Raw genomic sequence first — 56745 nt, forward strand, 5'->3', positions numbered from 1 at the left:
CCGAGCTGACCGCCGAGCGGTTGTGGACGGTGATTCAGGCGTTGACGCCCGAGGACACCGGGCGCTTTGTACACTGGGACGGTAGCGATCTGCCCTGGTAGGAGCGGGCGCTGAACGGCGGGCTCAGCCGTTCAGCGCGGCCTCGGACAGCGTGTCCCGAATTTCCTTGAACAGTTTGCGGGCGCTGCTCGGTGCCTTGTTCTGGCTGGCTTCTTTCTGCGCCTGGCGTAGCAGTTGGCGCAGGTGTTGGATATCCACGCCGGGGTGTTGATCGATGAATTCCTGCAGCGCGTCCGGCTCGGTCAGTAAGCGGTCGCGCCACTGCTCGGCCTGGTGATGAATCTGAATGCTGGCCCGGCTCTGGTGGTTGAACTGATCCAGTGCCGCCTGGATGCCGTCCTGATCCGCGTCGCGCATCAACCGGCCGATAAACTGTAGTTGCCGGCGCCGCGCCTCGCGGTGCCGGATGCGACGCATTTCGACCACCGCGGCCTCGAGCTTGGGCTCGAGGGGCATACGGGCCAGTTGCTCGTCGTTGAGCTCGACGAGTTGTTTACCCAGCTCCTGCAGCGCGTGCATTTCTCTCTTGCGCTGGGTTTTACTGACGAAGTCATCATCCTGTTCGCTGTCGTCATCGAAAAATTTTCGGTCGGTCATAACATCAAAGCCTGTACTGAGCGATGTGCTCTAGTGAAAAGAAGAATGCGGATGGCCGGGGCCATGTCGCTGGTCCTGTACCGGAAGAGGTTCGCGCCACTGGCCGTCGCGCTCGGTATGCAGGCCCATGGCACTTGGGCTCAGGTTGGCGCACCAACCCAGGTTGTTGGTCATCGGTTCGGATTCCGGCAGCGACGCCAGATAGGGCTCGGTGTCACTGTGGTCCAGCAACAGGGGCAGGATCAGCGCCAGGCGGGGCCGAATCTGTTCGTTGCCAGCCCGGCCGCGTTCGCCCCAGCGGACAATGTAATCATCGCAGAAAACCTCGTCGCCCTCGGGCCGGTCGGTAAAGGCCACCTCGCGCGTGATGCCAAAATAGTGTTGCATCATCGCCTCCTCGAACAGCATGGCGGTATCTTCAAAAAACAGTTCCCGCTCCCCACTGCTGACGTAGGCGTAAGCATCCGTGGCGATATCGCCTGCGAACTCCAGGCCGACCTCCTGGGGTGTCAGTTGTTTCTCCGCCTCGGTAGCATCCCGGCCCTGAAAGCTCACTTCGGCCAGGTCCATCATCAGTGTCGAGCTGAGTGGATAAGTGCTCGCGAGGGTGGCCGACACGCTGTCGGATTCGAGCTGAATGGCCGCCTCGGCCACGGTCCACTCACTGTTGAGATTGGCGTGCTCGGCGGGGGGAATGTAATCGTTGGCGTGTGCCAGTTCGTGAAACAGCAGTGCCGACATGGGCGCGAGAATCTGTTTAAGGGTCCGGTCGTCACCGGGGCCGCTCAGGGGGGCGCTGCTCCAGGCGTAGTCGCCGCCTTTGACAAAGCGGGCCAGGCTTTCGAAGTTCAGCTCCCGATCAAAACCGCTGCGGAAGTCCGGTTCCCGGGAGATGGTATCGCGCTCCTCAATGGTCAGCCAGAGATAGGCGGGGTCAAGGTATATGGACCCGGTGGCCAGCCAGTAATAGGAGGGGCGAATATCGGCGCCGATCACCACCGCAGTCACGCCGCTGAACAGTTGCAGCAGATCGTCCGGCAGTGCGGTCAGGGCCTGCTCAAAGCGGTTGGCCATCCAGTCGTGACTGACCAGGGTGCGGTCGAGTACATCATCGACGGTGACCTGATCGTGCTCCTGGCCCAGCAGGGGTAGCTGCCCGAGGCGGCAGGCGTCGAACTCATTGTCGCCACCGCGATTGAACGGGCGCGCGCAATCGGCCAGGACGGAGGCGTACTCGCTGCCGGCCCGCGCCGGGCTGAGGGTGAGGTCGCCTGTCGGTGTGCCATCAATGGGTGCGCGCAGGTCAAGACGGCCACCGCCGGCGCTGTCGCTGCCGCAAGCTGACAGCAGGGTGGCGGTGAGGGCCATCAGTGCGATGGTGAGGGTCTGGCTGAAATGTTTCATGGTCCTTGCTCTCCGTTTCATACGCTCAGTCATGGGGTTTCTGAGCTACTCGCCTTCGTCAAATCGGTCATTGATCAGGGCGCATAGGGCGTCCAATGCGTTATCTGCGTCGTGGCCGTCGGCCTCCAGCTCCAGGTCGGTGCCGCAGGCCGCCGCCAGAAGCATCAGGGACATGACGCTTTTGCCGTCAACCCAGGTGTCGCTGCCGTCACACCGGACACGCACGTCACAATCAAACTGTCCGGCGGTCGTGGCCAGCTTGGCGGCGGCCCGGGCATGCAGGCCTTTTTGATTGATCAGCGTGATGGTGGATGACGGCATGGGGTCAGTGTCTGTCCGCAGTGTTGAGTTCCCGGTGACGAACCAGAACGTTATCGTATTGTTGGGCAAAATGCTTCTGCAGCCGTTCGGCCAGGTAGACCGAGCGGTGCTGCCCGCCGGTGCAACCGATGGCGATGGTGATATAGCTGCGGCTGTTGGCCTGGTAGTGGGGCAGCCAGCGGGTCAGGTAGTCCTCGATATCCTGGTACATGGCCTGCACTTTTTCTTCGCCCTCCAGAAAGGCCACCACCTCGGCGTCCTGTCCGGTCAACGGACGCAGGTTGGGTTTCCAGTGGGGGTTGGGCAGGCAGCGGGCATCGAACACCAGGTCGGCATTCACCGGAACGCCGTGTTTGAAACCGAAGGACTCGAACTGGATGGCCATGGTGGTCTCCTGGGAGCCCACCACCCGGTCTTTGACCAGGTCGCGCAGTTCGTGCAGGTTGAGATGGCTGGTGTCCAGTACCTGGTCTGCGGTGTCCCGGATCGGCTCCAGCAGGTGTTGCTCCTCGCGAATCGATTCCTGCAGGTTGGTATCCCGATCACTCAATGGGTGCTTGCGGCGCGTTTCGCTGAAGCGCTGCATGAGCACGGGAACACCCGTGTCCAGAAAGAGAACGTAAATCGGGATATGGGCATCTTTCAGGGTTTTGATCATGTCCGGAAAGATGTTCAGGTCCTGCCAGGCGTTGCGTACATCGATACCGATGGCAAAGTTCTGGTCGTCGCTGTCCCGGTGAATCTGGATTTGCGCGACCAGTGCGGGCAACAGGCTCACCGGCAGGTTGTCGATGCAGTTATAGCCGACGTCTTCGAGTACGTGCAACGCCGTACTTTTTCCGGAGCCGGAGAGGCCACTGACAATGATCAAGTGCATGGGGCAGATTGTCCTGGTAATCGGTGCGGATGGCGATCGGGGTTTGGGGCTGCGGTTCAGCTCGCGGCCGGCTCGCCAATGGCCACATCGTAGAGCGACTCATTGCTGTCGGCGGCCCGCAGGCGGGCCCGGAATTCGGCGTCATTGAGCATGCTGGCCAACGAGGCCAGGGTCTGCAGGTGCTCGCTGTGCGCGTTTTCCGGTACCAGCATGGCGAACAGCACATCCACCGGCTCACCGTCGATGGCGTCGAAATCGATGGGTTCTTTGAGCGTAATGAGGGCACCGATGGTGCCCTCACAGTTGCTCACCCGGCAGTGGGGAATGGCGATGCCGTGGCCGATGCCGGTCGACCCCAGACGCTCCCGGCCGATCAGACGCCGAAACAGGTCGTCGGCGTCAATCGCCGGTACGTCCTCGGCAATGGTGTTGGCCAGAATTTCCAGCGCCCGCTTTTTGCTGACGCCCTCAATGCCGCATAGCGTGCGGCCCGGAGTGATGATGGTTTTGATATCCATAGGTTCAACGATGGCTTCGTAGCTTCTCTTTATGTTTGATGAGTTGCCGGTCCAGTTTGTCAGTCAACTGGTCAATAGCGGCGTACATATCCTGATCGACGGCGTCGGCGAACAGGTCTTTCCCGCTGACGTGAACGCGTGCCTCGGCCTTCTGTTCCAGCTTTTCCACCGACAGTATGACGTCGGTGCTGGTGATTTTGTCGTGGTGGTGGGTCAGGCGTTCTAGCTTGTTGGAGACATAGTCTTTCAACGCGTCAGTCAGATCCAGATGGTGGCCGCTGATATTGATTTGCATAGCAACATCCTCTTTGGCGTGGCGATCACGTGATGGTTACGGACCCGCAACCGACTGCTTCAACCTCCGGGTCGACAGCCGGGCCCACCCTGCAAATGCTGGCGTCTGATCTCCTGCCGCCTAGCATAGCAGTGCCAGCCACGCGGCGTCACCTTCCCCGGGGCCTCAGGCCGGACCCAGGGTTTTTCGTTCGTTCGATGGGGGAATGCCCAGCGACTCCCGGTATTTGGCAATGGTGCGCCGGGCTACCTTGATGCCCTGTTCAGCCAACAGCGCGGTAATCTTACTGTCACTCATTGGCTTTTGGGGTGACTCGGAGGCCACCAGCTTCTTAATGATAGCCCGGATTGCGGTGGAAGAGCACTCGCCGCCGGATTCTGTGCTGACATGGCTCGAGAAAAAGTATTTGAGCTCGAAGATACCCTGGGGGGTGTGCATGTATTTCTGTGTGGTCACCCGGGAAATGGTCGATTCATGCATATCCACCAGTTCGGCGATGTCGTGCAGGACCAGAGGGCGCATGGCTTCGGCACCGTGATCCAGAAAACCGCGTTGCTTCTCAACGATGCAGGTGGCCACTTTGAGCAGGGTTTCGTTGCGGCTTTGCAGGCTTTTCAGAAACCAGCGGGCCTCCTGCAGGTTGTCCTTGAGAAAGGTGTTGTCGGTGCTGGAATCCGCCCGCTTTACCATGGAGGCATAGCCAGGGTTGATCCGCAGACGCGGTGCTATGTCGGGGTTGAGCTCGACCATCCAACGGCCTTCGCGCTTCTCGACAAAGACGTCCGGTACCACATACTCCACCTCACCACTGGCGATCTGGTCACCGGGGCGCGGATTGAGGCTCTGGATCAGGACGATGGCGTCGCGTAACTCGTGCTCTTTCAGCCGGGTGCGACGCATCAACTGACGGTAGTCCCGACTGGCCAGTTGGGGCAGGTACTGGCGGACAATGGTCTTGGCAGCGTCCAACAGCGGTGTATCCGCTGGCAACTGCTGCAATTGGACGAGCAGACATTCGGACAGGTTCTGGCTGGCGACGCCGCAGGGGTCAAACTGCTGAACCCGGTGCTGGACCGCGACAATTTCGTCGTACTCGAGCTCTTCCCAGTCGTTCTGCAGACCCTCGAAAATTTCGTCCAGTGAGATGGAGAGCATGCCGCTGGGTTCGACGGCGTCGATCAGCGTCATGGCAATGATCCGGTCCCGGTCGGACATGGGGGTCAGGTTCAGTTGCCACATCAGGTGATCATAGAGCGAATCGGTGGTGCCCCGCCGGCTGTCATAGTCGCTGTTTTCATCGCCCTCGTAGGAGCCAGAGGTGGCGGGAGTGGACTGGTAGACATCGTCCCAACTGGTGTCGACGGGCAGGTCGTTGGGGATTTCATCGTTCCAGTCACTGTCGGTCTGGCCGAGATCGGCGCCATCACTGTCCGCACTGGGTTGGCTCTCGCCGTCCCGGGTGTCTTTGCCGTTGCGGGCGTCGGATTCCCGGTCGTCGTTACTTTTTTCCTCGGGGCTGTCATGAATCTCCTCCACCTCCAGCATGGGGTTGGAGTCGAGCGCTTCCTGGATTTCCTGCTGCAGGTCCAGGGTGGACAGTTGCAACAGGCGAATCGCCTGCTGCAACTGAGGTGTCATGGTCAGCTGTTGGCCGAGTTTGAGCTGTAGGGATTGTTTCATGGGTATGCTGCTGGGACCCCGGTCGAAACGAAATGTGACGAATTACCCAGAGTTTAGTCAGACGGAAGGCCACTGGCAACAAGGATAAGCAATCTTTGTGCCCAAAGCGCAAGAAACAGGGTTTGTCAAGAGCTGAGCGGGCCGGTTAAGCCCGCCGCATTAGCGGTGTCCGGCCTCGTGCGCTAGAGGTGCCCCATGGCGCTAGAGGTGAAAGTGCTCGCCCAAGTACACTTCCCGAACCCGCTCATTGGCCAGCACATCGGCGGCGGTACCCTCGGCGATAATGTGGCCTTCACTGACAATGTAGGCTTTTTCGCAGATATCCAGTGTCTCCCGCACGTTGTGATCGGTGATTAACACGCCGATGCCGCGCTCTTTCAGGTGCCGGACGATCTGTTTGATGTCTGAAACGGAGATCGGATCCACGCCGGCGAAAGGCTCATCCAGCAGAATGAACTGGGGCTCGGTGGCCAGGGCTCTGGCAATTTCCACCCGGCGGCGTTCGCCCCCGGACAGCGACATACCCAGGCTGTCCTTGATGTGGGTGATGTGGAACTCTCGCAGCAGGGCGTCGAGCTTGGCCAGGCGCTGTTTGCGGTTCAGCTCCTTGCGGGTTTCCAGGATCGCCATGATGTTGTCGGAGACCGTGAGTTTGCGGAACACCGAGGCTTCCTGGGGCAGATAGCCGATGCCGGCGCGCGCCCGCCCGTGAATGGGCAGGTGGGTGATGTCCTGCTGGTCGATCAGTACCCGGCCGTTGTCGGCGCCAACCAGGCCCGCGATCATGTAAAAGCAGGTGGTTTTGCCCGCCCCGTTGGGACCGAGCAGCCCCACGATCTGTCCGGTAGATACCGACAGGGAGACATCGAGCACCACTTTGCGGGTTTTGTAACTTTTGGCCAGGTTCAGGGCGTGCAAGCTGGGCATGAGTCAGTCCTGTTCAGCGCGGTCGCTTTGCGGTGGCAATACCATTTCGATACGCGGGCTATCGGATTCCGTATCGCCCTCGGCCTTGAGGATTTCACTGGCCATGTCGTAGTCGATCCGGTTGCCGCTCATGGTGGCGTTGCCCTGCACGATCCGGGCGTTGGTCTGCAGCTCCAGGCGCTCGCTGGCCACGTCGTAGCGGATGGTGTTGGCCTGGGCGGCAACGGGCTGGTCGTCCACATCGGGTTGCTGCTCAAAGTGGGCCGGTGTGCCTTCGGCCACCACCCGCTCCACTTGCCGGTTGGCGTCGGTGTGCACCACCAGGCTTTCGGCGCGAATGTTCAGGCTGCCCTGGCGCAGGCGCACATCGCCTTCATACCGCATGATGCCTTTCTGCCCGTCTCGCTCGGCGCGGTCGGATTCGATGTAAATCGGCTGTTGCTGGTCGTCTGGCAGGGCGGCGGCGCCGGGGGCCAGCAGGGCACCCAGTAATGTGAACAGCGCGAGGTGGCGCGCTCGCCGGACGATGTCAGTTCCCTTGGGGTGGTTCATAGGTGCCGCGCACCTCCGATAGTAATTCAATTTGATCTTCGGCCAGGTCGGCGCGCATACCAACGGCGTCGTGTCGGCCCTGAGGGGAGCGCATGGTAACAGCTTTGTCGGTCTGCGCGAATTGCCGGTTGGGCTCCACCTGGAGTTCGGGGGTGGTGATTTCCATCGCGCCATTGGCGCTCTGCTGCCAGGCCCGGACCTCGCCGGTGAACACCAGAGTCTCGCCCGTCGCGTCGCTGCGGCCGAGCCGGGCGGTCAGTTGCCAGGGCGGGGTATCCTCGCCGAACACGGTCACATCGGGTGCCTGAATCAGCGAGTAGTCCCTGGGGCTCGAGCGATTGGGCAGGTGCTGGAAGTGATCGGCCCGCTCGCTCAGCATCCGGTATTGCAGCTGGCCTTCCGGGTCATAGCGCCGGGTTTCGGAAGCCACCATGAACGCCTGGGGAAAGCGCGTTTGCGCCTCAGGGGGCGCGCGCAGCAGGTCTTCCGGTGAGTAGTCCCACACCGCCACCAGGGCGATCAGCAGAAACAGGCCAATCCAGGTCAGTGGGTGTTTCCACATATCAGCGCGCCTCCTGGTCGGGGGCGAGGTAGTCGGCCAATAGCCGCTCGTAGTCGCCCCGGGCTTTCAGCAGTGCATCGCAGGCGGCCCGGACTGCACCCTGGCCGCCCCGGAGCTCGCTCTGCCAGTGGGACCGCTCGGCGACCGCCGGGTGGGCATTGGCCACGGTCAGGGCCAGGCCGACCCGGGTCATGATGGTGAGGTCCGGCCAGTCATCGCCCATGAACGCAATCTGGCTCAGGGATACGGGGTGTTGTTCGCGCCATTCGCTCAGGGCGTCCCATTTGTCCTCGCGTCCCTGAATGACCAGGTCCAGACCCAGGCTGCGTGCGCGTCGGGCCACGAGGTCGGTTTTGCGGCCGCTGATGATGCCCACCTCTATGCCGCTGCGCCGCAGCAGTTTGATGCCGAGGCCGTCCAGGGTGCAGAACGCTTTGAGTTCGTCGCCGGTTTCGGTGAAGTAGAGGTTGCCGTCGGTGAGCACGCCGTCCACGTCCAGCAACAGCAGTGAAATGGCCTGAGCGCGTTGCGCAAAATCTTTGTGTGGGGCCTTCGGGTCGGTCATTGGAAGCGGTACGCAGGTTTTGAGGTTTGGAGTTCAGGCATCAGATGATGCCCGCGCGAAGAATATCGTGCATATGTACGACCCCCTGGGGCCGTCTTTGTTCGTCGAGAACAATCAGGGCGGTAATTTTTTTGTCTTCCATGATTTTCAGCGCCTCGGCCGCCAGCGTGTGGGCGTCGATGGTTTTGGGGTTGGCGTTCATCAGTTGGCCGATTTCGGCATCCTTGAGGTTGGCGCCCCGGTCGATGCTGCGGCGCAGGTCGCCGTCGGTGTAAATGCCCAGCAGTTGGTCATGCTCATCCACAATGGTGGTCATGCCGAAGCCCTTGCGGGTCATCTCCAGCAATGCCTGGGACAGACTGGTGTGAACGCTCACCCGTGGGATGGCCGCGCCGCGGTGCATGATGTCTTCGGCGCGCAACAGCAGCTTGCGCCCAAGCGTGCCTCCGGGGTGGGAGAAGGCGAAGTCCTCGGCGGTAAAACCGCGGGCCTCCAGCAGGGCAATGGCCAGGGCATCGCCAATGACCAGGGTCGCGGTGGTACTTGCCGTCGGTGCCAGTGCCAGCGGACAGGCCTCGGTGGTGACACTAATGTCCAGGTCGACGGCCGCTTCTTCGGCCAGCGGCGAGCGGGGGTTGCCGGTCATGCTGATGATGGGCACCCCGAGTCGCTTGAGCAGCGGAAGCAGGGTGATGATTTCATCGGAGTTGCCGGAGTAGGAAATGGCGATGACGGCGTCTTCCCGGGTGATCATGCCCAGGTCGCCGTGGCTCGCCTCACCGGGGTGGACAAAGAAGGCGGGGGTGCCGGTGCTGGCCAGCGTGGCCGCAATTTTTTTGGCAATGTGCCCGGATTTGCCCATGCCGGTAACGATCACCCGTCCGGAGACCCCAAGCATCAGCTCGCAGGCCCGGGTAAAACGGGCATCGATTCGCTCGCGCAAGGCCGCCACGGCCTGCTGTTCAATATCGATGGTGCGCTGTCCGGAGTGGATAAAGTCGAAGTCAGTCATGGACGGTGCAAATACTCGGCATGGTAAAGCGGCTCATTATACGGCCTTGGACCGGGGATGACGAATGCCGGACTACAGAGTGTTGAACAGCCAAACGTAATAACCGATATAGGCCGCCAGTAGCACCACAGCAATGAGCCGACCCAAGTGCCCGCGAGCCTCCCCCGGACCCGTATGAGCGTTGCGGCGCAGGCGGTAATCCACACCGATGGCGATCGCCAGGGCGAAGGTCATCGCGGCCATGGCCAGATAGTCCCGATAGAACACCTGCCGGTCCATGACCGGCTCCTGAATCAGGCCCGGCAAGGCCATGACCGCAAGCAGGTTGAACAGGTTGGAGCCGATGATATTGCCCAGCGCCATGTCCTGGTGGCCTTTCAGGGCGCTGCCGACCGACGCGGCCAGCTCGGGCAGGCTGGTGCCCACGGCGATGACGGTCAGCCCCACCACCAGCGGCGAGACGCCAGCAGCCAGGGCCAGGTTCTGTGCGCCCCAGACCAGAAGTTCGGCGCTGATCACCAGGGCAATCAACCCGATCAGAAACCAGAGGGTTGCCGCCATACCGGTGTAATCCGGTATCTCGTCGTCCACCTCTTCCGTGTGGGCGCGACGGGTCAAGGCCAGAGCCCCTAACGTGATGGTCAGCGCCGCCACCAACAGAACGCCCTCGGGGCGTGTCAGTTGGCCGTCATAGAGGGTATAACCGGCCAGCAGGGTGACGACCAGTAACGCGGGGAGCTCCCGGGTCAGCAGGTGATGCTGGATGGGCAGGGCGACCAATAAGGCCGTGATGGCCAGCACCAGTCCCATGTTGGCCAGGTTGGATCCGAGCGCATTGCCTACGGCCAGTTCTCCCGCCTCGCGCAGCGAGGCGCTTATCGAGACCATGATTTCGGGCGCGGAGGTGCCAAAGGCGACAATGGTCAGACCGATGACGAGTTTCGATACGCCCAGGCGGCGGGCGAGGGCGGCGCTGCCCTCGACAAAGCGATCAGCGCTCCAGACCAGACCGACGAAACCGGCCAGCAGAGCCATAATGGACCAACTCCAGGGTGTCATTGATCAATCTCGTGGTTTGTGGCGTAGAAGTGTGAGAGGGAACACTAACATTCTTTTACGGTCAGAGCGTAGGTAGCGAGGCCGAGTCAATGTTATGATATAGCCTTTATGGCGCAGCCCGGCGTAGCCCCGGGCTCCCGGGCTGGAAGGCCCATTATCCGGAAGCTGGAATCTGTAAGGAACCCCCTATGACCCAACCAAACATTGCAAGTATCACCTTCCGCTCGGTCGTCGCCCTGTTGGCCTCTTGGCTCTTGGCGGCAAACGTTTGGGCCGCAGAGACGGTAGATCCCAAGCAGGAAACGCCTCACGAGTTGATTGAGGAAGTGACCGAAGTTCTGTTCGATGTGGTGCAGAAGTACGACGGCGGCAGCGACAACGCGGAGCAGTACTACGACGAAATCCAGGGCATTCTGGAGCCCGTGGTGGATTTCGAGTTTATTGCCAAAGCGGTCATGGGATCGCACCGCTCCGATGCCAGCGATGACCAGGTGGAAACCTTTGTTCAAGTGTTCAAGCGGGGCCTGGTGACCACCTATGCCAAAGGGATTGCCAACTACGTGGATAGCGAAATCAGCATCCGTCCGCCCGCTGATGGTGTGGAAGACGAGCGTCGGGTCAGTGTCGATCAGGAAGTGACGCACGATGGTTCTACCTATCAGCTCTCTTACACCATGGCCAAAAACCGCTCCGGCGAGTGGAAGCTGATCAATCTGGTGCTGGACGGCGTGAACCTTGGCCGCTCGTTCCGCAGCCAGTTCGGTCAGGCCGCTAAAAAGTATGACGGTGACCTGGACAAGGTGATCAACAACTGGCTGGCTGAGATGTAAACGCCACCTTTGCACCTCACTATCATGCCGTCGCCTACTGGGCGGCGGCATTGTTGTTTCTGGGGGTTGGCGGAACGGTTGTTTCTGGGGGCGGCGGACGGCTTTCGGGATGCGGTGAACGACGCATTCAGGTAAGATTCCGCTTTGGCCCATAAACCTCTGGCCCGCAGACCTCTGGCCTGGGCAGTAAACGTCTGGCCCAGGTAGTCAATTACTGGGGCCCAGGTAGTCAATTACTGGATAGTCTATGCAACCCGAACAGATCAAAGCACTGGTAGAAGCCAAAGTTCCCGATAGCACCGTGCAGGTGGGAATTGATGGCAGCCATATCAATCTCGTTGTCGTCAGCCCCGCGTTCGAGGGCATGACGCCGGTCAAGAAACAGCAGCTGGTGTACTCGGCGCTGACCGACAGCATTGCCCAGGGCACCATCCACGCAGTGCACATGAAAACCTTCACGCCGGAACAGTGGCAGCAACAGCAGTAATTGCATCGCGACCGCGCGATGACCGACAAGTGATTTTCTATGGATAAATTGCAAATTCAGAGCGGGCCGCCGCTCAATGGCGAAATTCGGATTTCCGGCTCGAAGAATTCGGCCCTGCCGATTCTGGCGGCGACGCTGTTGGCCGATGGTCCGGTGCATGTGTGCAACATGCCACACCTGAACGACATCACCACCATGCTGGCGTTGCTGCGCTGCATGGGGGTGGGGGTCACCATTGACGAGAAAATGTGCGTCGAGATCGATCCCACCAGCATCAATGATCTCACCGCGCCGTACGAGCTGGTCAAGACCATGCGCGCCTCGATCCTGGTGCTGGGCCCGCTGCTGGCCCGCTTCGGAGAGGCCAACGTGTCGTTTCCCGGAGGGTGCGCCATTGGCAGCCGTCCGGTGGATATTCACCTGCGTGGCCTGGAGGCCATGGGGGCGGAAATTGATGTGGACGAAGGTTATATTCGCGCCCGCAGCAAGGGCCGCCTGAAAGGGGCGCACATCCTGATGGATACGGTGACCGTCGGCGGCACCGAAAACCTGCTGATGGCGGCGGTCTTGGCCGAAGGCACCACGGTGCTGGAAAATGCCGCCCGGGAGCCCGAAGTGGTGGATCTGGCCTATTGTCTGGAAGCCATGGGCGCCCGGATCGAAGGCATTGGCACCCAGACGCTCACGGTTCACGGCGTCGAGCGTCTGCACTCGTGCACCTACAGTGTAATGCCGGACCGGATTGAAACCGGCACTTACCTGGTGGCCGCAGCCGCGACCCGCGGTCGGGTGCGCCTGAAAGACACCCGGGCCGATATTCTCGAGGCGGTGCTGCTCAAGCTGGAAGAGGCCGGAGCGGAAATCACCATCGGGGATACCTGGATAGAGCTGGACATGAAAGGTAAGCGGCCCCGGGGCGTCAGCTTGCGCACGGCGCCCTATCCGGCCTTTCCCACGGACATGCAGGCCCAGTTTACCGCGATGAACGCGGTGGCCGAGGGCGCCAGCTCCGTGACCGAGACCATTTTTGAGAACCGCCTGATTCAGGTGCACGAGCTGAACCGGATGGGGGCGAAGATTACCCTCGAAGGCAACACCGCCCTGATCCAGGGCGTGGACCGGCTCAAGGGCGCCCCCGTGATGGCAACGGACCTGCGGGCCTCGGCCAGTCTGGTGATCGCCGGTCTGGTAGCGGATGGCACCACGTTGGTGGACCGCATTTACCATATCGATCGCGGTTACGAGTGTATTGAAGAAAAACTGCAAATGTTGGGCGCGAACATTCGTCGGGTTCCAAACTGACGGACCGAGTACTGAGGCCGGAACGCCGCGCGTGAGCGGGCGACCGGCCGCGTCCCCTGACCTCCAGATGAGACCCATGACCCAGACATTGACCATTGCCCTGACCAAGGGCCGTATTCTGAAAGAGACTCTGCCGCTGTTGGCTGCGGCCGGTATCGAGCCGGCGGAAGACATCGACAAGAGCCGCAAGCTGGTGTTTGAGACCACCCGGCCCGACGTGCGCCTGCTGGTGTTGCGCGGCGCGGATGTGCCCACCTACGTGCAGTTCGGGGCCGCCGACATGGGGATTTCCGGCAAGGATACCCTGATGGAGAATGGCGCCGAGGGCCTTTATGAGCCGCTGGATCTGGACATTGCCCGGTGTCGTCTGATGACCGCAGCCATCAAGGGTGCGCCGCCGCGCCAGGGCCGTCTGCGGGTGGCCACCAAGTATGTGAATGTGGCCAAGCAATACTATGCCAGTTGCGGTCGGCAGACCGACATCATCAAGCTGTACGGTGCGATGGAGCTGGCGCCGATCATGCACCTGGCGGACGAAATTGTGGATATTGTCGATACCGGCAATACGCTGCTTGCCAACGGGCTGGAGCCCCGGGAGCACATCGCCGATATCAGCTCGCGGCTGATCGTAAACAAGGCGTCCATGAAGATGAAGCACGTACTGATTCAATCCGTGATTGACGCCATTGGTGAGGCCGTTGACGCCAAGCGTCCGGCCTGACGTGTAGACCGGCTCTGGCCGTAATGACGAGATTTTCCCATGACTGACAAGCAACCTCTGATCGCTCGCCTGGATGCCTCCGCTGCGGATTTCAGTGCGCGTCTCGATGCCCTGCTGGCCTGGGACAGTGTGTCCGATGCCGGGGTCGCCGAGGTGGTGGACGAGATTCTTCAGGCCGTCAAAACCCGCGGTGATGCGGCGTTGGTGGAGTACACCAACCGCCTGGATCGTCGTGAGGTCAGCTCGCCGGCGGATCTGATTGTGCCGGAGAGCAAGTTGCACGAAGCGCTCGAGTCACTGCCCGCCGAGCAGCGCCAGGCGCTGGAAGTGGCGGCGGAGCGGATTCGGCGTTACCACGAGCATCAGCGGCAACCGTCCTGGGATTACACCGAGGAGGATGGCACCCGGCTGGGGCAAAAGGTGACACCCATGGCGCGGGTCGGGCTCTATGTGCCCGGTGGCAAGGCTTCTTATCCCTCATCGGTCCTGATGAATGCGATTCCGGCCAAAGTCGCCGGCGTGGCGGAGCTGGTGATGGTCGTGCCGGCACCGGGTGGCGAACTCAATGCCATGGTGCTTGCGGCAGCGGCGGTGGCCGGCGTGGACAAGGTGGTGACGGTGGGTGGTGCTCAGGCGGTGGCGGCCTTGGCATACGGCACAGAGAGCCTGCCGAAAGTGGACAAGATTGTCGGGCCGGGAAACATTTATGTGGCCACCGCCAAGCGCGCCGTGTTCGGAATGGTGGATATTGACATGATCGCCGGTCCCTCGGAGATTCTGGTGATCTGCGATGGCCAGACGGATCCGGACTGGATCGCGATGGATCTGTTCAGCCAGGCGGAGCACGATGAGCAGGCCCAGTCGATACTGGTGAGCCCGGATGCGGCGTTTCTCGATCGGGTAGAGGCGGCCATGGAGCGTCTGTTGCCGACCCTGAGTCGGGAGGCGATTGCCCGGACCTCATTGGCCAATCGCGGTGCGTTCATTCTGGTGGAGGATATGGATCAGGCGTTGGCGGTCAGCAACCGGATTGCACCGGAGCACCTGGAGTTGTCCGTGGCCGACCCGGATGCCCTGTTGCCCAAGGTGGCCCACGCTGGCGCCATTTTCATGGGCCGCTACACGCCCGAGGCGTTGGGCGATTACTGCGCTGGTCCGAACCACGTTCTGCCGACCTCAGGCACGGCGCGGTTTTCCTCACCCCTGGGGGTGTATGATTTCCAGAAGCGCAGCTCCATCATTCACTGTTCAGCTGAAGGTGCCTCGGAGCTGGCCAAAACCGCCTCGGTATTGGCGCGCGGTGAAGCGCTGGAAGCGCATGCTCGCTCGGCGGAGTACCGAATCAAGGTATAGCCGATTCAGCGTCCACAAAAAAGGCCGACACCCGGTATCGGGGTCGGCCTTTTTTTGTGGCGTGAGGGGCTGTCCCGGCCGGGGTGCTCAGGTGCTGGCCGGCAGGGGACGCTCACCGATGACCGTTTCCAGCTCAATCGGCTCGCCGTTGCGCAGAATGCGCAGGGTCACCTCACTGCCCGGGGCGGTGGCGGCGATCTGGTTCATGCCGCGCCGACCGTTGCCAACGGACTCGTCGTCAATGTGGGTCAGAATGTCGCCCGGCGTCAGGCCCGCCTGTTCGGCCGGGCTGCCGCTGTACACGGCGGTGACCACCACGCCCTGGGTCGAGTTCATGGCGAGGGCGCTGGCCTGATCTTGGCTCAGGGGGCGAACCTCCAGGCCGAGCCAGCCGCGCACCACCCGGCCATGCTCGATGATCTCGCGCAGTGCCCGCATGGCGGAGTCCGCCGGGATGGCGAAGCTGACCCCCACGGAGGTGTTGCCCTCGCCGAGAATGGCGGTGTTGATGCCCAGGAGTTGCCCATGGATGTCCACCAGGGCCCCGCCGGAGTTGCCTACGTTCACCGCGGCATCGGTCTGGAGAAAGTTCTCGTACTCGCTGAGGTTAAGGTTGTAGCGGCCGGTGGCGCTCAGAATACCCTGGGTGACGGTCTGGCCCACCCCGAAGGGGTTGCCAATAGCGAGCACAACATCCCCAACCCGTGCCTGGGTAGGCTCGGGAACGTCGATGACGGTGAGGTCCTCCAGGTCAATCTTCAGTACCGCCAGATCGCTCTCTGGGTCTGTGCCGACCAATCGCGCGCGGGTTTCGCGGCCGTCATACAGTAGAACCTGAATCTCGTCGGCGCCGTTGATCACATGCTCATTGGTCAGCAGGTAGCCGCGGGGGTCGACAATGACGCCGGAGCCCAGCGCGGATTGCGCGCGTTGCTGCTGCGGGCGCTCAGGAAAGAAGCGGCGATAAAAAGGATGGTCCGCCAAGGGGTGGCGCTGCTGTTCCTGAATTTTACGGGTGTAAATGCTGACCACCGCAGGGGCAGCCCGATCGACGGCGTCCGCGTAGGACGTGGTGGCCGGGCGCGTCGATTCTGGCGCACCGTTCGGCCCCCGAAGCTCGGGGAACGCGAGCAGCGTCAGTAGTGCAATGAGCAGTCCGGTGGCGACGGGCCAGCCGAGGGACTGAAGCAGACCTCGTGCGCTCATCTACAGTCTCCGGTGTTGGAAGATAAAGGGCCAGCGGGACATGCCCGCCGGTAGGTGTAACCACGGTGACATGAGCGGGAAATCAGATGGCTCCCCGAGGCGGCTCGGTTGGGGTGTCTGGCTTGTCATCCTGGGTTTCTTCGGTGTAGGTGTCCGACGAACCGTACTGATAGGGCGATTCGTACTCGCCCTCGTCGTGCAGACCGTACTCTTCACTGAGCTGCCCCTTGCCGTTCTTGGGAGCCCAATCCCGGGGAGCTTCGATATGCTCCTCACTCAGGTAGGTTTTTTCCGAGCCCAGCAACTGGGTATTGGCCGAGTCCAGAATCTGCCGGCTCAGGGCCGGAGTGGTCAGCTTGAGTGCGCTGTTTGCCAGGTGCTCGTAAACGTCGCGATAGCTCTGGGTCAGGTTGTTTACCAGCTCGGAGGTCTTCGCAAAATGCTCGGACACATCCTGCTGGTACCGCTTGAGCTCATCTTCAGCGCGCAGAACCCGCTCTTCGAGTTCCTTGCTGCGGGAGCCCGAATCGGTCAGTTTGTAAAGTACCGCGCCCAGGGCACCACCGCCCAACAGACAGATCAGCGCGGTAATAATGAGGGTTCCGAATGAAAACACAAATTTCTCCTCTCGGTATGAAGCCGGTTTGTGGCCTGCAAAACTGCGGTCGCTCGCGGTATTATACGGCCTTTTATTCGACCCGGGCGGAATTCCCTTGATCCGTTTCGGGTGTGAACCACCGCCGCGCCCAGAGAGCGGGGCAGGCCATTGAGGTGATCGTGACAGTATTTTCGCAAACCGAGACCGCAATTACCATCGACGGGCCCGCCGGCGGGCTGGAAGCCCGCATCCAGGCCGGCTCCGAATCCGGCTCACTGGCCGAACGGGGGCTGGCGGCGATCGTCTGCCATCCACATCCGCAGCACGGCGGCACCATGAGCAACAAGGTGGTCACCACCCTGGTGCGGGCCTATCGTGACCTCGGCGTTGCCACCGTGCGGTTCAATTTCCGGGGTGTCGGGGCCAGTGAGGGCGAGTTCGATCACGCCGTTGGGGAAGTGGATGATCTGCTGGCGGTACACGCCTGGCTCGCGGGGCAACGCCCGGACGGCGGCGTGCTTCTGGCCGGATTTTCCTTTGGCTCGGCGGTGGCCGCCGGAGCGGTTTTTCGGATGGAATCGGTCGAACATCTCACGCTGGTCGCACCGCCGGTTGAGCGCTACACCTACGATCGCGACGGACGCTTCCCGTGCCCGGTCTGTATCGCCCAGGGCGAGCGGGATGACGTGGTGGTGCCGGAGGGCGTGATCCGCTGGAGCGAAACCCGGCTGCAATCGCCCCATGCCTTGCTGCGCTACCCGGAGGCCGGGCACTTCTTTCACGGTCAGTTGACCGAGCTTAAAGCGGATCTGGCGCGCACCCTGGAGCGGCAACTGGGTGTCGACTCATGAGCCGGCCAGAGTTGAAGTACGACACGCCCTACAATCGCTATCAGCGTGATCTGGAGCAGCCCGGGTTCAGCCGGGACCCGGCCCAGGCGCAGGTGGTGGATCAGTTGCAGGCGCTGTTTGAAGCGCTGGTCGAGCAGGGCGCCCCAAAAACCGGGTTGCCGGGACTGTGGGAACGGTTGCGGCGGCGGATTTCAAAGGCACCGATCACACCGGTCAGCGGGTTGTACCTGTGGGGCGGCGTTGGGCGGGGCAAAACCTACCTGATGGACAATTTTTACGAGAGTCTGCCGTTTGAGCAGAAAATGCGCGCCCATTTCCACCGCTTTATGCGCCGGGTGCACGGGGACCTCAAGCAGCTCGATGGCCAGAAGAATCCCCTTGAGCAGGTGGCAGACCGCATCGCCCGGGAGGCCAGGGTCATCTGCTTTGACGAATTCTTCGTCTCGGACATCACCGATGCGATGATTCTGGGCACTCTGATGCAGGCCCTGTTCCGCCGCGGCGTGACGCTGGTGGCGACCTCCAATATCCCGCCGGACAACCTTTATAGGGATGGGTTGCAGCGAGCCCGGTTTCTGCCCGCCATTGAGCAGATCAAGCGTCACACCCGGGTGTTGCAGCTCGATAGCCAGAACGACTACCGATTGCGGGCACTGGAGCAGGCCGAGCTGTACCACAGCCCGCTCGATGCGCGGGCGGACGAGAGTCTGATGGCGAGCTTCCGCAGCCTGGTGCCGGCCGAGGATGAAATATGTGCCGATCAGGTGCTGGAAGTGGAAGGGCGCCCGATTCGGGCCCGCTATCTGGGGGAAGACGTGGCCTGGTTTGACTTTATGGCTCTCTGTGATGGGCCCCGCTCACAAAATGACTATATCGAGCTGGCCCGGGAGTTCCATGCGGTGGTGGTGAGCAATGTGCCGGCGCTGGGACGGAATAGTGATGATCAGGCCCGGCGCTTCATCAATCTGGTGGACGAGTTTTACGATCGGCGGGTCAAGCTGGTACTATCCGCCGCCCGGCCGTTGACGCAGATCTACGACGAGGGGCGCCTGAGCTTCGAATTCGAGCGCACCGTCAGCCGCCTGCTGGAAATGCAGAGCCGCGACTACCTGGCCCAGCCCCACAAGCCCTGACGGGGCGGCCGGGTTGGTGGAAAAATCATCAGTTTCCCCCTTGAAAACCGGCGACGATTTCTATAGTATTCGCGCTCTTTTGTGGGAAGCACCTCCTGAGGCAGGAAATAACATGAAGACTTATAGTGCTAAACCTGAAACGGTCTCTCGCGACTGGTTCGTCGTTGATGCCGAAGGCAAGACTCTGGGCCGTATGGCTACAGAGATTGCCCGTCGTCTGCGCGGCAAGCACAAGCCCGAGTACACACCTCATGTGGACACGGGTGATTACATTGTCGTGATCAACGCTGAAAAAGTTCGTGTGACCGGTAAGAAGGCCAGCGACAAGATTTACTACCATCACACCGGTTATATCGGCGGCATCAAGTCGATCAGCTTTGAAAAGCTGATCCAGAAAGCCCCCGAGCGCACCATCCAGAACGCCGTCAAGGGCATGCTGCCCCGCGGACCTCTGGGTCGCGCCATGTTCAAAAAACTCAAGGTCTACGCAGGTAACGAGCATCCGCACACTGCGCAGCAGCCTCAAGAACTGACTATCTAACCGGGAAGCTGATTATGGCAGTTACTCAATATTACGGTACGGGTCGCCGCAAGACCTCCACCGCCCGGGTGTTCATCGCCCAGGGTAGCGGCAACATCACCGTCAACGACCGTCCTCTGGACGAGTACTTTGGCCGTGAAGTGGCACGCATGATCGTGCGTCAGCCGCTGGAAAATGTGGAAATGGCCGACAAGTTCGACGTAAAAGTCACCGTGAAAGGCGGTGGTAGCTTTGGCCAGGCCGGCGCCATCCGCCACGGTCTGACCCGTGCTCTGATGGAATACGACGAAGCGCTGCGTGGCTCTCTGCGTGAAGCAGGTTACGTAACTCGCGATTCTCGCGCTGTTGAGCGTAAGAAAGTGGGTCTGCGTAAAGCCCGTAAGCGTCCGCAGTTCTCCAAGCGTTAATCTGGAGCTCGCTCCCAGCGCGGAGCGGCGGTACCTCCGAGCAAAAAACGCCCAGGCCCTTCGCTGGCCTGGGCGTTTTTTTATGCCCGCCCGTCGTATCACTTGGTGGTATGGGGCACGGGGCGCAGCTTATTCTTGTAAGCGGCGCGCAATTTCTTTAAGATTGGCCATTTTTTACGTCTCAATAACATCACTCTAAATCGTTGAAATTCAGTGATTTACTGGCCGTCGGAAGCTGTTAGGGGAGAAGATCGTCATGACCGATGACGTTGTCAACAAAACGCGCCGCCGCGTGCTGACCGCTGCCACCTCGGTAGTAGGGGCAGTGGGCGTAGTGGGTGCTGCGGTACCTTTTGTGGGTTCCTGGAACCCCAGCGCCAAGGCAAAAGCCGCCGGGGCACCGGTTCGGGCCAACATCGGCAAGATGGAGCCCGGGCAAATGATCACCGTCGAGTGGCGGGGTAAGCCGGTCTACATTGTGCGTCGTACACAAGAGTCCATCGCGGGGCTGGAAAAAGTTGAGGACGTGCTGCGCGACCCCAACTCGGAGCAACCCCAACAGCCCGAATACGCTCAAAATCAGACTCGCTCCATTCGCGAAGAGTTCCTGGTGTTGCTCGGTCTGTGCACCCATTTGGGCTGCGCACCGTTGTTTCGCCCGGAAGTGGGCGTTGCGGACCTCGGTGGCGAAAACTGGCAGGGCGGCTTCTTCTGCCCTTGTCATGGTTCCAAGTTCGATATGGCTGGCCGCGTGTATACAGGCGTACCCGCTCCGTTAAACCTGGAAGTTCCCCCACACCGTTACGAGGGCGATAACCTGCTCATCGTGGGCGAGGATCAGGAGGCATAAGAATGAATTGGTTAACTGGATTGTGGCAGTGGGTCGACCAGCGTCTCCCGGTACAGCGCGCCTGGGACACCCATATGGGCAACTACTACGCGCCCAAAAACTTTAACTTCTGGTATTTCTTCGGCGTTCTGTCCCTGCTGGTGCTGGTCAACCAGCTGGTGACCGGTATCTGGCTGACGATGAACTACACCCCGACCGCCGAGGGTGCCTTCGCCTCCGTCGAGTACATCATGCGTGATGTGGAGTACGGCTGGATTCTGCGCTATATGCACTCCACTGGTGCGTCTGCGTTTTTTGTGGTGGTGTACCTTCACATGTTCCGCGGCCTGATGTATGGCTCCTACAAGGCACCGCGAGAGCTGGTATGGATTTTCGGCATGACCATCTACCTGGTGCTCATGGCGGAAGCCTTCATGGGCTACGTGTTGCCCTGGGGGCAGATGTCCTACTGGGGCGCTCAGGTGATTGTGTCCCTGTTCGGGGCCATTCCGGTGATCGGCGAAGATCTGGTGCAGTGGATTCGCGGTGATTACCTGATTTCCGGCATTACCCTGAACCGCTTCTTCGCCCTGCACGTCGTGGCCCTGCCGATTGTCCTGCTCGGACTGGTCGTGCTGCATATTCTGGCGCTGCACGAAGTGGGTTCCAACAACCCTGACGGCGTGGATATCAAGAAGAACAAAGATGAGAACGGCATCCCCAAAGATGGCGTGCAGTTCCATCCGTACTACACAGTTCACGACCTGGTAGGTATTACCGTCTTCCTGTTCGCGTTCTGCTTCGTCCTGTTTTTCATGCCGGAGATGGGTGGTTTCTTCCTGGAATACGCCAATTTTGAAGAGGCGAATAACCTGAAAACCCCGGAGCACATTGCCCCGGTGTGGTACTTCACGCCTTTCTACGCCATCTTGCGGGCGGTGACAATTGAGATCGGCCCCCTGAGTGCCAAGTTCCTCGGCCTGATTGCCATGGGTGCGGCGATTGCCATCCTGTTTGTACTGCCCTGGCTGGATCGTGCCAAGGCCCGGTCCATGCGCTACAAGGGCCATATCCCACGGGTCATGTTGATGGTCTTCGCCGCGATGTTTGTGGTGCTGGGTTACCTGGGCGTCAAATCTCCGACCACTGGTCGCACTGTGTTGTCCCAGTTGGCGACGGTGTTCTACTTCGCCTATTTCATTACCATGCCGATCTGGACCAGCAACCGTCCGCCGGAGCAGCGCTCGCAGATCGCGCGGGTCCTGTCGTTCGCCATCTGCTGGGGTTTTGGCCTGATCTTCCTGGTAATGGCTCTGAATGGCATCACAGGAGACAGCGATGTGCCGGTCTTCCTGCGGCTGTTTGGCTTGGTTCTGACCGCCGTGTTCGTGGCGCTGCCCTGGTTGGCGGATCGCGACGGAGAGCATCCTGTGCCAGAGCGTGTGCAGATGAAAGGACTGCCACTGCGCTTGGTGCTGGGTGGTTTGGCGCTGTTCGCGGTACTGGTGGTGGTTCCGATCAAGGCTGTCGGCGCGGGTGCCGGCGGCTGCGGCTCCATTCCCTGCGACATTATGGAGCCTGATCTGGACAACAAAGAGTCCTTACAGCGTGGTGCCAAATACTTCGTAAACTACTGTATGGGCTGCCACTCCGCCAAGTTTTCCCGCTATGAGCGGGTGGCGGATGATCTCGGTATTCCCCACGATGTGGCACGCGAGAACCTCATCTTCGGCGATCAGGGGATCGGTAGCCTCATGACCACGGCCATGACCAAGGAGCAGGGTAAGCAGTGGTTTGGGGTCCAACCGCCGGATCTGACCCTGGTGGCCCGCTCCCGTAACCCGGAGTGGCTGTATACTTACCTGCGCAACTTCTATAAGGATGAGAGCCGCCCGTTTGGTGTGAACAACCGCGTGTTTGAAAACGTCGGTATGCCCCACGTCATGCTGGACCTGCAGGGCCTGCTGGAGTGCTCTGCCGGTCCCGAGCTGGACAGCCACGGCCATATTGTACGCGACAGCGCGGGCAATCCGGTCATGGATGAGGAATGTGGTAGCCTGGTAGAGGGCGACATTGAAGGCAGCCTGTCGCAGGAAGAGTTTGATCAGGTGATCTATGACCTGGTGAATTTCCTGGAGTATCTGGGTGAGCCCGCAGCCATGGACCGAGAGCGGATAGGTATCTTCGTGCTGTTGTTCCTGTCCGTTCTGTTTGTATTTGCTTATCTGCTCAACCGCGAGTACTGGAAGGGAATTCACTAAATTCGAATAACGGTGGGGCGCCTGTCGGCGTCCCGGCTTGATCACTGGGTAATTTGAGGTAATACACAATGGGTGTGGTGACCAAACGCTCATCCATGACGCTGTTTTCCGATGGTTCTGATCATTACAGCCATCGGGTTAGAATTGTGTTGTCGGAGAAAGGGGTATCGTCGGATATTATTGATGTCGATCCCAAAAACAAGCCGCAGGAACTGGCGGACCTCAACCCTTACAACAGTTTGCCAACACTGGTGGACCGGGACTTGGCCCTGTACGAGTCCAAAGTGATCATGGAGTATCTGGATGAGCGCTTCCCGCATCCTCCGCTCCTGCCGGTATACCCGGTTGCCCGGGCTCAGAGCCGGTTGTGGATGTACCGGCTGGAGCGTGACTGGGCGCCGCTGGTAGATACCATTCTCACCAGCAAGAGTAAGGATACGGTGCTCAAGGCGCGTAAGGCCCTGCGCGACAGTTTGCTGGCCATCTCGCCGATCTTTGCCGAAATGCCGTTTTTCATGAGCGACGAGTTCACCATCGTGGACTGCTGCCTGGCACCGATCCTCTGGCGCCTGCCGATGCTGGATATTGACCTTGGCAAGGGGCGCCAGGCCCAGCCCTTGCTGACGTACCAGAAGCGACTGTTCGAGCGTGAAGGATTTCGAAAGAGCCTTACCGAAGTCGAGCGCGACATGGGTGCTCACTAGCCTCCATTGCGCGTAGTCCTGCCCCCAAAAGGGGCTTTCATGCCCTTCGATACCCTATCGGGAGACTTTCTATGGCCATGACCTCAAGCCGTCCTTACATGATTCGAGCGCTCTATGAGTGGATCGTGGATAACGGCTGCACCCCCTATATCCTGGTGGATGCTCAGGGGCAGGGCGTTGAAGTACCTCAGCAGCACGTCAATAAAGACGGCCAGATTGTACTCAATATCAATCCGACGGCGGTCAAAGACCTGTTTATCGGTCTGGAACAGATCAACTTCAATGCCCGTTTTGGCGGCATACCAACGGATCTGGTGATCCCCTGTGGCTCGGTACTGGGTATTTATGCCCGGGAGAATGGTCAGGGCATGGTATTCGAGCATGAGCCCAATCCCGAGCCTCCCAAGCCGGATTCCGAACCGAAGAAAGACGCGCAAAAACGGCCCAACCTCAAGGTCGTCAAATAAGGGGCGACGGCCCCTTTTATATAACCTAAGTTGATTAACAGTATTCGTTTATCGCGAATACTTCTTTGCGGCACTCGTCCCAAAGCTGGATACTGTACGTACTCTCTAATAACAAGCAGTAGTAGGAGTACGTAAATATGGCTATGTTGCAGCACACCCTGGGTATCTTCACCAACCCCGATCGCGAGTGGCAGCGGATACGCAGCGACAACGAATCGTTCCTGCGGGTTTATCTACGTCACGTTCCGTTGATGGCACTTATACCCTGTATCGCGGGTTATTTCGGAGTGACCGAAGTGGGCTGGAGTGTGGGTAGCGGCGGTGTGGTGAAATTGACCAGCCAAAGTGCCTTGCTCATGGCCGTAGCGGCCTATTTCGCTCAGCTTATTGCCATTTATGTCCTGGGCGAATACATCAACTGGATGTCGCGCAGTTTTGGTGTGGCCGACGAAGCCAATCGTCGCCACTATGAAGGGACGGCGCTGGCGGTCTACTCGGCCATTCCCATGATGCTCGCCGGTGTTGCGCTGGTATACCCACAGTTGTGGCTGGTGGTATCGGTGTACATTCTGGCGGCGTGCTACTCCGTCTATCTGATTTATGAAGGTATTCCCATCCTGATGAATATCCCGAAAGAACGGGGCTTCATTTACGCCAGTTCGGTGATTACGGTGGGCCTGGTGCTCGCGGTCGTGGTGATGGTGAGCACTGTGATTGTCTGGAGTTCAGGAGCCGGACCGGTCTACATCAGCTGATTTAATTGGCTGATTTTCCGGCGAGACCGATTCGCTTATCCGACAGAAGGCAGCCCCAGGGCTGCCTTCTGCGTTTGTTGCAGTAATTTGACAAATTTATGGCAGCCTGTCACAGGACTGTCATATTGGGTGAGTAGAGTGCGTCTCAGGTGGAAGTGACCCAGATAAGGGCATTTCATGTCACTGAACGACAAATCACTGTTTCAGAGGAGCGCTCTATGAACGCCATCAAATTCTTTAAAGGCCTGGCTCTGGCCGGTTCAATGACCTGTGCCATGGCGCAAGCGGACGTCGATCCCAATCTGCCGGATTACGAGGCGGTGTCTGGCGTATCCGGTAATGTGAACAGCATCGGTTCCGATACCCTGAACAACCTCATGACCCTCTGGGCCGAGGAGTTCGCCAAGTTCTATCCCAACGTCAATATCCAGATCCAGGGTGCCGGTTCTTCGACCGCTCCGCCGGCGCTGACTCAGAATACCGCCAATTTTGGTCCCATGAGCCGTGAAATGAAGGCCTCCGAGATTCGCGCCTTTGAGCAGGCTCACGGTTACAAGCCGACCGCTGTTCCGGTAGCGGTGGACGTTCTGGCGGTTTATGTCAATAAAGACAACCCCATTGAAGGCCTGACGATTCCCCAAGTTGACGCCATGTTCTCGGTGACCCGTCGCTGCGGCTATTCAGAAGACATTACCCGTTGGGGTCAGGTGGGGCTCGAAGGTGAGTGGGAAAACCGCGATCTGGCGCTATACAGCCGCAATGCGGTATCCGGTACCTATGGTTACTTCAAGGACAACGCCCTGTGCGGGGGTGACTACAAGCCCGGCATCAACGAGCAGCCCGGTTCTGCTTCGGTTGTTCAGGGCGTTAGCGAGTCGCGCAACGGTATCGGCTACTCCGGTATTGGCTACATGACCTCTGGTGTGCGTGCGGTACCGCTGGCCCGTGCCGAAGGCGAAGCGTTCGCTGCTCCGAACGCCGAAAACGCCTCGAATGGCAGCTACCCGCTGTCCCGCTTCCTGTACGTTTACGTCAACAAGCATCCGAACCGCCCACTGCCTCCGATGCAGGCTGAGTTCCTGAAAATGGTGATCTCCAAGCAGGGTCAGGAAGTGGTAGTGCGCGACGGCTACATTCCGCTGCCGGCCTCAGTGGCAAAGCGGGTGACTGAAGAGCTGGGTCTGTAAACACGGCCTCCGCCGGGGTGGCACCTGTCGCCCCGATCGACCCGGAAGGGACCCCGGGCTTGTGATCCGTCAACTGGTTTAGGGACAATCAAAAGGGACACCGCCGCGGGGCGGAGGGTCCCTTTTGTCATGTGACTGTAACAAAACTGTCATCTAGCGCTGTTAGCATGCAGGCGCTTTCGTCGAAGTCCTCTGATGGGGCGTTCGACCGAGATTCTCCAGCTCAGGATTGATGCACTATGTCAGAGCGACCTTCCACCCCGGATGCCCGGGGAAGCTTGATGCCGAATGCGGAGCAACGTGCTCGTCTGCGCAAGGTACGCAAATTCAAGGACGGCCTGTCCCGCTACGGAGTCGGCACCGCCGGTATGATGGTGGTTGGCGCCCTGGCGCTGATCTTCATCTACCTGTTCTCTGAAGTGGCGCCGTTACTGCGCAGCAGCAGTATCGAGCCGACTGCGGACTACCCCTTCGCGCTGACCAGCGAAGCTGATCCGTCCGCGCACCTGGTGCTTGAGCGCTATGAGGAAATGGGGGCGTCGTTCAGCGAGGCCGGGCAGGTGCACTTCTTTAACGTCGATTCGGGGCTCGCCCTCAAAACCTTTGAGGTCCCTCGCAACGAAGGTGCTACGCCCACAGCGGTTGATACCAGTGTCCCTAACCAACAGTTGGTGGCCTATGGTTTCTCCGATGGTTCGGTATCTGTTGTGCAGGAAACCTATAGTCTCAGCTACCCCAACGATCAGCGCCTGGTGACCCCGGGGCTGGATTATCCGTTGGGTGAGGATCCCGTCATGCTGGACGAGCAGGGCCGCGCGTTACAAGAGGTCGCCGTGCAGAAAACGGATGCTGGAATCATGCTAGCCGCCGTCACCGAGGACAACCGGATTGTGGTGGGGCGCTATCGGATGAACCAGGGGCTGTTCGGCAACGGGGGTAGCGTGTCTGGCAAGAGCTATTCCGTGCCCACGTTACCCGGTGGTGCTCAGGTGGAGCAGTTGATCGTCGATGCCACCGGCCGCTTTTTGGTGGTCGCGGATGATCGGGAACAACTGCATTTTTATCATGTCGAGCGCGCTGAAGATGCCCGGCTGATAGAGACTATACCGACCGAGCGAGGCCAGGTAACGGCGTTGGAGTTTCTGGTCGGCACCATGTCGGTTATCGTTGGGACCGACAGTGGTTCGGTCAGCCAGTGGTTTATCATTCGGGATGACAACAATCAGTTTCATCTGACACCGGTACGCGATTTTGAGTCACTTTCTGGCGAGGTTACCGTTATTGCGCCAGAATACACCCGCAAAGGTTTTGCTGCTGGTGACGACCAGGGCAATGTTGGCCTGTTCTACGGGACGTCGTCCAGCACGCTGGTGATTGAGTCGGTGACGGATCAACCCATTTCGCAACTGGCATTGTCGCCGATTAACGGACGCTTGCTGGCAATGGATAATGACCAGCGGTTGCATATCGCCTCGGTCTGGAATAAACACCCGGAAATCTCGATGAGCTCGCTCTGGCAGAAGGTCTGGTATGAAGGCCGACAGCAACCCGAGTACGTCTGGCAGGCTTCCTCAGGTGCGGATGACTCCGAGGCGAAAATGAGCCTGGTGCCGTTGTCCATCGGTACGCTCAAAGCCGCTTTTTATGCGATGCTGTTTGCCATCCCCCTGGGGGTAATGGGCGCTATTTACACCGCCTATTTCATGACCCCCAAGCTGCGAGGGGTGGTCAAACCCACCATTGAGATCATGGAAGCCTTGCCCACCGTTATTCTGGGTTTTCTCGCGGGTCTGTGGCTGGCGCCATTCCTGGAAAATCACCTCCCGGCGGTTTTCAGTATTCTGCTATTGCTGCCGGTGAGCATGCTGGTCGTGGGCCTGCTCTGGAGTCGGCTGCCTTCGGCGATTCGCAGCAACGTTCCGGAAGGTTGGGAGGCCGCCATTCTGATCGTCCCCATCCTGCTGACCGGATGGGCCTGTATCGCGATCAGCCCACATGTCGAAGTGTGGTTCTTTGATGGCAGCATGCGCCAGTGGCTTACCAACAACAATATTGACTACGATCAGCGCAATGCCCTGGTGGTGGGTATTGCCATGGGCTTTGCGGTGATTCCCACCATTTTCTCGATCGCCGAAGACGCCGTGTTCAATGTGCCCCGCCATTTGACCCAGGGGTCCCTGGCCCTCGGCGCAACCCGCTGGCAAACCGTAATAGGTGTGATTCTGCCCACCGCCAGCCCGGGTATCTTCTCGGCGGTGATGATGGGCTTTGGCCGCGCGGTTGGCGAAACCATGATTGTGTTGATGGCCACCGGTAACAGCCCGGTATTGAACTTCAACATATTCGAAGGTATGCGTACCCTGTCCGCCAACGTGGCGGTGGAGCTGCCGGAAACCGCCATTGGCAGCACGCACTTCCGGGTGTTGTTCCTCGCCGCCCTGGTGCTGTTGGCCCTGACATTTGTGGTCAACACCCTGGCCGAAGTCGTTCGCCAGCGTTTGCGTAAACGCTACAGCAACCTGTAACCATTGGGAGCCTGATTGATGAAAGCCTGGTTTAAAAGTGGTGCCCCCTGGGTATGGCTGAACGGCGGTGCCGTGGCGCTGTGTATGATTATGGTTGTGGGCCTGTTGGGGCTGATTGCCGTTCGCGGTTTTGGCCATTTCTGGCCCGCTGATCTGGTGCAGATGTCGGTGCTGGATCGCGATGGCGACCGACAGGAAGTATTGGGTGAACTGGTCCGTAAGGAAGTCATTCCAGCGCGGGTGGCGCGTACCAATGGCTACGCCGTGGGCGAAGATGTCCCTCTGGTGACCCGCTACCTGATCAAGCAGGGGAATCGGGATCTCGGCAGCGATTTCCAGTGGTACCTGGACGTGGGCATGGGCGAGTGGCACTACCCGGAAAATGCCATTGTAGTTGAACGTCGCGAGTGGGGTAACTTTTATGGTTTCCCGGTGGCGCTGAAAGAACACGGCGAAGTGATCAGCCGCCTGGGCGATGAGGATTTCTGGCCAGAGGTGGAAGCCCGGGTCGAGCGCAGCGTGGATCTGCACAAAGAAATCCGTCGCAAGGAAAGGGTGGAGATTGGTAGCATCAATCACAAACTGGAACGTCTGCGCCTGGAGCGCCGTCGCCTTGAGCTGCAGGGCGTATCGCCAGAAGAAATGGCGCAAGCTGAAGAGCAGTTTGCGGTCGAGCGAGAGGCGTTGAACGAAGAGTACCGCCGGATCAAGGCGGAGCGCGACGCGATTTATGAGCAGATCGAGCGGGACAGCTTTGATGTTGAAACCGTCAACGGAATGGAAAAAACCATTCACCTGCATAACATCGTGCGGGTTACCCGCTCCAACCACCTGGGTGTGTTTGGCAAGCTGGCACACTACATGGACCGGTTCTGGGAGTTCCTGACCGAAGAGCCTCGCGAAGCCAATACCGAGGGCGGGATTTTCCCGGCCATCTTCGGCACCGTCACCATGGTGATTGTGATGTCGATCATGGTTACCCCACTGGGCGTGCTGGCAGCCATTTATCTGCGCGAGTACGCCCGTCAGGGTACGGTGCTGAAGCTGATCCGCATTTCGGTGTACAACCTGGCCGGTGTGCCCTCGATTGTCTACGGGGTGTTTGGTCTGGGCTTCTTCGTGTACTTCCTGGGGGGCAACATTGATGAGCTGTTTTTCCCCGCGTCCTTACCGGCCCCGACCTTTGGTACGCCGGGTTTGTTCTGGGCGTCTCTGACTCTGGCCCTGTTGACGCTGCCGGTGGTGATTGTCTCCACCGAAGAAGGCCTGGCGCGTATTCCCAGCACCATCCGTCAGGGTAGTCTGGCCCTGGGGGCGACCAAGTCAGAAACCCTGTGGAAGGTGGTGGTGCCTCTGGCCACGCCTGGCATGATGACCGGCCTGATTCTGGCCATCGCCCGTGCCGCCGGTGAAGTGGCACCATTGATGCTCGTCGGTGTGGTCAAGCTGGCACCGAGCCTGCCCATTGATGGCAACTACCCGTACATTCATCTGGATCAGAAGATCATGCACCTCGGGTTCCATATTTATGACGTCGGCTTCCAGAGTCCGAACGTTGAAGCCGCTCGCCCCCTGGTTTACGCGACGGCGCTGACGCTGGTGTTGTTGATCATTATTCTGAACCTTACAGCCATCAAAATTCGTAACACGCTGCGCGAGAAGTATCGCAGCGCCTCTGATTGATCGCGGGAGCCTAGCATGTTAGAAGATACTACCAAGCAAAGCGGGTCATCAACGGCACCCGACCACCAAGCACACGTGGGCGCGCCCCGCCCTCAGACACAGGGTAATGCCATGGCATTGGAAGACGAGACCATCAAGCTCGAGGTCAATAATCTGAATTTGTACTACGGGGATAATCGTGCCCTGAAAGACATCAACCTGAAGATTCCCGAAAAGAAGGTAACCGCCTTTATCGGACCTTCCGGCTGCGGTAAGTCGACGCTGCTGCGCTGTTTCAACCGGATGAATGACCTGGTGGATATCTGCCGCATCGAAGGCGAGATCCTGATGGATGGCAGCAATATGTACGACAAGAAAGTCGACGTGGCCGAGCTGCGTCGTCAGGTGGGTATGGTATTCCAGAAGCCCAACCCATTTCCGAAATCCATTTATGAAAATGTCGCCTATGGCCTGCGTCTGCAGGGCGTAAAGTCCCGCCGGGTTCTGGATGAAGTGGTGGAGAAGTCCCTGCGCGGCGCCGCCCTGTGGGAAGAAGTCAAAGACCGGCTGCACGACAACGCCTTTGGTCTGTCCGGTGGTCAGCAGCAGCGTCTGGTCATCGCCCGCGCCATTGCCATTGAGCCGGAAGTGATTTTGCTGGATGAGCCGGCGTCGGCATTGGACCCGATTTCAACACTGAAAATTGAAGAGCTGATCTACGAGCTCAAGGATCAATACACCATTGTGATTGTGACCCACAATATGCAGCAGGCGGCCCGGGTTTCGGACTATACTGCGTTCATGTACATGGGCGATCTGATCGAGTTTGGTGACACCGATTCGCTGTTTACCAACCCGACCAATAAGCAAACCGAAGATTATATTACCGGCCGGTACGGCTAAGAGGAGCACTCATCATGGTCATGGATATCAAATCCCATACGCATCATATTTCTCAGCAGTACAATCTTGAGCTGGATGAAATCAAGACCAAACTGTCCGAGATGGGTGGACTGGCTCAACGTCAGGTTAATGATGCCATACAGGCGCTGATTGATGCCGATGCCGAGACCGCCGAGCGGGTGGTTCGGGAAGATGATCACGTCAATGACATGGAGCTGGATATTGACGAAGACTGCGTTCGCATTCTGGCGCGTCGCCAGCCAGCGGCCAGTGACCTGCGTCTCGTTATCGCGGTTACCAAAGCCATCACGGACCTGGAGCGGGTGGGTGATGAGGCGAGCAAAATCGCCCGGCAAGCTATCGCCCTTAGCGGTGACGGCTCCACACCGCGCGGGTACGTTGAAGTGCGCCACATCGGTGGCCATGTCTCGCGCATGTTGAGTGACGCACTGGATGCGTTTGCTCGTCTGGATATCGACCTGGCACTACGGGTAGTGGAAACGGACAATACCGTGGATATGGAGTACAACTCCGCCATGCGGGAAATGCTGACCTTCATGATGGAGGACCCTCGCAATATTTCCCGTGCCCTGAACATCATGTGGAGTCTGCGCGCCCTGGAGCGGATTGGTGATCACGCCCGAAACCTGGCCCAGTACGTGGTGTATCTGGTGAAGGGTGAAGATGTGCGCCACGAATCCTATGACGAGATTCAGGAGCAGATCCAGGACGACAACGAGTAGTGTTTAGCTCGCCAGGGCCTGCAGTATCCACAGGCCCAGCGTGACCGTCACCAATCCGAACACCGTGGACTGGACGATCATGGTGGCGGCCAGGGAGGCATTACCGCCCATGGCCCGCACCATGACAAAACTGGCGGTAGCCGTGGGCGACGCGGCCAGCAGAAAGACCACCGCCAGCGCCTGACCCTCCAGCCCCAGCGCCAGTGCAATCAAGACACCGACCAGGGGCGAAACAATCAGTTTCCAGGTGGTGGCTGCCAGGGCGCCACCGCCCACTTGCCGCAATGACTTCAGATCCAGTGCGCCGCCCACACACAGCAGGGCCAGGGGCAGGCTCATCTCACCCAGATAATTACCCGCCCGTTGAACGGGCTCGGGCATGGGTCCTTCTATCCAACCGTAGAACAGTCCGGCGACAATGCCGATGATCAATGGGTTGCGCACCACACCCGAGAACACGCCCCGCATGCCTCGCCGGCTGTCCAGGTCCCGGTTGAGCGCAATGACCGACAGTACGTTATAGAGCACGATGGTGATGGCGATGGGTAGGGCGGCCATGGCCACGCCGCTTTCTCCGTAGGCATTGGCGCAGTAGGCCAGACCGATGATCACCAGGTTGCCCCGGAACGCCGCCTGGGCCAGGACGCCCCGGTCCCGCCGGTCGCGCACAAAACCGTCCGCCGTGAGCAGACTCAACAGAAAAATGGCGATCGCTCCGGCTACTACCGCGAACAGGATGCGGCCGTCGGCGGCGGCGCCAAAGTCGGTGGTGGCGCTGCTGAAAAACAACAATACCGGCAAGCCCACCGCAAATACCAGGCGCGATGCCGTGTTGATGAAGGTCTCATCAATCATCCCGATGCGGCGTAACACCGCACCAAGAATCACCATCAGGAAAATCGGTGTGGTGACCGAGAGTGAGAACAGGAATGTCGATAGCAAATTGGTGCTGTCCAAGAGCGCTCTCCGGGTTGAGAACGAAAAAAGCCCGACATGTCTGCCGGGCTCTATAGACTACCACGCTAGCTAATCGACCCGCTTACTTCGGGACGTCAAACGGGAAGTAGTCTTTCGCGTTGTTGAAGCTGATGTCCTGAATCATGCTACCGACCATTTTCAGGTCATTGGGCACCGTACCGGCGGCCATGTCATGGCCGAGGATGCGGCACAGCAGACGCCGGAAGTACTCGTGGCGGGAGTAGCTCAGGAAACTGCGGCTGTCGGTCAGCATCCCCACAAAGCGGCTCAACAGACCCAATTGGCTCAGGGCTTCGATCTGGCGCTTCATGCCGTCCAATTGATCCAGGAACCACCAACCGCTACCAAACTGCATCTTGCCGGCGGCCGAGCCATCCTGGAAATTGCCGATCATGGTGGCGATCATCTCATTGTCGCGCGGGTTCAGATTGTACAGAATGGTTTTGGCCAGGCGGTCGTCGTTGTCCAGGCGGCCGAGGAATTTCGACAGCGGCTTGGCATAGTTGTGGTCGCCAATGGAGTCGAAACCGGTATCCGGCCCCAGGTCGCGGAACAGCCGCGGGTTGTTGTTGCGGATGGCGCCGATGTGGTACTGCTGGACCCAGCCTTTCTCGTGGTCCTGACGGGCGAATTCCACCAGCATGGCCGAGTAGAACTTGTCCAGCTCGGTCTGGTCGAGGTCCTTGCCGCCGCGCACTTTGGCGAAAATCGCCTTGATTTCGGCATCGGTATAATCTTCGGCGTGGACGGTTTCCAGCCCGTGATCCGAGAGGCGGCAACCCTGCTCATGGAAGAAGTCGTGGCGTTTCTGCAGGGCACTCATCAGGTCGTCATAAGTGCTGATCTGTACGTCAGCCACTTCCCCGAGCCGATCCAGGTAGGTGTTGTAACCCTGGGTATCTTCGGCGGCCATGGCCTTGTCCGGGCGCCAGGTGGGCAGCACATTGGTGTTGAAATTGCTGTCCGCGGCGATGGACTGGTGATGGCGCAGGTCGTGGGTCGGGTCATCGGTGGTGCAGATGACCTTCACATTGGCCTGGGTGATCAGGCCCTTGGCGCTGAATTCCGGCGTCGCCAGCAGTTCGTTGCACTGGTCCCACACCTCGCGGGCATTTTCGCCGCTGAGCAGCTTGTTGGTGATGCCGAAAGGCTTCTTCAGTTCCAGGTGGGTCCAGTGATACAGCGGGTTGCGCAGGGTATTCGGTACGGTTTCGGCCCAGGCCTGAAATTTCTCCCAGTCGCTGGCATCGCCGGTGCAGTACTTTTCACTGACACCATTGGAGCGCATCGCTCGCCATTTGTAATGGTCACCGGCCAGCCAGACCTCGGACAGGTTCTTGAACTGTTTGTTTTCGCCGATCTGATCCGGGGGGAGGTGACAGTGGTAGTCAATGATCGGCATGTCTTTGGCGTAATCGTGGTACAACGCCTTGGCCTGCTCGGTGTCGAGCAAAAAATCGTCGTGGATAAAAGTCATTCTCACAATTCCTCTCAACACACAAAAGCCGTCACCGGAGGCCGGGCAGACCCCAATGTCGGTTGTGCAGCTGGTTTAGGCAGCGCCCACAGCGAGAACCGGAGTCCGGCCCCAAAACGCGCTGTACTGCTTGCATACTGCCAGGGTTGATTTATTGTGCGGTGGTGTCCACCGCGTTTTGTCCCGGGATCACTCAGTGGGCCCGGCGCCGCTTATGATGCGGATCAGAGTCAGTTTACCTCCTGAGTGAGCAAATATAAACAGTCATTGTTCGGGGTGGTGTATGGCTGTAAGTGCTTGCTAACATTGAAGCCCAATTATATCAATGTTGTGGTCATCATGAAATAAAGGGGCTCTATTTCACCGATAGTGAAATTCTTGTGCGGCTCTCCCGGCCTCACGGCCTCCAGGCCCCGGGTGATGGCGCCTGTTGCCGACTTTAACAGGGGGCGCCTGGGGGTATACAATTCAGGGTTAATCATCCAAGTGTCTGCGGCCCCGGGGCGGGGCTGGCGCTTAACAGGAGAGTCGATTATGGCCCGTACGCCTTCCAATATGCTTCCTCTGGGCACCGAGCTGCCCGATACCACTTTGCCTGATCCCGCCGGGGAAACCTGGAAACTGAGTCAGCGCATGGGCGATAAGGGGTTGGTGGTGATGTTCATCTGCAATCACTGCCCGTTTGTCCTGCATATTGCGCCGTTCCTGGAAACACTCAACGACCGGCTCAATGAAATGGGCATCCGCTGTATCGCCATCAGTTCCAACGATGTCAATGAGTACCCGGCGGATTCTCCGGAAAAAATGGCTCAATTTGCCAAGGAGTACAAGCTGGCGTTCCCGTACCTCTACGACGAAACCCAGCGGGTGGCCAAATCCTTTGATGCGGCCTGCACCCCGGATTTCTACCTGTTTGACCGGAACAAGCGGCTGGTTTACCGGGGCCAACTGGACGACAGCCGTCCGGGCAATGATATTCCGGTGACCGGGAAAGACCTGCTGGCGGCGGCTGAATTGGTCGCCAGAGGTGAGCAGCCCCCCGAAGATCAGCAGCGTCCCAGCCTGGGTTGCAATATCAAGTGGAAATCCTGATTTTCAAATAAGAAAATATATCCGTATGTTAAATTCCGTGTCAGGAGGGACGAATTCTTCGTCCCTCTTTCTCCGTCCCCAAGGTGCGGTCTGATTCGCCGCTTGCCCAAATCGGCTTTGTTTTACGCGCCAAGTGCGCGCCCTCTGAAACTGAAGATCGGTCCCGCCTGTTTTTACGCCATCAGTGGCAAATGTCGCCTGACTTTTCACTTCTTGCCTGAGCGTCTTTTTCTTCTTTGCAATTTGTGATCTCCCTCTCGTCCCGCAAGCCCTTCTGCATTTTTCCCTGAAGCGGTGTCGATATACTTTTTGGTGAGTGGACGCTTTGGCCTCGGCCAGAGCCGGAAACTCGAAGAAGTATAAGACTGACGCTGCATACACAGGGGTATTCGGTAAGGACTGGTGGGTATTTCAGGTCCGGTATGCGGTGCATTATTCCTTGATATTTTTCTCGCATAAAAACCCGGAAAGGAGATAATTTCCCATGACGTTTTCAAAGATAAAAACAGTCAGTGGCGCTTTTTTGTTGGCCGCCGCATTAATGGTGGCCCCGCTCACCCAGGCTCAATCCGTTCAATGCGATTACCTGGTTCAAAGTGATTGGGGCGCTGGCGCCATTGCGAGCATCCAGATTACCAATAACGACACCTCGGCGATCAATGGTTGGCAGGTGAGTTGGGAGTATGAGCACAGCACCATTACCAACCTGTGGAATGCCGAGTTGGAAGGCTCCAACCCCTATCGTGCGACCAACCTTAGCTGGAATCAGTCGATCCAACCAGGGCAGTCCATTGAATTTGGTTTTCAGGTGAGTCAGAACGGCGACGCGGAAATACCTGAGCTCTTGGGTGCTCTCTGTGGTGGGGCGAGCTCGTCCAGCAGCTCGTCGGTTTCGTCGAGTTCCAGTAGCTCGCAGTCCTCATCCAGCAGTTCGGTCAGTAGCTCGTCCAGCAGTAGTTCCTCCGTTTCGTCGAGCGCTTCCAGTTCGTCCAGCTCCTCTGTGAGCAACCCCGGGGGACTGACGGCCGTGGAGCTGACCGAGCAAATGGGCGTGGGCTGGAATGTCGGCAACTCCCTGGACGCCATTGGCGGTGAAACCGCCTGGGGGAATCCCGAAATTACCCGGGAGCTGATCGATAGGGTAAAAGCCGCAGGTTTCGACACGCTTCGGGTGCCGGTAGCCTGGAGTCAGTTTTCCGATGCCGAGAATTTCATCATCGAGGAGAGCTGGAAAAACCGGGTAGAGGAAGTGGTCAACTACGCGCTGGACGCGGACCTGTATGTGATCATGAACATCCATTGGGACGGTGGCTGGATGCAGCCCACCTACGCGGATCAAGAGTATGTCAACAATCGTCTGGCCATCATGTGGACCCAGATCGCCGAGCACTTTGAGGCCTACGACCATCGACTGCTGTTTGCCGGTACCAATGAGGTGATGGTCGAAGGCGATTACGGGACGCCAACCGAGGAGTACTACACCGTCCAGAACAGTTTCAATCAGACCTTCGTCGATACCGTGCGCGCGACCGGCGGCAACAATGCGGATCGCTATCTGGTGGTTCAGGGGTTCAATACCAACATTGATCACACCGTGAACTTCGCCGAGATTCCCGAGGATACGGTCAGTGATCGGCTGTTGATGGAGGTGCATTACTATGACCCCTACAACTTTACGTTGAACGAAAGCAGCAACATTACCCAGTGGGGGTCGATCGCAACCGATCCCAATGTCACCGAAACCTGGGCCAATGAGTCTTACGTGGATAACCAGTTCCAGCGGATGCAGACGAACTTTGTCGACCAGGGTCTCGGGGTCATTCTGGGTGAGTATGGTGTGATTTCACGGCAGAATGTTGAAGGTCACGATACCTACCGGCGCTATTGGAATGAATACATTACCCAGTCAGCGCTTGATCACGACATGGTGCCTGTCTATTGGGACAATGGCTATGCCGGCAACGGCGGTTTCGCGCTGTTTGATCGCTACAGTGGCAGCGTCATCGAGCCGGAGCTGGTGGAGGTGCTGGTAGAGGCCTCCGACTGACCGCATCGTCCGTAAACCCGCACCGAAAAACCGAGCGCAGGTAATGCGCTCGGTTTTTTTGTTGTTGAGGGGCAAATTTCACCCAAATGGGGTATGCGGTTTGAAGCTGTGACGCATAAAATTGTCTACAAAACCGACACAATGCGGAGCATCAAAAATGACGACTTGGGGATATATCAAAGCAGTAAGCCTTCTCAGCCTGCTGGCGTTGTCCGGCTGTGTGGCCGAGGATGATGAAGGAGAAGATACCCGTGAGCTGGATAGCTCCGGCGGTGGTAGCTGTTCGTTCCAGGAGTTGGTGACCGCCTCTGACCGGGATGCGGCCAACGCTTGTGGGACGCAGGTGTCGACCCAGTTTCTGGCGGCGGATGCCTACTATCAGCAGGCACTGGAGCTCTGTGCTGAGGGTTACCAAAGTGAGGCCGAGGAGGTCTATGGTAACTATGAAACTCAGGTGAGCTATGCCCGTGACGTGGCGGCTGGATTTGACTGCGGCAGTGGCTCCACCGGTGGTGGCGGTGGTGGCGTCAGCGTTGAAGACACCAGTGAGCAGATTTACTACAACCTCTGTGTCGGACAGACCACCGAGGCCATCTATGCGAGTTGTTATGGGCCTGTTCAGTACGGCGATAATGACTGCGGCCCGAACACTGACGGTGTCTCCTACAGCTACCTGACCAAGTATGATTCCCGAGCACAGTGTATTGGCGAACGGGATGACTACCTGGCAAATTACTAGTTCAGAGTCGCCTCCCATGAGACACCTGGTTACTTTGGTTACCGTCGTGTTTATTGGTGTGAGCGCTTTCAGCTTGGTGAGAGCCTTGTATCAGGGAGGTGACGAGCGCGCAGGGACGCCGCCGCTCAAGGTCCCGGTTGAATCAATATCGGAGCGACCGGTTAGCGAGGCCTCGGCGCGGAGCGCAACCGCTCCGGTCGAGGTCCCCAGGGAAGACGCGCAGGCGAGCCGCTCGCGTACGGTGCCGGAAGAGCGTCGGCGCCTCCACGACGATCTGAGTTTGGGGATCGAGCTGGGGTTCACCCGCGAAGAGGCGCTGGCGCTGATTCAACAGACCGACCTGGAACAGCTCGAGGCCTTCTTTTCACGGCGCTCTCATATAACCGCTGACTGGCTAAACCGGCAGGGACTGGGTGTTGAACATCTGCGCGAACTTTACGCCCGCTGGGCGGCGGGAACCCCTCCAGAACTCGCCCCGGATAACCCGGGGGCGCTGATATTCAGCCGCTATCGCTCGGGTCAGGACGGCAGCCCCTACCGAGCCCAGAACCGCTTCAGTGCGCAAGACCGGACGGTCTACCTGCACTACCAGGTGCCGACTGAGTACCAGCAGGCGTCGGTGATCATTCGGTGGGCGCGACAGGACCAGCCGGGCCTGTCCCACTTTGACTACCATCCGTTGACGGACGATACCGGGTTGCGTCAGGAGGCCTGGGTGCGTCCCCGGCAGGGGTGGGAACCCGGCACCTACCGGGTGGAAATCTACGGTGCCGAGCCTTCGCTGCCGCTGATCGCGCAGCGGGATTACGAGGTGTTGCCCTGACGAAAAGGTTGTGGCGAGCGCCGCAAGTATGCGGCGGGGATATCCTGCTACTCCCCGGGCTCGGTGCTCTTGTCCGCTAAGCTTGCGATCAGTTGACTCAACTCATCCGCGGGCAGTGCCGCGTTTCCGTAAAAACCCTGAAACTCATCACACGCCTGTTCCTTCAGATATTCGTACTGTTCGGACGTTTCCACGCCCTCTGCAATGACATTCAGGCTCAGGTTTCGGCCAACGGCAATGATGGCTTCCGTCAAGCCCCGATCCTCAATGCTTCGGGTCAGGTCCTGGACAAAGGAGGAGTCGATCTTGATGGAATCCACCGGGAACTGCTTCAAGGTGGATAAAGAGGAGTAGCCTGTTCCAAAGTCATCAATCGCGACTCGGACGCCCATCGATTTGAGTTCCTTCAGAATGTCCACCGTGGTTTCTACGTCGCGCATTACCATTGTTTCAGTAATCTCGACCTCCAATAGCTCGGGACTCATGCCAGTGTCCTGAAGAGCCTGCTTGATATCATCCAATAAGCTCTCATCGATAAATTGGCGGGCCGATAAGTTGATGGCCATGTTCAGTGGCGGTAGGCCGCTTTTTTGCCATTCGACGCTCTGCTGGCACGCGGTGCGCAATACCCAGCGACCGATGGGAACGATAAGACCGTTTTCCTCGGCAACCGGAATGAACTGCATGGGCAGAATCATCCCCAGTTCCGGATGCTGCCAGCGGAGTAGGGCCTCGACACCGGTAATCTGGCCACTCTTCATGCTGCGTTTGGGCTGGTAAAACAGGCGGAATTCGTTCCGTTCCAGGGCGTGGCGCAAGCTGGATTCCAGGGTCAGCCGCTCCAGAGAGTCCGTGTTAAGGGACTCGGAGAAATACTGGAAATTGTTTTTCCCCAGCTCTTTGGCATGGTACATGGCCATGTCCGCGTTCTTCATCAATGTCTGTTCGTCGTCCCCGTCCTTCGGGAAGAGAGTGATGCCGATACTGACGGTGACCCGGAACTCCTGCCCTGCCAGAGTGAATGGCTTTCCGCAGGCGGCGAGAATCTTGTCCGCGACGGGTGCCACTTGCTGCGGGTCGGGAATGTTGGGCAGCAAGACAACAAACTCATCGCCGCCGAGGCGCGCCACCACGTCGCTCTCTCGCACCGAGCGAGAGAGCCGCCGGGCAATTTCCTGCAACAGATCATCGCCCGCATCGTGACCGAGAGAATCATTGATGTGCTTGAAACGGTCGAGGTCCAGGAAGAGGAGGGCAAATTGACGTTCGTAGCGACGGGCTTCGTGCATTGACTGTGTCAGTAAACGACTGAAGTATGCCCGGTTCGGTAAGTCAGTCAGACTGTCGTGAAATGCCAGGTATTCCACTTTCTGGGCGTGTAGTACACGCTCCTGCATGGCTTGTTGCCGTGTCCGTTGCAGTCTCCAGCTCAGAAATCCGAGGATGGCAGCAACACCAACCAAGCCCGCGCTTGCCAGCGCTGCCCGCCAAAAGTATTCGCGTTTTGTGGTCAGAGCCGGCTCCAGCTGTTCCCTGTGAGACAGCCCAACGACCACCGAGAGCGGGAATTCAAACAGTTCACGTATTACTGTATAACGCTCGACGCCATCCCAGGGGTGATACATCAACGGCGCCAAAGAGGGGTCCTCAAGCTTTGGAAGCTCCTCGACAAAATTGTCCATCGGTAAGCCGGTGCTGATCGCATCCCCACTGCGGTAGACCCGGAAGTGGTTGTCGCTGGCTACCAGTCCAAGCGCGCCCATATCGCCCAGGGTGGTGTTATCGTAACCACTGACGAAGTAATCCGCGTGCACGGCCAGTGCAACAACGCCGGAGGCCTGATTCTGGTTGCTACCGACACCTCGAGCAAAATAAAGGAAGGTACCGGCGTCAGTGTCGATGGGGCGGCTGAGCGTCAATTGGTTGGCATTCAGCGCCTCCTGAAAGAAGGTGTGCTCTTCAGGGTGTTGTAGCCTGAAGTTGCCATGGGTCGCCAGAAGGTTCCCCTCAGGACTGAGAACGGCTATGGAGAAGAGTAGACTTGGAGGCAATAGGTCCCGTTCACTGAGTTCGCGCATGGCGGCTTCGGGTGTCTGACGCTGGGTGTCGTACCGAACCAATTTGAGTGTCTGGTCGATTTCGCGAAGGGCGCGAATCACCTGGGCTTCATAGGTGTCGGCCACATCGGTTGCCATGGAGGCCGTGTTCCGGGACGCGGTACTCATAACGTCGTCCGTCAGGTGGACGGTGGCGGCCCAAATGAGACTCAAACCCAGGAGCGCGAGTGAGCTGATCAGTACGGGGGCTTCCAACCATTTAGACGCTTTTTTGCTGGAGGCCAGGTCAGCTTGGGTGTCTGGATCAGTCTCATTCATAGGGTCATGACCCTATGGTGAGAATGCGCAGGCTATCGGGGACAGCCTCCGGGGCCATGTAGCCAATGGTATTGGGGTTGCGGCTCAATTCTTTGGCCACATCGGCATTGCTGCGCACCGCTTTGGGTGGCTGGCCGCGGCCGGTAAAAATCAGACGGGACCAATGTGACCGAATCTGTGCCGCCGTTCGACCGAGGTACTGCTGATAAAATTCACCATGAGCCGGGCTCTGCTCCGTCTGATCAATGGGGTTGATGGGTTCGCCACCCGGCAGCTGAGTGAGGCGCCCGAGGTAGATGTCGCTCAGTTGCAGCGACGTCAGCTCCTGTATGGGGCTTTCGTTTGGAACCACCACAACGACTTCAGCGTAGACGAAGTTTCCAAGCGTACTCAACAGCCCGGTCATTATTATCTTTTTGAGAAATAGTGGCATGGGCAAGTAACCTAGAAGACAAAGTCGACAGTGGTGCTGAATACAGAGACGGGCTCGTCTCCCTCAAAGCCAGGCTGCGTGTTCGATAGTACGCCGCGCGTTCCGCGTCTCAGGTCTATGCGATCGTACTGAACTTTCAGAGCAACGCTCGGAGCGAAATCCCAGCGTGCACCGACCGCAATGCGGCTCTGGTCGGAGGTGTTTTGGGACAGCAGCAGGTTCAGCGTTTCGTTCAGAGGCTGGGCCTGTGGGAAAGGCAGGCCCGGATGAGATAAATCACCTTTGGCTCGTTGGTCTGCGAAGGTCAGGTAGGGGGTCAATGACGCGATCCGAACCCCGCCCGTCACATACCAGCCCCGGTGCTCGCCAACGAAAGATCGGGACCTGTTGTTGGCCCACTCTCCCAGAATAAACCAGGTGCCGGGGTCGTACCGCCCGCCGACACTGACAATGCGCACGGTCGTGTCATCGAGATCAAATCGGTCCGCGATGTACTCGCCCTCGGGGCCAAACGCGCGGAATCCGTCAAAGAAGGGCGTCAGAACGTCCACGGTCAGGTCTGTCTGCGAATAACCTGCGAACAAGGTTGTGTCGCGCCACTCCAGCGTGTTCGCCAGGGTAAAAGAATCGTCCGATTCCATTTCAAATCCGTCGGGCAGGTCGGTGGTCTTCTTGCCGAAAAGCAGGTGCAACGTGTTGGTGACCTCGTTGAAACGGCTTTGGTAAGAGACGTCGATACCATCGGAGTTGGTAACGGGAACCAGGTTGTAGACCTCGGCGGGCGGCCGAACGGTAGGGTTGGCATAGCCGACTTTTCGGTACTCGGAAGTCATAAATGACGGCTGTACCGTTCGCCCGATGCGAACGGTGAGCTCGGGCGTAATGTCGTAGCTCACATTTGCCCACTCAATCAGTGGGTCAAAGGAGCCATCATGCCGCTGTTCCGAAACCACCTGAAGGACGGCTTTGAATTTCGAGGAAAAGTTGGCGGTCAGCTGAACGCCCACTTTACTGTCTACTTTCAGACTCCATTCATCACTGTACCCAGCTCCTTCATCGGCGAGTAGCCCTGTGGTGAAATCCGCCTGGTCTTCATCGGAGTGCGCGATCCCGAGCGTGCCGAAACCATTGATATTCCAGGATGGAGCGGTGACGTCGCCGCGCACAGGAAGCGCGATAAAGGACACGATGAGCAGCACGTGGCTCAAGCGTATAGCCGGGAGTTGTTTCATTGAAAGCCTTGTACTGACGGTACTGTTATTGGTTTCAGGCAACATGCGGAAATCCATGACGCCTTTTTGTATATGTTCAATAAGGATTGACGAAGGACTTGCGCTTGAAAATCCTGGCACGTCAGGGTGAGTATAGCATCCAGCCGAGCCGGTGCCAGTTGACTGGGCCCGCCACCAGGGCGGGCTTCAGCACGCGGGCGGCGTTAGCGCTGCTCCCGCTCAATTGCCCGATAGGCAATGTCCTTACGGTAGAAAACCCCATTCCACTGGATGCGATCGGCCAGGGCATAGGCGCGTTGTTGCGCTTCGCTGACGGTATTGCCCAGGGCGGTGGCACACAACACTCGGCCGCCGCTGGTGACGACTTTACCGGAGGCGGTCTTGGTGCCGGCGTGGAATACGCGCTCACCGGGGGTCTCTTCGGTAGGGAGACCGCTGATTTCGTCGCCCTTGTTATAGCTGCCCGGGTAACCACCGGCGGCGAGCACGACGCCGACCGCGGCACGCTCGTCCCATTCGGTATGGGCCTGATCGAGTTTGCCGTCCAGTGCGATCTGGCACAGCTCGGCCAGGTCGGATTTCAGGCGCAACATGATCGGCTGGGTTTCGGGGTCGCCGAACCGGCAGTTGTATTCGATCACTTTTGGCTGGCCGTCCGGGGTGATCATCAGGCCGGCGTACAGGAAGCCCGTGTAGGGGTTGCCTTCGGCGGCCATGCCCTCCACGGTCGGTACAATCACCTGCTGCATGATGCGCTCGTGCACCTCGGGGGTGACCACGGGGGCCGGGGAGTAGGCGCCCATGCCGCCGGTGTTGGGGCCGGTATCGCCTTCACCCACACGCTTGTGGTCCTGGCTGGTGGCCATGGGCAGGATATGTTTGCCGTCCACCATGACGATAAAGCTGGCTTCTTCACCGGTGAGGAACTCTTCGATCACCACACGGCAGCCGGCGTCTCCAAAGGCATTGCCTGAGAGCATGTCACGCACGGCGTCCTGGGCCTGATCCAGGGTTTCCGCCACGATCACGCCTTTACCGGCGGCCAGGCCGTCGGCCTTGACCACGATGGGTGCACCTTTCTCTTCCAGGTAGGCCAGGGCGGGCTCCACCTCGGTGAAGGTCTGGTAATCCGCGGAGGGGATCTGGTGCCGGGCCAGAAAGTCTTTGGTAAAGGCCTTGGAGCCTTCCAACTGGGCGGCGCCCTTGGTGGGGCCGAAGCAGGGCAGATCGCGCTCGGCGAAGTAGTCCACCACGCCTTCCACCAGCGGCGCTTCCGGGCCGACGATGGTCAGCGCCACGTCATTGTGCTGGGCGAACTCTGCCAGAGCCGGAAAATCCATCACGTCGATATCCACGTTGACCAGGTTTTTCTCCAGGGCCGTGCCGGCGTTGCCGGGGGCCACAAACACTTTATTGACCTTGGGGCTCTGGGCCGCCTTCCAGGCGAGGGCGTGTTCACGTCCGCCGCCGCCGATGACCAGTAGGTTCATGCTTTAGACCTTTCGTGGTTTGGATTGACTTGGGTTACGGCGGATGCGGCCTTTGGCCTTATCCGCCCTACGGCCGAGCGCAGCGGTATAAATCCGCGTAGGGCGGATAAGCCGAAGGCGCATCCGCCGTAACGGAATCCCGCCGTTGCCGATTAATGCCGGAAATGGCGCATGCCGGTGAATACCATGGCGATGTTGTGCTCGTCGGCGGCGGCGATCACTTCCTCGTCGCGCATGGAGCCGCCGGGCTGAATCACCGCGGCAATGCCGGCGGCACCGGCGTTGTCCAGGCCGTCGCGGAACGGGAAGAAGGCGTCTGAAGCCATCACCGAGCCCTTCACTTCCAGGCCGGCGTGCTCGGCCTTGATGCCGGCGATGCGCGCGGAGTTGACGCGGCTCATCTGGCCTGCACCGACACCGATGGTCTGGTTGTTTTTGGCGTAGACGATCGCGTTGGATTTCACAAACTTGGCGACCTTCCAGGCAAACAGCAGATCGCGGATTTCCTGCTCGCTGGGCGCACGTTTGGTGACCACTTTCAGGTCCGACTCGGCTACCATGCCGTTGTCGCGATCCTGCACCAGCAGGCCGCCGTTGACGCGCTTGTAATCCAGCCCGTCGATGCGCTCGGTGCCCCACTGGCCGCAGGCCAGCAGGCGGACGTTCTTCTTGGCGGCCACGACCTGCACGGCCTCATCGGACACGGTGGGGGCGATGATCACTTCCACAAACTGACGCTCGACGATCGCCTGGGCGGTGGCACCGTCCAGCTCGCGGTTGAAGGCGATGATGCCACCAAAGGCGGATTCCGGGTCGGTGGCAAAGGCCAGGTCGTAGGCGTCTTTCAGATTGGCCGCGGTCGCCACGCCACAGGGGTTGGCGTGCTTGACGATCACACAGGCGGGCTGCTCAAAACTCTTCACACACTCCAGGGCGGCGTCGGTGTCCGCCACGTTGTTGTAGGACAGCTCTTTGCCCTGCAACTGCTTGGCGGTGGCGATGCAGGCTTCAGTGGGGTTCTGCTCCACGTAGAAAGCCGCCTTCTGGTGCGGGTTTTCCCCGTAGCGCATTTCCTGGGTTTTCTGGAACTGACTGTTGAAGGTGCGCGGGAAGTGCTCGCTGCCACCCTCGACCTTGCGGCCGAAGTAGTTGGCAATGGCGCCGTCGTAGGCGGCGGTGTGCTCGTAGGCCTTGATGGCCAGGTCAAAACGCAGGTTCAGGCTGGTTTTGCCGTTGTTGGCATCCAGCTCGGCCAGAATGCGCGCATAGTCGCTGGCGTTGACCACGATGTTGACGTGGGCATGGTTCTTGGCGGCGGCTCGGACCATGGTGGGGCCACCGATGTCGATGTTCTCTACGGCATCTTCCAGGGTGCAGCCGGGCTTGGCCACGGTCTGCTCGAAGGGGTAGAGGTTGACCACCACCATGTCGATGGCATTAATGCCGTGTTCGCCCATGACCGCGTCATCCTGCCCGCGCCGGCCGAGAATGCCACCGTGCACTTTCGGGTGCAGGGTTTTGACCCGTCCGTCCATCATCTCAGGGAAGCCGGTGTAGTCAGAGACTTCCACGGCGGGAATGCCGTTTTCCTTGAGCAGGCGGAAGGTGCCGCCGGTGGACAGGATCTCCACACCGCGCTGGTGCAGTGCCTGGGCAAATTCCACAATGCCGGTTTTGTCAGAGACGCTGATCAGCGCACGATTTACGGGTGCTAGGTCGGTGGTCATGGTCGGTGAGTTTCCCCCAATGCCGGTGTCAATTCAGGTGAGTTACAAAAGCAGAGGGGGTGGTTTTATGCCACCCCCTCGGAATTCGGGTTGTCGCGCTCAGAGCAGGTCGTACTGCTTGAGCTTCTTGCGCAGCGTGCCACGGTTCAGCCCCAGCACCTGGGCGGCGCGGGTCTGGTTGTGACGGGTGTACTTGAGGACGATTTCCAGCATGGGCGCTTCCACTTCGGCCATCACCATGTTGTACACGTCGCTGACGGGCTGGCCGTCGAGGTTTTGAAAGTAGTTCTCCATGGCCTGTTCCACGCAGCCCCGCAGGGACTGTCCGTGGGTGAGCGTATGGGTATGGCCCGTATCGCCCATGGGAGCCAAAAAGTTTTCTGCTGTGTTCATGCCGCTTGATCCTCTTGTTCTATCAGCTGTTCAAAGTACTTCAGAACGCTGTCCAGTTGTTCTTGTGCGTTGTCCATACGGTTAAACGCCTGACGAAACGGGTCGCTACCGGGTACCGTCTGCAAGTACCAGCCCAGGTGCTTGCGAGCGATGCGCGGGCCCAAATAGTCGCCATAAAATCCGTAGAGGTCACGCAAATGACTGCTGAGAATGTCCCTGACTTCAGTCAGTGACGGTTCGGGAACCGTTCTACCAAAACGCAGGTAGTGATCGATTTCCCGAAAAATCCAGGGGCGCCCCTGGGCGGCTCGACCGATCATGACGGCGTGAGCGCCGGTCTGGTCGAGTACCTGTTGCGCCTTGTACGGACTGTCGATATCACCATTGGCAAATACCGGGATGGTTACCGCATCCACCACGGCGGCTATGGTGTCGTATTCCGCTTGGCCCTGATAGCGATCGGCCCGCGTCCGGCCGTGTACGGCCAAGGCCTGAATGCCGATATCCTCCGCCATCCGTGCCACGCGCACCGCATTGCGATTATCCCGGTCCCAGCCGGTGCGTATTTTCAGGGTGACCGGCAGGTTGGTCGCCGCTACCACTGCCTGCAGTATATCGGCCACCAGAGGCTCATCTCTGAGTAGAGCGGAGCCGGCGGCCTTTTTGCACACTTTCTTGGCGGGGCAGCCCATATTGATGTCGATGATCTGGGCGCCGTTGTCCGCGTTGAGTCGGGCGGCGTCGGCCATCATGGCCGGGTCGCCTCCAGCAATCTGCACTGAAATCGGTTCCGCTTCGCCGGCGTGGTCCAGGCGCAGCCGACTTTTGCGACTGTTCCACAGGCTGGCATTCGACGTCACCATTTCCGAGACCACCAGACCGGCGCCCAGTTTCCGGCACAGCTGCCGAAAAGGACGATCCGTCACACCCGCCATGGGCGCGAGAATCACCCGACTGTCTATTTGATGGGTACCGATCCGAAACACGCGACTCACCTGTTCGAGGGTCTCAATGGCCGTTACCGACAGCCCCGGAAAAGGTTGGCTATGATACCCGTTTGGCCCCGGATTGGGAACGAGCAAAACCGCCGAATTGATGTTTTTTTGATCGGTTTTGGATCGCCCCGACGGGCGGGGGCCGGTCAGTGGGGGATGTAGGCGCGGTAGTTGACGGCGCTCGGGCCGGGGTCCACCAGCTCCAGTGTCAGGTGGACGGGCTGGTTACTGGGCATGACGGTGCGGCCTGCCAGCTCGCCCGAGAGGTACTCTTCGGGGGTGAATTGACGCGCCGCCACCACCTCGCCATTGAGGTCACTGAACTCCAGCACCAGCCCGGGAAAGGGTTGGTCAAAGCGGGCGGTGTTAAGCAGTATCGCATCGACCATTAACGCGCCCTCACGCTCCGGGTGATTGCGGACCACCAGGTTGTAGGCGCGGATCTGGCGGCGATCGACCAGTTCGGGCAGTTGGCAGCCAATCAGGGGGCATACGGTTGCATAGACAGTGCGGTAGGGCTCCACCCGGCTCCAGCGGTCAAATTGCAGCCAGGCTACCTGAACGAGCAGGGCGACCGCCGCCAGCGCAACCAGCGATGGCCAGAGCCAGCGCCGGCGGCGGGTCTGTCGGTGAGTCCAGCTCATCTCGACCGGCTCGGGGTCGATATTCATCAGCAGTGCCGAGCGCTCGGGATCGTGGGCGCGCATGCGCTCACCGCCCTGGTAGTCGTCGACCTGCTCGGCATCGCTGCTGGCGAGGTGGAACTTGATGTGTTCTCCGGGGGGCGGAGGTTCCGGCTCGTCCATCAATTCAAAGTCGGACGGTACGTCCGAGGCGGGCTCAGGGGCCGGTTCGACCCGAACACTGGCGGCCTGCTCTTCCTCTTCTTCGAGCAGGCTCATGGCCCAGGACTCGTCGGTGTCGTCACCAGACTCCGAGGCCTCCTCTTCCTCGGGACGAGGGGTTCGCTCGAACAGCGAGTGCGTGCTGTGCGAGCGGGATTGTTCGCCGACACCGAACGGATCGTCTTCGCTCTCGGGGCGGGACTGATCCATATCATCACTGATCAGAAAGTCATCGTCATCCAGCGCGCTCGACTCTTGGTCGATTCGCGACTGGTCAAAGCGCAGCCCGGCCTCCTTGGGCTTCTGTTCAGCGCGCGGATGCGCCTCTTTCGGCGCAGGGGACGGCGCCTTGGGGGCGGCGGGTTTGCGCTCCGCTTTGGTGGTGGTTGGCCTGTTCTGGGAGGGTTTTTGGGGTGAGCGGCGCACCAGAGCCGGCTCGGCCGCCGGCGCCTGGGGCCCCACCAGATGGTCCCGCGCCTTGAAGATATGCAGGCAGGCTCCACAGCGCACGGCCCCGCGCGCTGACTGTAGCTGCGCCGGGGTGATCCGGAACGAGGTCCCGCATTGCGGGCAGCGGGTCACCATGTTAGTCGGGGCCATGATCGTTCAGTGTTCTCCTCACCCGAAACGGGGTCGTTACGGGCGTGTTTTGGTGCCGGTCAGTCTCACCCAGCCGTCTTGTTCGGCCACCGGGTCAAAGTCAAACCAGGGGCGATAAGCCGCCATCACGGCTTCGGCCTGATTGGCCAGAATGCCAGAAAGGCAGATCTTGCCGTCAACCCGGGTCATGCGCTGCAGTTGTGGTGCCAGCTCAACCAGGGGGCCGGCAAGAATGTTGGCCAACATGATGTCGGCGGTCACCTCGGGGCATTGCCCGGGTAGAAAAACCGGCATGGCATTTTCGGGCAGCGCATTGCGAGCCGCGTTGTCCCGAGTGGCGGTGAGTGCCTGGGGGTCAATATCCACCCCGGTGACCCGGTGGGCGCCGAGGAGCAGGGCCGCAATGCCGAGAATGCCCGAGCCACAGCCAAAATCCACCAGATCCAGCCCTTCGATGGGCTGTTGGTCCAGCCACTGCAGGCACAAAAACGTGGTGGGATGGGTGCCGGTGCCGAACGCGAGGCCCGGGTCGAGCATCAGGTTGACCTTGTCGGGCTCCGGGGGTTCCTGCCAGCTGGGGCAGATCCACAGGCGTTCGCCGCAGCGAATGGCCTGGTAGTGGCTCATCCACTCCCGCTCCCAGTCCTTGTCTTCGAGCTGTTCCCAGCGGTGCTCGGGCAGCGGCCGGTTCCAGGCGGAAGCCAGCCGCTCGCTGATTGCGCGCGTGTCGATGTTGGCATCGTACAGGCCGGTCAGGCGCACCTGGTCCCACAGCGGGGTTTCCCCCAGTGCGGGCTCCAGGATGGGCTGATCGGCGTTGTCTTCCAGCGTAACCGACACAGCGCCGCTGGCCAGAAGAAGATCTTCCAGCGCCTCGGCGCTATTCCGGTCCGTGGTCAGTTTCAGTTGCAACCAGGGCATAGGGCGTCAGCTGGACAGCTTTTTCTCCAGGTAATGAATGTTGACGCCACCTTTGCGGAACTCGTCGTCCCGGACCAGCCACTGCTGCAGCGAGATATTGGTACGGATGCCGTCGATGATGGTCTCATCCAGGGCGTGACGCATGCGGTTCAATGCCTCTTCCCGGGTCTCGCCGTAGGTGATGATCTTGGCAATCATCGAATCGTAATTCGGCGGTACCGTGTAGCCACTGTAAAGGTGCGAGTCCACCCGCACACCCAGACCGCCCGGCGGATGGAAATTCTTGACCTTGCCCGGGCAGGGCATGAAAGTTTTGGGATCTTCGGCATTGATGCGGCACTCGAAGGAGTGACCGCGAATCACCACGTCTTCCTGCTTGATGGACAGCTTCTCGCCCGCACAGACGCGAATCTGCTCTTTGATGATGTCGATACCGGTGACCATTTCCGAAACCGGGTGCTCCACCTGAATACGGGTGTTCATCTCGATGAAGTAGAAGTTGCCGTCTTCGTACAGGAACTCGAAGGTACCGGCACCTTTGTAGCCCATCTTGATGCAGGCGTTGACACAGGCCTGAGCGGTTGACTGGCGAACGTCTTCCGGGATACCGGGGGCCGGCGCCTCTTCGATCACCTTCTGGTGGCGGCGCTGCAGCGAGCAGTCGCGGTCGCCCAGGTGGATGGCATTACCCTGGCCGTCGGACAGCACCTGGATCTCCACATGACGCGGGTTCTGCAGGAACTTCTCCATATACACCGTATCGTCACCAAAGGCGGACTTGGCTTCGTTCTGGGTGATGTGGATGGAGTTCATCAGCGAGGCTTCGGTGTGCACCACGCGCATCCCGCGACCACCGCCGCCGGCGGCCGCCTTGATGATGACCGGGTAGCCAATCTGCTTGCCCATGGCCAGGCATTTCTCGCGGTCATTGGCGGGCAGCGGGCCATCGGAGCCGGGTACGGTCGGCACACCGGCCTTTTTCATGGCGGCAATGGCGGCGACCTTGTCACCCATCATGCGGATGGTGTCCGGGTCCGGACCTATGAACACGAAACCGCTTTTCTGTACCTGCTCGGCGAAATCGGCGTTTTCGGCCAGAAAGCCGTAGCCGGGGTGTACCGCTACCGAATCGGTCACTTCCATCGCACTGATGATGGCCGGGATGTTCAGGTAGCTCTGGGGCGACGGGTTGGGCCCGATGCACACCGACTCGTCCGCCAGGCGAACGTGCTTCAGGTCGCGGTCGATGACAGAGTGAACCGCGACGGTTTTAATGCCCATCTCTTTACAGGCGCGCAGAATGCGCAGGGCAATCTCGCCGCGGTTGGCGATCAAAACTTTATCAAACATAAACCAAATCCTCGGTGCTGGATTTATACAATCGTGACCAGGGGTTGGTCGAATTCAACCGGCTCGCCGTCGTCGACCAGAATGGCTTCGACCACGCCGGCTTTGTCCGCTTCGATTTGGTTCATCATCTTCATGGCCTCAACGATGCAGATCACATCGCCGACCTTAACGTGCTGGCCCACTTCCACAAACGCCGGGGAGCCGGGGCTCGGGGAGCGGTAGAAGGTGCCTACCATGGGTGACTTCACCACGTGGCCGTTGTGCTGCGCGGCGGGGGCGGCATCGCTGCTGTCAGCGGCCGGAGCCGGCGCGGCGGGCGCGGCGGCCGGTGCGGGCGCGGGTGCCTGGGCCGGTGCGGCGGTGAAATACTGAGCGTTCGGGTTATTGCGGCTGATGCGGACGGATTCCTCGCCCTCTTTGATTTCCAGCTCGCCGATGTCGGATTCTTCCAGCAGCTCAATCAGTTTTTTAATTTTGCGAATATCCATTGGGGCCTCTCTTTAAAGCAACGGATGAATGATGAATTGATCCCGGCGCACCGGGTTCGATGTCAGGGTGTAGATACTTCTATTCTATTCGGATGTCGATGCCTTGCCTGTCTGCGCGGCGCGCTCCAGGTGGTGCAGTGCCGCGGTCAGGGCCAGCTCATAGCTCTGGGCGCCGAAACCACAGATGACGCCCTGGGCGACATCGGAAAAATACGAGTGTTGGCGGAACGGCTCGCGGGCGTGCACATTGGACAGGTGCACTTCAATAAAAGGAATGGCTACGCCCAGCAGTGCATCGCGCAGGGCGACGCTGGTGTGGGTGAACGCAGCAGGATTGATGACAATAAAGTCCACTCCTTCCTGGCGCGCATCGTGAATGCGTTCAACGAGCTCGTATTCCGCATTGCTCTGCAGGGTCAACACATGATGGCCAGCGGCATGGCCCTGTTCGGTCAAGGTCCGGTTTATGGTGTCCAGGGTCTGGGCACCATAAATGCCGGGCTCGCGCTGTCCCAGCAGGTTCAGGTTGGGGCCATGTAGAACCAGAATGGTTGCCATGAAAAATCCTGTGTGACCGTGGTTTTCTTGACCGGGTGTTGTGTTAATACGCGAAAATCGGCGTTTGCACGTTATGGGGGCGAGTTTGCCGCAAAAAAGCAACAGTGTCCACGGTCTATTCGGGTTTTTGCTAAATTGTCCTCAAATGGCGACAAGATGCCAGACGTTCGGTCTGTTATGGCGCATAAAGCCGTGTTTGAGTGGGTTGGCAAAACCCGTTAACAGTCATTTTGAGCGACAAACCCGGCGCAATACAGGCAAGATAACAGAGGATGGCAAAAAGTCGGCAATATTGCTGCTAACGTCGTCAATTTTGGCTCAATTGTGTTTCCGTGCCATCCTCGAGTCGCTCAAGCAGGGCTTTTTTGCGAAGAATCTGCGGTAACACGATGCCCGGGCCCTGATGGTCGGCGGGAAACCAGAGATAGAGCGGCACCCCGCTGCGGTTGTACGCCTCCAGCAGCCGGGTGATGGCCGGGTCGCGGTGGGTCCAGTCTCCTTTGAGGGTCGCTACGCCGTGGGCGTCGAAAGCGCGTTCAACGTCTTCGGTACCCAGAGTGACGCGCTCGTTGGCCAGACAGGTCAGGCACCAGTCGGCGGTCAGATTGATAAATACCGGAGTTCCTTCGCGGCGCAGGGTGTCCAGGCGGGCGGCGGAGTAGGGCTCCCAGCGGGAGTCCTCGACCGGGGCGTTCAGCGTTTGCCAGGGCAGGGCCAGGGCGGCGGCCCAGGCGAGTAATACCAGGGCCTTCTGGCCGAATCGGGCCGGCGTCGAACGGGGCTGCCGGGTCAGTAACCATCCCGCGAAGGCAATCGCGACGGCCCCCACGCCAACCGCTGCCACGGCATTGGGCCCGGCCTGGCGCCCGAGCACCCAAATCAGCCAGATGGCGGTCAGGTATAGAGGAAAGGCCAGAAACTGCTTCAGGCTGTCCATCCATGGCCCAGGCTTTGGCAGATGGTTCACCAGTGATGGCAGGTAGCACAGCGCCAGCAGAGGCAATGCCATCCCCAGACCCAGTGCCACAAACACGCTCAGGCTCACCAATGTTGGCTGGGTCAGGGCAAAGCCAAGCGCCGCACCCATAAAGGGGGCGGTGCAGGGGCTGGCGACAATAGCGGCGAGCACGCCGGTAAAGAAGGAGCCGCTCAGGCCGCCGCTCTGGGTCAGCTTCTGTCCTACCCCCATCCAGCGTGTGCCAATGGTCAGCAGGCCGGACAGGCTCAGCCCGAGAATAAAGAACAAGTACACCAGTGCGGCAATGAGCAGGGGAGACTGTAACTGGAAGCCCCAGCCAATCGCCTCTCCACCGGCGCGTGCGGCCAACAGTACGCCGGCAAAGGCGACAAAACTGACCACTATGCCCGCGGTGTAAGCCCAGCCGTGGAGCGGCAATCGCTGGCGGTCGGCTCGAGCCAGGCTCATGACCTTGATCGACAGCACGGGGAAGACACAGGGCATCAGGTTCAGAATGATGCCACCGAGCAGTGCCAACACCAGAATATAAGGGAGCCAGGTGGTCGTGGCCTCGGAGGTGGCGCCGCCGTCGTCGGTATTTGCGGGTGTGTTTGCGGGAGGCGCCGAGGCGATGCTGGCGCTCTGGTTGGCGGGGTCCACCTTGACGTAATCAACATGGGGCGGGTAGCAGAGCCCCGCGTCCGCGCACCCCTGAGACTCTACTCGCAGGGTGAAGGGTTGGGCGTCGTCGGCCACGGCAAGGCGGACAGTGGCGCTGCCATAATACACCGCCATGTCTTTTTCAAAGTACTCGTCGTACTTGTCGACCGTGTTGTCGCTGAATCGGGGGGCAAACGGTTCCGGCTCCGGGTCGGCGCTCAGCCTGAACCGCTCCTGATACAGGTAGTAATCCGGGGCCACTTCCCAGTGAAGCACCAGCTCGCCGTCGTACAGTCGGGTTTCCAACTGAAATGCCTCAGTGACCGGCAGAAAGTCATCACCGCCCCCCAGCAGGCTGGTGTTCTGGGATTGGCCGCCCAACAAGTCCTGAGCGGCGGCACCGTGACTGAAAACGCAGAGCAGGGTGCTCCAGAGTAGCAGGCGCCAGAATGACAGAAAGTCGTGTCGGGATGCCGATAATTGCTGGGTCAACATAGGTCGCTTGGTTCCGGGTTGGGTGACGTTTTCTGCGGCGAGAGGGTATCATGGCCGCTAGATGCCAAAGCAGTCTCTTTTCTCGGACTGCGGCAAACCACAATAATTCGGATCAATCCGGGTCGCTAGTGTACCGGACTTGGACCGCAAAAACTGCCAACTGGCTCTCCTGGAGTCGCTGTGAGTAAGGTTATTGTCATGCATGAGTTGGGTCATCCCGCGACCGATCGGGCGAGATCCCGGGGGTGGATGCTGGGTGGTATGCTGGGGCTCGCCCTGTTGGTCGGGTGCAGCAGCCCCGCGCAGACACCCTCTTCGACACAGGCACCCCCGCCGGCGGTTGATACCATGCCCGAGCCCGAGCCAGCGCTGACGCGGGAGCAACGTATTGAGCGCTGGCTGGAGGAGGGCGATCGGGCCCTGTCTGCCGATCGACTGCTGTCACCGCTGGGCGACAATGCCCATGATCGCTATCGGGCGGTGCTGATTTATGACCCCGATAACACCCGCGCCATTTCCGGGCTCCAGGCCATTGCCCTGCGCTATCTCGATCTGGCCCGCTCTGCTGCCGCACGCAGTGCGCTTTCTCAGGCCCAAGGCTATCTGGACCTGGCCGAGTCCGTGGATCCGGGGAATCCGCTGGTGGCCGAGTTCAGCGAGAAGGTCAGCGACCAGCGGGCGCGTTTGCAAAATACCTCCCCCCTGACTCAGGATGGGAAAGTGGTTCAGCTCAATGGAGAGCTGCTTCGTCAGCGGGCGGACGAGCTGGTGGTTGATCTGCAACAGCTGGCCCGGCGAGTAAAAGACACCGGTGAGTTTCTGCTGATCGTGGCGCGCACGGACGCCGAGGGCCGGTGGATCTACCAACAGATGCGCGATGGTGTACCCAATTATCTGTTGCGCGGGGATATCCATCGGGGCTCTCCCCCGCGAATCGAACTACAGCCGCCGTTGTAACCGGGTTGTACGACGGCACAATCAATGTTCTGGAGAAACCTGTCATGTTGCGAGCCATACTGTTTGTGCTGGCGTTGGGTGTAGCGCCGGTCTGGGCGGAGGCGCCCACTGTTACCGTTACCGATGCAACCGTGCGCGTGCCCTTGCCGGGTAAAGACCTCACCTCGGCCTACTTTCTGTTGCATAACACGGGTGAGGAGGCGCGGTCGTTGGTGGCGGTGTCCGCCGAGTTCGCCGAGCGTGCGGAGCTGCACGAGCACCGCACGGAGGATGGCATGATGCGCATGCGTCAGGTGGATGCGGTGGAGATTCCCGCCGGCAAGAAGGTGCGCTTTGCCTCGGGGGGCTACCACGTAATGCTCTTTGGGCTTGAGCGACGCCCCCGCACCGGAGATCCGCTACAATTGATATTGACGTTTGATGATGGCAGTGAGCAGACCGTGAAGGCCTATGCGGTCAGCGTGTTTGACCGGCCTCATCACGACCATTAACGCATTTCACCGATCAGGAAGTCGCTATGCCCATGTCCAAAGCCAAGCAGTTCTGGGTTCACCTGCAGCGCAAGCTTCGGGACACCTTTGCCGATACCCGTGACGATGTCTCCCGATTGGGAGTGCGGGTGAAAATCGGTATAGCCGTATTGGGCCTCTACTTGTTGTTGGCGCTGGTAGTGGGCATTTACTGGAGCATGACCCCCGGTTTCTTCACCGTGGAAGACTATGTGACGACGCAGGTGGAGGAGCGCGGCGGGACCCGTGAGCGCGGCGCTGTGATGACCTCGGCGCTGATTGGCGTGGCGGAAACCCTGCTGGAAAAACCCGGCGGCTACCTGACCAATGACATCACCCCGCCCGGCCTCTGGTTGGATAACATGCCGAGTTGGGAGTACGGCGTGGTCATTCAGGTGCGCGACGCCAGCAAAGCCATGCGCGAAGCGTTCAGCCGCTCCCAGTCTCAATCCCGCGAGGATCAGGACCTGGCCCTGGCCGAGTCCCGCTTCAACTTCAATACTGATAGTTGGATCATGCCGGCCACCGAGGGACAGTACCGCGAAGGCATTCAGTACACCCGTCGGTACCTTGATCGATTGACCGGCATCAGTGATCAGAATGCCGAGTTCTACACCCGCGCTGATAATCTTCGCTATTGGTTGAGCACCGTGGAAACCCGCCTGGGCAGCCTGTCGCAGCGCCTCAGTGCCAGCGTTGGGCAGCGCCG

At 59.6% G+C, this 56745-nt stretch carries 57 protein-coding genes (2 of these 57 only partly in view); 27 read left to right on the plus strand and 30 right to left on the minus strand.

Features of this window, described 5'->3' with window-relative positions:
• On the plus strand, window positions 1–101 hold the end of the coding sequence (locus tag N645_RS0100555) for an SDR family NAD(P)-dependent oxidoreductase (RefSeq protein WP_024459559.1). Its footprint begins 622 nt before the window's first position; 101 of the gene's 723 nt are visible here — the last part of the coding sequence; its start codon lies beyond the left edge, outside the window; the stop codon is at window positions 99–101.
• Window positions 102–123: 22 nt separating this feature from the next.
• Here the strand turns inward: N645_RS0100555 and yjgA are convergent, their stop codons facing one another.
• The 13 genes from yjgA to N645_RS0100620 all read right to left on the minus strand — a co-directional run bounded on the left by yjgA (window position 124) and on the right by N645_RS0100620 (window position 10429).
• Window positions 124–657 carry a ribosome biogenesis factor YjgA gene (gene yjgA, locus N645_RS0100560; protein WP_024459560.1) on the minus strand — a complete coding sequence of 178 codons (534 nt, stop codon included), beginning with the start codon at window positions 655–657 and terminating at the stop codon, window positions 124–126.
• A gap of 30 nt (window positions 658–687) precedes the next feature.
• Window positions 688–2061: a hypothetical protein gene (locus tag N645_RS16410; protein WP_024459561.1), complete on the minus strand. Its 1374-nt coding sequence runs from the start codon at window positions 2059–2061 to the stop codon at window positions 688–690.
• A gap of 45 nt (window positions 2062–2106) precedes the next feature.
• Window positions 2107–2382 carry an HPr family phosphocarrier protein gene (locus tag N645_RS0100570; protein ID WP_024459562.1) on the minus strand — a complete coding sequence of 92 codons (276 nt, stop codon included), beginning with the start codon at window positions 2380–2382 and terminating at the stop codon, window positions 2107–2109.
• Between the two features lie 4 nt (window positions 2383–2386).
• Entirely contained in the window at window positions 2387–3259 is an 873-nt protein-coding gene (gene rapZ / locus N645_RS0100575) for an RNase adapter RapZ (protein ID WP_024459563.1), read from the minus strand.
• Window positions 3260–3315: 56 nt separating this feature from the next.
• The gene (gene ptsN, locus N645_RS0100580) at window positions 3316–3777 is read right to left on the minus strand and encodes a PTS IIA-like nitrogen regulatory protein PtsN (RefSeq protein WP_024459564.1); all 462 of its coding nucleotides are present in this window, start codon (window positions 3775–3777) and stop codon (window positions 3316–3318) included.
• Window positions 3778–3781: 4 nt separating this feature from the next.
• Complete coding sequence (hpf, locus tag N645_RS0100585; RefSeq protein ID WP_024459565.1) at window positions 3782–4072, minus strand: ribosome hibernation-promoting factor, HPF/YfiA family; 291 nt, start codon at window positions 4070–4072, stop codon at window positions 3782–3784.
• A gap of 165 nt (window positions 4073–4237) precedes the next feature.
• On the minus strand, window positions 4238–5752 hold the full coding sequence (locus N645_RS0100590) for an RNA polymerase factor sigma-54 (RefSeq protein ID WP_024459566.1): 1515 nt from the start codon (window positions 5750–5752) through the stop codon (window positions 4238–4240).
• Window positions 5753–5953: 201 nt separating this feature from the next.
• A complete protein-coding gene (gene lptB, locus N645_RS0100595; protein WP_024459567.1) occupies window positions 5954–6679 on the minus strand; it encodes an LPS export ABC transporter ATP-binding protein in 726 nt (241 codons plus the stop codon).
• Between the two features lie 3 nt (window positions 6680–6682).
• On the minus strand, window positions 6683–7231 hold the full coding sequence (gene lptA, locus N645_RS0100600; protein ID WP_024459568.1) for a lipopolysaccharide transport periplasmic protein LptA: 549 nt from the start codon (window positions 7229–7231) through the stop codon (window positions 6683–6685).
• On the minus strand, window positions 7209–7793 hold the full coding sequence (gene lptC, locus N645_RS0100605; RefSeq protein ID WP_024459569.1) for an LPS export ABC transporter periplasmic protein LptC: 585 nt from the start codon (window positions 7791–7793) through the stop codon (window positions 7209–7211). Before lptC ends, lptA begins: the two co-directional genes overlap by 23 nt.
• A 1-nt stretch (window position 7794) precedes the next feature.
• Complete coding sequence (locus N645_RS0100610; RefSeq protein WP_024459570.1) at window positions 7795–8358, minus strand: HAD family hydrolase; 564 nt, start codon at window positions 8356–8358, stop codon at window positions 7795–7797.
• Between the two features lie 40 nt (window positions 8359–8398).
• The gene (locus tag N645_RS0100615; RefSeq protein WP_024459571.1) at window positions 8399–9370 is read right to left on the minus strand and encodes a KpsF/GutQ family sugar-phosphate isomerase; all 972 of its coding nucleotides are present in this window, start codon (window positions 9368–9370) and stop codon (window positions 8399–8401) included.
• Window positions 9371–9442: 72 nt separating this feature from the next.
• Window positions 9443–10429 carry a calcium/sodium antiporter gene (locus tag N645_RS0100620; RefSeq protein WP_024459572.1) on the minus strand — a complete coding sequence of 329 codons (987 nt, stop codon included), beginning with the start codon at window positions 10427–10429 and terminating at the stop codon, window positions 9443–9445.
• A 188-nt stretch (window positions 10430–10617) separates the two neighbouring features.
• Between N645_RS0100620 and N645_RS0100625 the strand changes: the two genes are divergently transcribed.
• The 5 genes from N645_RS0100625 (at window position 10618) to hisD (ending at window position 15122) form a co-directional block, all read left to right on the plus strand.
• A complete protein-coding gene (locus tag N645_RS0100625; protein ID WP_024459573.1) occupies window positions 10618–11259 on the plus strand; it encodes a phospholipid-binding protein MlaC in 642 nt (213 codons plus the stop codon).
• A 247-nt stretch (window positions 11260–11506) separates the two neighbouring features.
• On the plus strand, window positions 11507–11746 hold the full coding sequence (locus N645_RS0100630) for a BolA family protein (RefSeq protein ID WP_024459574.1): 240 nt from the start codon (window positions 11507–11509) through the stop codon (window positions 11744–11746).
• Between the two features lie 39 nt (window positions 11747–11785).
• On the plus strand, window positions 11786–13048 hold the full coding sequence (murA, locus tag N645_RS0100635; protein WP_024459575.1) for a UDP-N-acetylglucosamine 1-carboxyvinyltransferase: 1263 nt from the start codon (window positions 11786–11788) through the stop codon (window positions 13046–13048).
• A 76-nt stretch (window positions 13049–13124) separates the two neighbouring features.
• Window positions 13125–13769 carry an ATP phosphoribosyltransferase gene (hisG, locus tag N645_RS0100640; protein WP_024459576.1) on the plus strand — a complete coding sequence of 215 codons (645 nt, stop codon included), beginning with the start codon at window positions 13125–13127 and terminating at the stop codon, window positions 13767–13769.
• Window positions 13770–13808: 39 nt separating this feature from the next.
• The gene (hisD, locus tag N645_RS0100645; protein ID WP_024459577.1) at window positions 13809–15122 is read left to right on the plus strand and encodes a histidinol dehydrogenase; all 1314 of its coding nucleotides are present in this window, start codon (window positions 13809–13811) and stop codon (window positions 15120–15122) included.
• A gap of 87 nt (window positions 15123–15209) precedes the next feature.
• Here hisD and N645_RS0100650 read toward each other — a convergent pair whose 3' ends face one another.
• On the minus strand, window positions 15210–16328 hold the full coding sequence (locus N645_RS0100650) for a trypsin-like peptidase domain-containing protein (RefSeq protein ID WP_036159680.1): 1119 nt from the start codon (window positions 16326–16328) through the stop codon (window positions 15210–15212).
• A gap of 82 nt (window positions 16329–16410) precedes the next feature.
• Window positions 16411–16944 carry a YhcB family protein gene (locus N645_RS0100655; RefSeq protein WP_024459579.1) on the minus strand — a complete coding sequence of 178 codons (534 nt, stop codon included), beginning with the start codon at window positions 16942–16944 and terminating at the stop codon, window positions 16411–16413.
• A gap of 113 nt (window positions 16945–17057) precedes the next feature.
• On the opposite strand from N645_RS0100655, the gene N645_RS0100660 reads away from it, so the two are divergent.
• From N645_RS0100660 to phoU, 14 genes are all read left to right on the plus strand, one after another.
• Window positions 17058–17777, plus strand: coding sequence for an alpha/beta hydrolase (locus tag N645_RS0100660; protein WP_024459580.1), 720 nt, complete (start codon window positions 17058–17060; stop codon window positions 17775–17777).
• On the plus strand, window positions 17774–18910 hold the full coding sequence (zapE, locus tag N645_RS0100665; RefSeq protein WP_024459581.1) for a cell division protein ZapE: 1137 nt from the start codon (window positions 17774–17776) through the stop codon (window positions 18908–18910). The genes N645_RS0100660 and zapE overlap by 4 nt, the downstream gene beginning before the upstream one ends.
• 112 nt (window positions 18911–19022) lie before the next feature.
• Window positions 19023–19451 carry a 50S ribosomal protein L13 gene (rplM, locus tag N645_RS0100670; protein WP_024459582.1) on the plus strand — a complete coding sequence of 143 codons (429 nt, stop codon included), beginning with the start codon at window positions 19023–19025 and terminating at the stop codon, window positions 19449–19451.
• Between the two features lie 14 nt (window positions 19452–19465).
• Window positions 19466–19858 carry a 30S ribosomal protein S9 gene (gene rpsI, locus N645_RS0100675; protein ID WP_024459583.1) on the plus strand — a complete coding sequence of 131 codons (393 nt, stop codon included), beginning with the start codon at window positions 19466–19468 and terminating at the stop codon, window positions 19856–19858.
• A gap of 256 nt (window positions 19859–20114) precedes the next feature.
• Window positions 20115–20708 (plus strand): ubiquinol-cytochrome c reductase iron-sulfur subunit, encoded by a 594-nt coding sequence (gene petA / locus N645_RS0100680; RefSeq protein ID WP_024459584.1) that lies wholly within the window; start codon window positions 20115–20117, stop codon window positions 20706–20708.
• Window positions 20709–20710: 2 nt separating this feature from the next.
• Entirely contained in the window at window positions 20711–22948 is a 2238-nt protein-coding gene (locus N645_RS0100685; RefSeq protein ID WP_024459585.1) for a ubiquinol-cytochrome c reductase, read from the plus strand.
• A gap of 68 nt (window positions 22949–23016) precedes the next feature.
• Window positions 23017–23652 (plus strand): glutathione S-transferase N-terminal domain-containing protein, encoded by a 636-nt coding sequence (locus N645_RS0100690; RefSeq protein ID WP_024459586.1) that lies wholly within the window; start codon window positions 23017–23019, stop codon window positions 23650–23652.
• Window positions 23653–23723: 71 nt separating this feature from the next.
• Window positions 23724–24119 carry a ClpXP protease specificity-enhancing factor gene (locus tag N645_RS0100695; protein WP_024459587.1) on the plus strand — a complete coding sequence of 132 codons (396 nt, stop codon included), beginning with the start codon at window positions 23724–23726 and terminating at the stop codon, window positions 24117–24119.
• Between the two features lie 137 nt (window positions 24120–24256).
• On the plus strand, window positions 24257–24874 hold the full coding sequence (locus N645_RS0100700; protein WP_024459588.1) for a Yip1 family protein: 618 nt from the start codon (window positions 24257–24259) through the stop codon (window positions 24872–24874).
• Window positions 24875–25092: 218 nt separating this feature from the next.
• Complete coding sequence (locus N645_RS0100705; protein ID WP_024459589.1) at window positions 25093–26061, plus strand: PstS family phosphate ABC transporter substrate-binding protein; 969 nt, start codon at window positions 25093–25095, stop codon at window positions 26059–26061.
• A 239-nt stretch (window positions 26062–26300) separates the two neighbouring features.
• On the plus strand, window positions 26301–28586 hold the full coding sequence (locus N645_RS0100710; protein WP_024459590.1) for an ABC transporter permease subunit: 2286 nt from the start codon (window positions 26301–26303) through the stop codon (window positions 28584–28586).
• A gap of 18 nt (window positions 28587–28604) precedes the next feature.
• Window positions 28605–30269: a phosphate ABC transporter permease PstA gene (gene pstA, locus N645_RS0100715; RefSeq protein ID WP_024459591.1), complete on the plus strand. Its 1665-nt coding sequence runs from the start codon at window positions 28605–28607 to the stop codon at window positions 30267–30269.
• Between the two features lie 111 nt (window positions 30270–30380).
• Window positions 30381–31151, plus strand: coding sequence for a phosphate ABC transporter ATP-binding protein PstB (pstB, locus tag N645_RS0100720; RefSeq protein ID WP_024459592.1), 771 nt, complete (start codon window positions 30381–30383; stop codon window positions 31149–31151).
• Between the two features lie 20 nt (window positions 31152–31171).
• Window positions 31172–31894, plus strand: coding sequence for a phosphate signaling complex protein PhoU (phoU, locus tag N645_RS0100725; RefSeq protein WP_024459593.1), 723 nt, complete (start codon window positions 31172–31174; stop codon window positions 31892–31894).
• A 3-nt stretch (window positions 31895–31897) separates the two neighbouring features.
• Here the strand turns inward: phoU and N645_RS0100730 are convergent, their stop codons facing one another.
• Both N645_RS0100730 and uxaC read right to left on the minus strand, forming a co-directional pair.
• On the minus strand, window positions 31898–32851 hold the full coding sequence (locus N645_RS0100730; RefSeq protein ID WP_024459594.1) for an AEC family transporter: 954 nt from the start codon (window positions 32849–32851) through the stop codon (window positions 31898–31900).
• A gap of 82 nt (window positions 32852–32933) precedes the next feature.
• Complete coding sequence (gene uxaC, locus N645_RS0100735) at window positions 32934–34349, minus strand: glucuronate isomerase (RefSeq protein ID WP_024459595.1); 1416 nt, start codon at window positions 34347–34349, stop codon at window positions 32934–32936.
• A gap of 534 nt (window positions 34350–34883) precedes the next feature.
• Between uxaC and N645_RS0100745 the strand changes: the two genes are divergently transcribed.
• From N645_RS0100745 to N645_RS0100760, 4 genes are all read left to right on the plus strand, one after another.
• The gene (locus tag N645_RS0100745) at window positions 34884–35441 is read left to right on the plus strand and encodes a thioredoxin family protein (protein ID WP_024459597.1); all 558 of its coding nucleotides are present in this window, start codon (window positions 34884–34886) and stop codon (window positions 35439–35441) included.
• A 484-nt stretch (window positions 35442–35925) separates the two neighbouring features.
• On the plus strand, window positions 35926–37488 hold the full coding sequence (locus N645_RS0100750) for a cellulase family glycosylhydrolase (RefSeq protein WP_024459598.1): 1563 nt from the start codon (window positions 35926–35928) through the stop codon (window positions 37486–37488).
• Between the two features lie 157 nt (window positions 37489–37645).
• Complete coding sequence (locus tag N645_RS0100755) at window positions 37646–38227, plus strand: hypothetical protein (protein ID WP_024459599.1); 582 nt, start codon at window positions 37646–37648, stop codon at window positions 38225–38227.
• Window positions 38228–38243: 16 nt separating this feature from the next.
• Window positions 38244–39050: a hypothetical protein gene (locus N645_RS0100760; RefSeq protein ID WP_152521595.1), complete on the plus strand. Its 807-nt coding sequence runs from the start codon at window positions 38244–38246 to the stop codon at window positions 39048–39050.
• 47 nt (window positions 39051–39097) lie between these two features.
• Here the strand turns inward: N645_RS0100760 and N645_RS0100765 are convergent, their stop codons facing one another.
• From N645_RS0100765 to N645_RS0100825, 13 genes are all read right to left on the minus strand, one after another.
• Complete coding sequence (locus N645_RS0100765; protein ID WP_202960756.1) at window positions 39098–41275, minus strand: EAL domain-containing protein; 2178 nt, start codon at window positions 41273–41275, stop codon at window positions 39098–39100.
• Window positions 41276–41429: 154 nt separating this feature from the next.
• Window positions 41430–41831 carry a hypothetical protein gene (locus N645_RS0100770; RefSeq protein ID WP_024459602.1) on the minus strand — a complete coding sequence of 134 codons (402 nt, stop codon included), beginning with the start codon at window positions 41829–41831 and terminating at the stop codon, window positions 41430–41432.
• 38 nt (window positions 41832–41869) lie between these two features.
• Window positions 41870–43135, minus strand: a complete 1266-nt coding sequence (locus N645_RS0100775) for a porin (RefSeq protein ID WP_193744933.1) — start codon at window positions 43133–43135, stop codon at window positions 41870–41872.
• Between the two features lie 158 nt (window positions 43136–43293).
• Entirely contained in the window at window positions 43294–44580 is a 1287-nt protein-coding gene (gene purD, locus N645_RS0100780; RefSeq protein ID WP_024459604.1) for a phosphoribosylamine--glycine ligase, read from the minus strand.
• Window positions 44581–44732: 152 nt separating this feature from the next.
• A complete protein-coding gene (gene purH, locus N645_RS0100785; RefSeq protein ID WP_024459605.1) occupies window positions 44733–46307 on the minus strand; it encodes a bifunctional phosphoribosylaminoimidazolecarboxamide formyltransferase/IMP cyclohydrolase in 1575 nt (524 codons plus the stop codon).
• A 99-nt stretch (window positions 46308–46406) separates the two neighbouring features.
• Entirely contained in the window at window positions 46407–46670 is a 264-nt protein-coding gene (gene fis / locus N645_RS0100790) for a DNA-binding transcriptional regulator Fis (RefSeq protein ID WP_036159962.1), read from the minus strand.
• A 26-nt stretch (window positions 46671–46696) separates the two neighbouring features.
• Window positions 46697–47686: a tRNA dihydrouridine synthase DusB gene (dusB, locus tag N645_RS0100795; RefSeq protein WP_036159691.1), complete on the minus strand. Its 990-nt coding sequence runs from the start codon at window positions 47684–47686 to the stop codon at window positions 46697–46699.
• Window positions 47687–47841: 155 nt separating this feature from the next.
• Window positions 47842–49140 (minus strand): DUF3426 domain-containing protein, encoded by a 1299-nt coding sequence (locus tag N645_RS0100800; RefSeq protein WP_024459608.1) that lies wholly within the window; start codon window positions 49138–49140, stop codon window positions 47842–47844.
• A gap of 36 nt (window positions 49141–49176) precedes the next feature.
• Complete coding sequence (prmA, locus tag N645_RS0100805; protein ID WP_024459609.1) at window positions 49177–50061, minus strand: 50S ribosomal protein L11 methyltransferase; 885 nt, start codon at window positions 50059–50061, stop codon at window positions 49177–49179.
• Between the two features lie 6 nt (window positions 50062–50067).
• The gene (gene accC, locus N645_RS0100810) at window positions 50068–51411 is read right to left on the minus strand and encodes an acetyl-CoA carboxylase biotin carboxylase subunit (RefSeq protein ID WP_024459610.1); all 1344 of its coding nucleotides are present in this window, start codon (window positions 51409–51411) and stop codon (window positions 50068–50070) included.
• A 23-nt stretch (window positions 51412–51434) separates the two neighbouring features.
• Window positions 51435–51899, minus strand: coding sequence for an acetyl-CoA carboxylase biotin carboxyl carrier protein (accB, locus tag N645_RS0100815; RefSeq protein WP_024459611.1), 465 nt, complete (start codon window positions 51897–51899; stop codon window positions 51435–51437).
• Window positions 51900–51983: 84 nt separating this feature from the next.
• Window positions 51984–52457, minus strand: a complete 474-nt coding sequence (gene aroQ, locus N645_RS0100820) for a type II 3-dehydroquinate dehydratase (RefSeq protein WP_024459612.1) — start codon at window positions 52455–52457, stop codon at window positions 51984–51986.
• Between the two features lie 307 nt (window positions 52458–52764).
• Window positions 52765–54570 carry a protein-disulfide reductase DsbD gene (locus N645_RS0100825; RefSeq protein WP_024459613.1) on the minus strand — a complete coding sequence of 602 codons (1806 nt, stop codon included), beginning with the start codon at window positions 54568–54570 and terminating at the stop codon, window positions 52765–52767.
• 180 nt (window positions 54571–54750) lie between these two features.
• Between N645_RS0100825 and N645_RS16415 the strand changes: the two genes are divergently transcribed.
• The 3 genes in view from N645_RS16415 to N645_RS0100840 are tightly spaced (at most 44 nt apart) and all read left to right on the plus strand, a layout consistent with a single transcriptional unit that may run on beyond the window.
• The gene (locus N645_RS16415) at window positions 54751–55527 is read left to right on the plus strand and encodes a hypothetical protein (RefSeq protein ID WP_152521598.1); all 777 of its coding nucleotides are present in this window, start codon (window positions 54751–54753) and stop codon (window positions 55525–55527) included.
• A gap of 44 nt (window positions 55528–55571) precedes the next feature.
• A complete protein-coding gene (locus N645_RS16420; RefSeq protein WP_024459615.1) occupies window positions 55572–56018 on the plus strand; it encodes a copper chaperone PCu(A)C in 447 nt (148 codons plus the stop codon).
• Between the two features lie 26 nt (window positions 56019–56044).
• A protein-coding gene (locus N645_RS0100840; RefSeq protein ID WP_024459616.1) for a DUF2333 family protein crosses the window boundary here: on the plus strand, window positions 56045–56745 show its 5' portion. 373 nt of this gene lie beyond the right edge of the window; only the first 701 of its 1074 coding nucleotides appear in the window; the start codon lies at window positions 56045–56047; the stop codon falls past the right edge of the window.

The organism is Marinimicrobium sp. LS-A18 (genome assembly GCF_000463525.1).
In the GTDB taxonomy this organism is placed as follows: domain Bacteria; phylum Pseudomonadota; class Gammaproteobacteria; order Pseudomonadales; family Cellvibrionaceae; genus Marinimicrobium; species Marinimicrobium koreense.

Coding starts and splice junctions, on each gene's coding strand:
- lptA (WP_024459568.1), bottom strand. CDS start 7,231: ATGAACCACCCCAAGGGAACTGACATCGTCCGGCGAGCGCGCCACCTC.
- N645_RS16410 (WP_024459561.1), bottom strand. CDS start 2,061: ATGAAACATTTCAGCCAGACCCTCACCATCGCACTGATGGCCCTCACC.
- N645_RS16420 (WP_024459615.1), top strand. CDS start 55,572: ATGTTGCGAGCCATACTGTTTGTGCTGGCGTTGGGTGTAGCGCCGGTC.
- ptsN (WP_024459564.1), bottom strand. CDS start 3,777: ATGGATATCAAAACCATCATCACTCCGGGCCGCACGCTATGCGGCATT.
- rpsI (WP_024459583.1), top strand. CDS start 19,466: ATGGCAGTTACTCAATATTACGGTACGGGTCGCCGCAAGACCTCCACC.
- rplM (WP_024459582.1), top strand. CDS start 19,023: ATGAAGACTTATAGTGCTAAACCTGAAACGGTCTCTCGCGACTGGTTC.
- N645_RS0100710 (WP_024459590.1), top strand. CDS start 26,301: ATGTCAGAGCGACCTTCCACCCCGGATGCCCGGGGAAGCTTGATGCCG.
- hisD (WP_024459577.1), top strand. CDS start 13,809: ATGACTGACAAGCAACCTCTGATCGCTCGCCTGGATGCCTCCGCTGCG.
- phoU (WP_024459593.1), top strand. CDS start 31,172: ATGGATATCAAATCCCATACGCATCATATTTCTCAGCAGTACAATCTT.
- petA (WP_024459584.1), top strand. CDS start 20,115: ATGACCGATGACGTTGTCAACAAAACGCGCCGCCGCGTGCTGACCGCT.
- N645_RS0100650 (WP_036159680.1), bottom strand. CDS start 16,328: ATGAGCGCACGAGGTCTGCTTCAGTCCCTCGGCTGGCCCGTCGCCACC.
- hisG (WP_024459576.1), top strand. CDS start 13,125: ATGACCCAGACATTGACCATTGCCCTGACCAAGGGCCGTATTCTGAAA.
- N645_RS0100825 (WP_024459613.1), bottom strand. CDS start 54,570: ATGTTGACCCAGCAATTATCGGCATCCCGACACGACTTTCTGTCATTC.
- pstA (WP_024459591.1), top strand. CDS start 28,605: ATGAAAGCCTGGTTTAAAAGTGGTGCCCCCTGGGTATGGCTGAACGGC.
- N645_RS0100685 (WP_024459585.1), top strand. CDS start 20,711: ATGAATTGGTTAACTGGATTGTGGCAGTGGGTCGACCAGCGTCTCCCG.
- N645_RS0100750 (WP_024459598.1), top strand. CDS start 35,926: ATGACGTTTTCAAAGATAAAAACAGTCAGTGGCGCTTTTTTGTTGGCC.
- N645_RS0100800 (WP_024459608.1), bottom strand. CDS start 49,140: ATGGCCCCGACTAACATGGTGACCCGCTGCCCGCAATGCGGGACCTCG.
- murA (WP_024459575.1), top strand. CDS start 11,786: ATGGATAAATTGCAAATTCAGAGCGGGCCGCCGCTCAATGGCGAAATT.
- hpf (WP_024459565.1), bottom strand. CDS start 4,072: ATGCAAATCAATATCAGCGGCCACCATCTGGATCTGACTGACGCGTTG.
- purD (WP_024459604.1), bottom strand. CDS start 44,580: ATGAACCTACTGGTCATCGGCGGCGGCGGACGTGAACACGCCCTCGCC.
- uxaC (WP_024459595.1), bottom strand. CDS start 34,349: ATGACTTTTATCCACGACGATTTTTTGCTCGACACCGAGCAGGCCAAG.
- purH (WP_024459605.1), bottom strand. CDS start 46,307: ATGACCACCGACCTAGCACCCGTAAATCGTGCGCTGATCAGCGTCTCT.
- N645_RS0100620 (WP_024459572.1), bottom strand. CDS start 10,429: ATGACACCCTGGAGTTGGTCCATTATGGCTCTGCTGGCCGGTTTCGTC.
- zapE (WP_024459581.1), top strand. CDS start 17,774: ATGAGCCGGCCAGAGTTGAAGTACGACACGCCCTACAATCGCTATCAG.
- fis (WP_036159962.1), bottom strand. CDS start 46,670: ATGGGCGATACGGGCCATACCCATACGCTCACCCACGGACAGTCCCTG.
- lptC (WP_024459569.1), bottom strand. CDS start 7,793: ATGTGGAAACACCCACTGACCTGGATTGGCCTGTTTCTGCTGATCGCC.
- prmA (WP_024459609.1), bottom strand. CDS start 50,061: ATGCCCTGGTTGCAACTGAAACTGACCACGGACCGGAATAGCGCCGAG.
- N645_RS0100705 (WP_024459589.1), top strand. CDS start 25,093: ATGAACGCCATCAAATTCTTTAAAGGCCTGGCTCTGGCCGGTTCAATG.
- N645_RS0100695 (WP_024459587.1), top strand. CDS start 23,724: ATGGCCATGACCTCAAGCCGTCCTTACATGATTCGAGCGCTCTATGAG.
- accB (WP_024459611.1), bottom strand. CDS start 51,899: ATGGATATTCGCAAAATTAAAAAACTGATTGAGCTGCTGGAAGAATCC.
- N645_RS0100630 (WP_024459574.1), top strand. CDS start 11,507: ATGCAACCCGAACAGATCAAAGCACTGGTAGAAGCCAAAGTTCCCGAT.
- N645_RS0100760 (WP_152521595.1), top strand. CDS start 38,244: ATGAGACACCTGGTTACTTTGGTTACCGTCGTGTTTATTGGTGTGAGC.
- N645_RS0100745 (WP_024459597.1), top strand. CDS start 34,884: ATGGCCCGTACGCCTTCCAATATGCTTCCTCTGGGCACCGAGCTGCCC.
- N645_RS0100755 (WP_024459599.1), top strand. CDS start 37,646: ATGACGACTTGGGGATATATCAAAGCAGTAAGCCTTCTCAGCCTGCTG.
- N645_RS0100570 (WP_024459562.1), bottom strand. CDS start 2,382: ATGCCGTCATCCACCATCACGCTGATCAATCAAAAAGGCCTGCATGCC.
- N645_RS0100625 (WP_024459573.1), top strand. CDS start 10,618: ATGACCCAACCAAACATTGCAAGTATCACCTTCCGCTCGGTCGTCGCC.
- N645_RS0100590 (WP_024459566.1), bottom strand. CDS start 5,752: ATGAAACAATCCCTACAGCTCAAACTCGGCCAACAGCTGACCATGACA.
- lptB (WP_024459567.1), bottom strand. CDS start 6,679: ATGCCCAGCTTGCACGCCCTGAACCTGGCCAAAAGTTACAAAACCCGC.
- pstB (WP_024459592.1), top strand. CDS start 30,381: ATGGCATTGGAAGACGAGACCATCAAGCTCGAGGTCAATAATCTGAAT.
- accC (WP_024459610.1), bottom strand. CDS start 51,411: ATGTTTGATAAAGTTTTGATCGCCAACCGCGGCGAGATTGCCCTGCGC.
- N645_RS0100775 (WP_193744933.1), bottom strand. CDS start 43,135: ATGTTGCCTGAAACCAATAACAGTACCGTCAGTACAAGGCTTTCAATG.
- yjgA (WP_024459560.1), bottom strand. CDS start 657: ATGACCGACCGAAAATTTTTCGATGACGACAGCGAACAGGATGATGAC.
- N645_RS0100770 (WP_024459602.1), bottom strand. CDS start 41,831: ATGACCGGGCTGTTGAGTACGCTTGGAAACTTCGTCTACGCTGAAGTC.
- N645_RS0100615 (WP_024459571.1), bottom strand. CDS start 9,370: ATGACTGACTTCGACTTTATCCACTCCGGACAGCGCACCATCGATATT.
- N645_RS0100610 (WP_024459570.1), bottom strand. CDS start 8,358: ATGACCGACCCGAAGGCCCCACACAAAGATTTTGCGCAACGCGCTCAG.
- N645_RS0100765 (WP_202960756.1), bottom strand. CDS start 41,275: ATGAGTACCGCGTCCCGGAACACGGCCTCCATGGCAACCGATGTGGCC.
- N645_RS0100690 (WP_024459586.1), top strand. CDS start 23,017: ATGGGTGTGGTGACCAAACGCTCATCCATGACGCTGTTTTCCGATGGT.
- aroQ (WP_024459612.1), bottom strand. CDS start 52,457: ATGGCAACCATTCTGGTTCTACATGGCCCCAACCTGAACCTGCTGGGA.
- rapZ (WP_024459563.1), bottom strand. CDS start 3,259: ATGCACTTGATCATTGTCAGTGGCCTCTCCGGCTCCGGAAAAAGTACG.
- N645_RS0100700 (WP_024459588.1), top strand. CDS start 24,257: ATGGCTATGTTGCAGCACACCCTGGGTATCTTCACCAACCCCGATCGC.